Source organism: Rhizobium sp. ZPR4 (assembly GCF_040215725.1).
Lineage (GTDB): Bacteria > Pseudomonadota > Alphaproteobacteria > Rhizobiales > Rhizobiaceae > Rhizobium > Rhizobium rhizogenes_D.
This window is the reverse complement of the sequence record NZ_CP157967.1, coordinates 2,426,943-2,482,025: the sequence shown is the minus strand read 5'-3', so window position 1 is coordinate 2,482,025 and position 55,083 is coordinate 2,426,943. Positions and strand designations below refer to the sequence as shown.

Below are 55,083 nucleotides of genomic sequence, written 5' to 3'. Positions count from 1 at the left end.
GGCGAGATTCGGATCGGTGCGCAGCATGGCATTCTTCGTCAGCCAGGGGGCGATTACGGCCGTACGTGTTCCGGAGAGGAGGGCGCTGTGCATCCAGCCAGTCACTCCGGTATCATCGCGGACCTGTCGCCAATGGCCGTATTCGTCGATGATTTCCAAGGGAAGACCCGGCTTCGTATAGATCCACTTCGTGGCATAGATCGTCGACGGCCCGACGCGCATGCGAGCCTTATGGGCTCGGAGCGAAACGTAGCGCGGGATCGGTAAGCCTGTCTCGCGCCCCTTGTTCCACGCAGTGGCCGCGGCCGCTACCGGCTTGACCGGCATCGCGCCTGCCAGGGCGGCGGAGCTCAGGAAGATAAGAGCAAAGCCCAGGCCGGCCAATATTTTTCGACGGTAAGTCAACGACTTCCTCCTGAGTTATCTCCCGGCCGAAGCACTGTAATGGTTCGATTCTTGCCAATTGGTTTAGAGAGCCGGACTTCGGTTTATGCCCCGACACAGCGTTCTTATGAGGAAATAAAGGAGGCGGGTGGTCGTATCCCTTTCTCTTTATTTAAGAATCAACATTCTCTAATATATAAAATAAAGTATAATTGCTGAATAAACAGGGTAAATATTCGTAGTTAATCAGGTTTTAACTCCTTTTCATCATTATCCCTGCCATGTCTTTTCAATTGGCAAGCATCTGCTGCGCCAAGGGCAAGAAATTTGGAGCCAAAGCCATGATGAAAACCCTGATAGGGGCACTTGCCACTTTGCTTGTCGGCACGTCGGCCTTTTCTGCTGATCTTTATACACCGGAACCGGTTCAGCCGGCGCCGGAAGTGACTGTCGCCCAATCCAGCGGTTGGTATCTGCGCGGCGATGTCGGCTATGCCTTCACGAACCTGCGCGGCGCCAACTACTTCCAGGGTTCCAATTCCAGCCTCGTCGATTTCAACAGCGCCAAGCTCGATGGCAATGTGACGCTTGGCGGCGGTGTCGGTTACCAGATCAACAATTATCTGCGCACGGACTTGACGCTCGACTATCTCTTCAAGTCAGACTTCAAGGGTTCCACGAAGGGCGATTGCGGTGCCTGCGGTCCGGGCTTTACGCCGACTGCGGCGACCTCGCGCGATCTCGCTTCCCTGACGGCCTATAGCCTGCTTGCCAACGCCTATGTCGATCTTGGCACCTACGGCATCTTCACCCCCTATGTCGGTGGCGGTCTCGGCGGCACCTATGTCAAATGGAGCAATCTGAAGAACACGTCCTGCTCTGATGCGAACCCGGACTCGTGCGACGGAACGGTCACTCATAATGGCCGCGGCAGCTGGCGCTTCACCTATGCGCTGATGGCCGGTACGTCCATCGACCTGAGCTGCAATCTCAAGGCTGACGTCGGCTATCGTTATCGCCACGTCCAGGGCGGCGACATGTTCGGCTACAATGAGAACGGTGGTCCAGGCTACGACAAGGGCCTGAACCTGCATGAAGCCCGCATCGGTGCCCGCTACACCTTTGGCGGCTGCCAGACCGCAAGCTATATGCCGCCGGCCGATATCCCGGTCCAGCAGCCTGTCTACAAGTAAGCAATATCCATTCCGGAGTATTAGAAAGCCGCCCGGTTTCTTCCGGGCGGCTTTTTCTTTTTCCCATCCCGTTAAGTAATTCTCCGCCACCTTAAAGCTTCGTTAACCATGAATTCCCTATGGTTAATGAAATGAAAATGGCGGCTTTCCGGCCTGGGACTCTCTTTTGAGGGATATTGCAAGGAAGCGCAGGCCAGCCGGTTCGACGCGCGGGCGTCAGCCCGAGGATGGAAGGCGAGGGGTAATGATCCGTTTTGACGCTTTGGCGCTGGCCGCAGCGATGGCGAGCGCATCGGCGGGTATTGCCTTTGCGGCCGATGCGACACTGCCGGAAATCAAGATGCCGGAGGTCAGCGTCAAGGATGCCAAAGGATGGTATGTGCGCGGCGATGTCGGCTATGCGGTCAACGCCAGCCGTACGGATACGAGGTTTCGCGCCTATGATCCCGCCAGCAGCGATTACAGCTCGAACAGCTTTGATTCGACTCGCTTCGGCGGTGATTTTTCCGGCGGCCTCGGCGTCGGCTATCAATTCAACGATCTGTTTCGCGCCGACGTCACCGGCGATTTCTTTAGCGGCGATTTCAATGGCCGCATTTCGAGCGCTTCATCTTGTTCCGGTGGGGCCAGCGGCACGGGATGCTCAACGAAGGCACATTCTTCCTTCAGGGCCGGCAGCTTGATGGTCAACGGCTATGTCGATCTCGGAACGCTTGCGGGTTTCACGCCCTATGTCGGCGCCGGTCTTGGCGCCACGCGGGTTTCCTGGAGCAGCGTCAATGCCATTGGCTCCTGTCTCGACGGGGCATCGGGTTGCGGTGGCGCTGCGTCGGTCAGTGCTCGGTATCCTGGCGACAGCGACTGGCGCATGACTTATGCCTTGATGGCCGGTGTCGCCTATGAGGTTGCGCCGAATATCAAGGTCGATCTCGGCTATCGCTTCTCCCATATCGCCGGCGGCGACATGTTCGGCGATTCGTCGGCCAGCGCCGGCGGCACCACGGGCCGCGACGGCGCGTTGTCGCGTCACGAAATTCGTGTCGGCCTGCGGATCAGCACCTGGTAAGGCTTGACGCCTACGGCGTCGTCAGCACGTAGGCGATGCGCCGAAAGAAATCCAGGGTTCGGAAGATGTGGGCGGGTATGCGTCGCAGCGCAGACGACTTCGCAGCGCGGTAATCGCGGCGCCAGCCGATCATGGTTGTTCTCTGCAGCCGGCTGAAACCGGCAATATTCGTGCGCGTGCTGACAATGGATATTTGCATGTCCCAGCCGCGCTCTACGGCGACATCCCAAGGCAGCGACATGACCGCCAGCGATCGTACGATCTTTTCTGCGGTTTCACGCGTGACGAGATAGCAAGCCGTCGAGCCCTGCGGGCCGAACAGGCAGCGACCGACAATGTCACCCTTCGTACTGCGCGTCAGGGCGCGGAAGCCATTCCAGCGGTGATTGACGAGTTTGATCAGGCCGGCAGCGGGTGCGGCTTCCTTCGCCGCTATGGCGCGGGCGAGGAACTCGGTGTCCAGAGCAACATCGTCCTCGATGATGATGGCCATCTGGTCGCCGCTTGTCAGAAACCGCTGCAGCGCCAACAGGTGGCTGCGGTAGCAGCCATACTCACCGGGCAGAATGGTGCGGCCGTGCCGGCGCTGGAAGCGATCGTGATCCACGTCGATCCATTGATCGCGCGGAATGAGAGCGCCGTCGACGCCGTCGACGCGCTCGAATCGGAAGCCGAGCTCATCACTTTGCCGCTGAATTTCCGCGAGCCGTTCCACTGCGCGGTCGATATTGATGAGATAGACCTGCATGGTCTGTGCAGGTGTGAAAGAGGTTTCGGCTAGTGCAATTAAAGACATCGAGCACACTTATCATTTCCATCAGCGCAAATCAGCAGGCGCCGAGCCTTATATGTTTACGCATCGGCACAGAAACCAGCTTTTGTGAGGCTAATTTTGGCCTAGTTCCATTGCGCGTGCCTTGCATCCCATCAAAATTTCCGCACGAATTCGTGATGAAGGACCAGCCGCAATTTTTGCTATTGCGCTCTTCGGAGGCTTCCAATATATCCGGCGGCGGGACACCCTTCCCCAACGAAGGGCTTTCTATCTGAGAGGATAGCATCATGACTAAGCTCGCCAAGCCGGACATCCGTCCGAATAATACCCATTTCTCTTCTGGTCCATGCTCGAAGCGTCCCGGTTGGACGCTTAACGCTCTTTCCGACGCGGCTCTTGGCCGCTCGCACCGCGCGAAGGTCGGCAAGGCAAAGCTGAAGCAGGCCATCGATCTTACCCGCGAAATTCTGGAAGTGCCGGCGGATTACCGCATCGGCATCGTGCCGGCTTCCGACACTGGCGCCGTTGAAATGGCGCTTTGGTCGCTGCTCGGCGAACGTGGCGTTGACATGGTCGCCTGGGAAAGCTTCGGCGCCGGTTGGGTGACTGACGTCGTCAAGCAGCTGAAGCTCAAGGACGTCCGCAAGCTTGAAGCCGGCTACGGCGAGCTGCCGGATCTTTCCGCTGTGGATTTCGACCGCGACGTGGTTTTCACCTGGAACGGCACGACCTCGGGTGTCCGCGTTCCGAACGGCGATTTCATCCCGGCCGACCGCAAGGGCCTGACGATCTGTGACGCCACCTCGGCTGCATTTGCTCAGAACCTCGATTTTGCCAAGCTCGACGTCGTCACCTTCTCCTGGCAGAAGGTTCTGGGCGGCGAGGGCGCACATGGCGTCATCATCCTGTCGCCGCGCGCCGTCGAGCGTTTGACCACCTATCAGCCGGCCTGGCCGCTGCCGAAGATCTTCCGCATGACCAGCGGCGGCAAGCTCATCGAAGGCATCTTCACCGGCGAGACGATCAACACGCCTTCGATGCTCTGCGTCGAGGACTATATCGACGCCCTCCTCTGGGCGAAGGATCTCGGCGGCCTGAAGGCGCTGATCGGCCGGGCCGATGCCAACGCCAAGGTCATCCGCGACTTCGTTGCCGCAAACGACTGGATCGCCAATCTTGCCGTCAAGGCAGAGACGGAATCCAACACCTCCGTCTGCCTGAAGATCGTCGACAAGGATGTCGTCGCTCTCGATGCCGATGGCCAGGCGAATTTCGCCAAGGGTCTGGTCGCACTCCTCGAAAAGGAAGGCGTCGCTTACGATGTCGGCCATTATCGCGACGCACCCTCGGGCCTGCGCATCTGGGCAGGTGCGACGATCGAAGCTTCCGACATGCAGAGGCTGATGCCCTGGCTCGCCTGGGCGTTCGAAACGCAGAAGGCGACGCTCTCCCAGGCTGCTGCCTGAGGTTTGAAGCGTTCATGGCTCCGCCACGATAGGCGGAGCCCAGCATCCCGAAATTCTCGTTGTTTTCACGCAATTCCGACCGGAAGACCGTTTCGCATTTTCGTGGAATTGCTCGTCTTAACTGACCTTTTTCAGGAGGCCCACCATGGCACCTCGCGTTCTCGTATCCGACGAATTGTCGGAAACCGCCGTCCAGATCTTCCGCGATCGCGGCGTCGAAGTCGATTTCCAGCCGCAGCTCGGTAAGGACAAGGACAAGCTGTTCGAAATCATCGGCCGATATGATGGTCTTGCCATCCGTTCCGCCACCAAGGTGACGGAAAAGATCATCGAAGCGGCCAAGAACCTAAAGGTCGTGGGCCGCGCTGGCATCGGCGTCGACAATGTCGATATTCCGGCCGCCTCGCGCCGCGGTATCATTGTCATGAACACGCCGTTCGGCAATTCGATCACTACGGCCGAACACGCGATTGCGCTGATGTTTGCCGTAGCCCGCCAGCTTCCCGCCGCCGATAGCTCCACCCAGGCCGGCAAGTGGGAAAAGTCGAAGTTTATGGGTGTCGAAATCACCGGTAAGACGCTCGGCATCATCGGCGCCGGCAACATCGGCTCCATCGTGATCGCCCGCGCCCTCGGCCTGAAGATGCATGTGCTGGCCTACGACCCGTTCCTCTCGAAGGAGCGCGCGGAGGAAATGGGTGTCACCAAGGTCGAGCTCGATGAGCTCTTCGCCGGCGCCGACTTCATCACGCTGCACGTGCCGCTGACCGACAAGACCCGCAACATCATCGACGCCTCTGCGATCGCCAAGATGAAGCAGGGAGTGCGCATCATCAACTGCGCCCGCGGCGGACTGGTCGATGAGGCAGCCCTTGCTGCCGCCATCAAATCCGGTCATGTCGCTGGCGCCGCCTTCGACGTCTTCGAAGTCGAGCCCGCTAAGGAAAGCCCGCTCTTCGGCCTGCCGAACGTCGTCTGCACGCCGCATCTCGGCGCCTCCACGACCGAAGCGCAAGAGAACGTCGCTCTGCAGGTCGCCGAGCAGATGGCTGATTACCTCGTCAAGGGTGCCGTCTCGAACGCCATCAACATGCCCTCGATCACTGCTGAAGAAGCGCCGATCCTGAAGCCGTTCATCAAGCTTGCCGATGTTCTCGGTGCCTTCGTCGGCCAGGTGACGGAAGAGCCGATCAAGGAAATCGAGATCCTTTATGATGGCGTGACCGCTGGCATGAACACGAAGGCTCTGACGAGCGCGCTGCTCGCCGGCCTAATCCGCAATCAGGTTGCCGACGTCAACATGGTTTCGGCCCCGATCATGATCAAGGAAAAGGGCATCGTGCTTGCCGAAGTCAAGCGCGACAAGACCGGCGTCTATGACGGCTACATCAAGCTGACCGTCACCACCGACAGCATGACGCGCTCGGTCGCCGGCACCGTCTTCTCGGACGGCAAGCCGCGTTTCATCCAGATCAAGGGCATCAACCTCGATGCCGATGTCGGCAACCACATGGTCTATATCGCCAATACCGACGTTCCCGGCATGATCGGCTTCATCGGCACGACGCTCGGCTCCGCTGGCGTCAACATCGCGAACTTCCAGCTCGGCCGCGATAAGCAGGGCGGCGATGCCATCGCACTTCTCTATGTCGATGGCCCGATCAGCGATGACGTGCTTGCCAAGCTGACGGCGCATCAGGCGATCCGTCAGGCCAAGCCGCTGGTGTTCAACGTCGACTGAGCCTGCCCGCCCCTTGAAGGGTGGCAGTCACAGAGTTTGCTCCTCCCAAGAGCCAATCCGAAAGCCCGGCGCGACATGAGTTGCGTCGGGCTTTCTTCATGGTTGTGAGGGTTGTGGATAAGCTCGGTCCGCAGACTATCGGGGGCGACGAAACGCGCCTATCTCTTGTGATATGGAGGCTTTGCGGAAGAACATTCTCGGGGAAGGGATGGGTACGCCGATCGAATGGCTGGCAAAGCCGGTCTCGGTGGCGATCGTTCTTTTTGCACGGGCTATAACCGCAGTCAGGGCGATCTGGCCCGAAAGCGGCATGCGCACCCGCCGTTGCGTCTATTTCGCCAACCATTCCAGCCATGGCGACTTCATCCTGATCTGGACCGTCCTGCCGCCGCGTTTGCGCCGGCGTGTCCGGCCGGTGGCTGGCGCCGACTATTGGCTGAAATCGCCACTGAACAGCTTCATCGGCCGGGATGTTTTCAATGCCGTGCTGATCGAGCGGGATCGCGAGGCGCGCAAGGAGGATCCGGTCACGCAGATGGCGCAGGCGCTCGATGCAGGTTCTTCGTTGATCCTGTTCCCGGAAGGCACCCGCAATCTCACCGAACAGCCGCTGCAGCCTTTCAAGAGCGGGCTTTTTCACCTTGCCCAGGCGCGCCCGGATATCGACCTCGTTCCCGTCTGGATCGACAACCTCAACCGCGTCATGCCCAAGGGTGAATTCGTGCCCATTCCGCTGATCTGCACGGTCACCTTCGGCGAGGCACTGCATATCGGCGAGACCGAGGAGAAGGCGGCTTTCCTGGCGCGAGCCGAGGCGGCGCTGTTGGCCCTTGCGCCCAGGCGGGCAGGAGACTGAGCATGGGAGCAGCCAGCGCCGATCTGATCCACCTCGTCCTCGGCATTTTCGGCGTCCTGATCGTTGCCTCGATCATCGGCTACGTGCTGCAGCAGCGCCTGTCGCCTGATGGATCGAATGCCGCCATCGAAAACCTGAATGCGCGCATCAAGGCCTGGTGGGTGATGGTGGTGCTGATCGGCATCGCCTTCATTGCCGGGCGCGTCGGCGTCATCCTGCTCTTTGCCTTCTGCTCCTTTGCGGCGCTGCGGGAGTTCGTGACGCTGATCAATACGAAGCGGGCTGATCATTGGGCGGTCGCCGCGGCCTTCTTCGTCGCGCTGCCGGTGCAATATTACCTGCTCTGGGCCGAGCAATACGGTATCTATTCGATTTTCATTCCCGTTTACGCCTTCCTCTTCATGCCGATCATCGCGGTTCTGCGCGGCGATACCGAACGGTTTCTGGTGCGCATCGCCGAGGTGCAATGGGCTTTGATGATCTGCGTCTTCTGCGCGTCGCATGTGCCGGCGCTGCTCACCTTGCATATTCCCGGCTATGAAGGCCGCAACGTGCTGCTGATCGCCTTTCTGGTGATCGTCGTGCAGCTCAGCGACGTCCTGCAATATGTTTGGGGCAAGCTCTTCGGGAAAACGAAGATCGCGCCGCGCCTGTCTCCATCGAAGACGGTCGAAGGCTTCGTCGGTGGCGTCGTCAGCGCCTCTTTGATCGGAGCCGCCCTCTGGTGGGTGACGCCGTTCACGCCGCTGCAGGCCGGGCTTCTCGCCTTCGTCATCACGATCATGGGCTTCTTCGGCGGGCTCGTGATGTCGGCGATCAAGCGAGATCGCGGCGTCAAGGATTGGGGCCATCTGATCGAGGGTCATGGCGGGCTGATCGACCGGCTGGACTCGGTCGTTTTCTCCGCGCCGATCTTCTTCCATCTCGTGCGCTTCTGGTGGTCGCTGTCATGAGCGGAAAGCTGAAAGCGCTTGCCGGCAGCAGCATCGTGCATGTGCTTTTCGCCTTCCTTGCCATGGGCGGCTGGGCCGTCTTCGCCAATCGCTTGCACCCGATGCCGCGCCCCTTGATATCAGGCTTCGTGCAGGGCGTGCTTTCGGGCTGCCTGACGCTATTTCTGAAATCGGTGGTCGAGGCTCTGTCGCGACGGTTCAGCGGCCTTACCGGCCTATGGGCGCCGCCGCTGATCGCCTGCCTGGGCTCGGCAACCGTCCTGGTCGTCATCCATGCGCTGAGCGGCACGCCGGAGATTCTGAAGACGATTGCGCTGCCGCTGCTGGTCTCCTCCAGTTACGCGGCGATCTACAATTATTCGATATCGGGCGGAAGGCGGCGAAATGATGAGAGGTGAGCGAGCATGACCGGCAAGGAAACCGGCGATAGGCGACCGCTGGCGAGCCGCAACACGCGATGGGCGCAGACGCTGGCGCGGCGTATGACCGCGCTTTCGGTGACGCCGAACCAGATATCGCAGGCAAGCATGGCTATGGCGGCGCTGGCGGGAGCATCCTTCTGGCTTTCCGGTGTTGCTGGCGGTGTCGGCATACGGGTGGCCTTGCTGATCCTTGCGGCTTTGTTCTGCCAGCTCCGCCTGCTCTGCAACCTGCTTGATGGCATGGTGGCGGTGGAGGGCGGGAAGGGCGAGGCCGACGGGCCGTTCTGGAACGAATTCCCGGATCGCATTGCAGATATCCTCATTTTTGCCGGCGTCGGCTATGGCATCGCAATGCCCGGGCTTGGCTGGGCGGCCGCCGCCTTTGCCGTGCTGACCGCCTATGTCCGCGAACTCGGACGCGCCACCGGCAACCCGAGCGATTTCGGCGGCCCGATGGCCAAGCAGCATCGCATGGCGGTCGCCACGGCTGCCGCGCTCCTCTCCATTATCGAGGCTTTCTGGGGTGGCAGCAGCTGGGTTTTGACGATCGCGCTCTGGATCATCGCCATCGGGTCGGCGGTAACCGTTTTGCGGCGAAGCGGCAATCTCATTCGCCATTTGAAGGCCAAGGGGTGATTCGCGATTTCGCCCACCCCTTGCATGGGGTGGCAATCCTTTCTATATCCGTCGACAATTGAGGCTGACCGCAAAGAGCGGTGATGGCCCCGTATGATGAAAATTCGCCGTTTTTGCATGGCATCCGGCGGCGAGACGCATGATCCCGAAAAGTGTGCAGCGGTTTTTGGATCAGATCATGCGAAATCAAATAACGAGAGCGGACGACTTCTCGAAGAAAAGTCATCCCGTTCGGCAGCATCGAAGATCGTTCAAGACTGGCGGCAACGACCGTGAATACACTGGATTTTGACAAGAGGCCGGAAGATACCCGCGTCGTCGTCGCCATGTCGGGCGGTGTCGACAGCTCGGTCGTCGCCGGCATTTTGAAGCGGCAGGGCTATGATGTGCTCGGCATTACGCTGCAGCTCTATGACCATGGCGCGGCCGTGCATCGCGCCGGCTCGTGCTGCGCCGGCCAGGATATCGACGATGCGCGCCGCGTCTGCGAGACGCTCGGCATCCCGCATTATGTGCTTGATTACGAAAAGCGTTTCCGCGAAACGGTGATCAATCCCTTCGCCGAAAGCTATGTCGCCGGCGAAACGCCGATCCCCTGCGTTGCCTGCAACCAGACCGTCAAATTCGCCGACCTTCTGTTGACCGCCAAGGAACTCGGCGCGGATGCGCTGGCAACCGGCCACTATATCCGCTCTCGGCCGAACCCGACCGCAGACAATCCCGGCCGCCGCGCGCTCTATCGCCCGGCCGATGCCGATCGCGACCAGAGCTATTTCCTCTTTGCGACGACGCAGGAGCAGATCGACTATCTGCGCTTTCCGCTCGGCGGCATGCCGAAGGCCGAGACCCGCGCGCTTGCCGAAGAGATGGGGCTCGTCGTCGCCAAGAAGGCCGACAGCCAGGACATCTGTTTCGTGCCGCAAGGCAAATATTCCGACGTGATCGCCAAGCTGAAGCCGAACGCGGCGCTTGCCGGCGAGATCGTTCATCTCGACGGCCGCGTGCTCGGCCAACACGAAGGCATCCTGCATTATACGATCGGCCAGCGCCGCGGCATAGGTGTTGCGACCGGCGAGCCGCTCTACGTCGTCTATCTCGACGCCCGCTCGCGCCGCGTCATCGTCGGGCCGAAGGAGGCGCTGGAAACGCACCGCGTCTATCTGCGCGATGTGAACTGGCTCGGCGACGCGCCGCTCGCGCAGGCGGCTTGCGGCGAGGGCTTTGCCTGCTTCGCCAAGGTGCGCTCCACCCGCGCGCCGTCTCCGGCCGTGCTGCATGCCGACGCCAGCGGCATCTATGTCGATCTCACGGTCGGCGAGGCCGGCGTCGCGCCTGGCCAGGCCTGCGCGCTCTATTCGGCACCCGGCGACGACGCCCGCGTCTACGGCGGCGGCTTCATCGAGCGCTCGGAACGCGAGCCGATGGCGGAAGCCTCCCTAAAGGCGCTGCTGGCAAGCTCGGTCGCTGCTTGAGGGCAGACGGCATCGGCGCCAGGAGAAAGCACTGATTTTTCCAAATCATCCGCTTGACACCAAGCCGAACCGCACCTTATAAGCCGCTCAACCGACGGGCTAGCGCTTTCGAGCGACGGTTCGTTTGACCTTTGCATTTGATGTTCAACATCAAGTGTGGCATGGCGGAGTAGCTCAGTAGGTCAGAGCAGAGGAATCATAATCCTTGTGTCGGGGGTTCAAATCCCTCCTCCGCTACCATTTTCCAAATAAAATCAGATACTTATCCTATTTCCAGGATAGGTTTGAGAGTGTAGCCGGACGCGACTTTCCGGAATTTTGACACGGACTTCCGGAATTTTAGGAGTGGTCAGACCCGAATACTTTGGCGAGCTTGTTTGTTGCATCGTCCACCTTGTCGAACAGCTTCATGAGCCGTTCTGTGGCATCTTCGTCTCCCATGAAGCCACAAATACCAAGCGCGATATAAAGCAACGGAGGCTCCGCCGTGACGTCTGGATCGATCGCTTTGTAGCTCTTCACCAACGCATCGTAGCAAGCCTTCACCTGCTTTTTGTCGTTGTGGGCTACCGCATTTCGCAGTTCGTTAAATGCGACGAGCACCCGTTCCAAAACGTCTCCGCCTTCTGGATCGCCTCTCCACGCCGCATTTATCACCGCCGCTTTCTGCGCAAAGTTGAGCGGACCTCTTCCCGTTAGAATTTTTTCCGGCCTCGGAAGCTGGTCGACCAAAAGAACATCTAGCTCAACCTCCAAAGCAGCGTGGTATGTCAGGACCGCCACCGCGAAGGCACTGGGCTCTTTACCAACGGACGCAACACGTAAAGCACCCGCCAAGGTATCGTAATTTACTCGGGCCACCGAAATTTCTCCTTCGTCGGGGCTTAGTCTTTCCAAGGGGGCCTTTTCGCCCACTGCTCTCCACGTAGCAATGCCTCAGCGGCAGGCTTCAGCCAAGCGGCGTCTGACGCTGCAACAAACGCCGCACTATTGTGTATAATTACCAAGGCAATTGCGCCCGCGAAGACAGTACCAACCATTACCGCAGCTTTATTCTTAGCCGTGCTCGCCGCTGTCGATACGAAATCAAATGCCGAGCGAAAGGCAGCCACTGTCGCATTCTCGATCGTACGAAGAATGAATAGTCCCGCGCGCTTTAACTGCTTGCGCGGGTGGTGGTGCAATTCGGAAACGAACCTCAATGATCGGGGGACCGCCTCGTCTACCAGCTCTTCCTTTTCCAGCGCATCAGCGAGTTCTTGCGCGGCATTTACAAGACGATCGACATCGTCGTTTGTCAGCTCCACTGCAGCGGCCGTATCGCTAAAATCTAGCCACTCAGGGAACTGGGCGAGATAATGTCGAACACCTACGGCATGCGCCTGTAAGACGTTCGCCAGGACAGGATTGAGTTCATCAGTAGCTCCAGAAATCGCCGCCTCGAGGGAGATATTCAGAAGGCCAAGTTGCACGATGTCGTTTTCTTTAGTGAGCTTTGTTTGTACTGCCTCAAGTGTCGCTCTCAGATATGGTTGGCTATTGGAACCCCGCAGGTCAGCAATGAGCCGTTCGCCCTGCTCCAACAGGGCAGCTCGGGCATTCGCGATAGATCCCTCAATCGCCGCGCCTGCGGGGCGACTAGCAACGGTGAGGCGCCCTTCCTCAACCGCGTAGTAGAACGGCCCATTTTTTTCCGCAGGTAAGGTTCTGACAGAACCATCACCTTGATGTATCGTGTATTTCTCAAGAACGCGTTTCCGTATGATGCGCAGCAGATCTCCAGCCGTATAGTGCCCAGGTGCCGTAAGGCCGGGCGGCATGGAATTCTTTCCCTCGTCCGACACAAAGTGCTCCACCCAGACCAAGACTCTTCTTGCAGCTGCAAATGACTCGTCGTCCGTGAGTTCATGTATCGTGTTGCTCAGGCTGGCCATAGATAGCAAGTCATTGGCGCTTGCTGCATGATGACTTGTCTCTGCTAGCCGTTGTAGAAATCGCCTTTTTAGGCCCGGGTCCGTCTCGGGATCTTTTTGTATGGCAGTGCTGACGATTCCCACCATGCTAGAAATCAAGAGACGATCCTCGGGATTGAGCACCAACATTTCCTTCCTTGGCGTGTTAGAATGCTAGCTGGCTATGTCACACATTGGGCCGCGTTATGATTAGCTCTCGCGCAGTTGTACTCGAACCTCTCGACACGGAATAGGCTAATTCCACCGCCTCGATTTGGCATCCACTAAACAGTTCCCGGACGAAAGAAACATCGTTGATTGACATAACGAAACGACCTTTTACCCGTTCGTGTAAGTGCGGCGTGGAAAAGGACATCTCGAAATCCTGTGCTTCTCGGCAAGCGGCAATCAGTCGCCGGGCAAACCGTACATTTCAAATTTGTTTGCTGAAAAGCCTATTTCCTGGGCCAGTTGCGAGGTTTACCCAAGGTCTTCCCCGTTGGGCAAACCTCAAATTGGCTCTTTTGGCGCTGCCGAGCATAATTGCAGGCCTTGTTCGCGCATCCCGCGCGAAGGCGAGCGTAAGGATTTTCAATTACTTGAAGATCTAAAAGGCCGTCTCAAAGCCAATTTGAGGGCAAGTTTCAAATTTGCCCTGATCCGCGCTCTGGAGCTGCAGTCGTCGCGCCTTCGCCGCCGCGCGCTGTCAAATCTTACTTCCCTCCATTTTCAGTCACATACGGCGAAAGCCCTTGTTTTTCTAGGCTTTGTCACTCAATCCCGCGTATTCCCGGTTAATCCCGGATATTCCGGTTACTGGTGGCGGACAACAGAGAGTATTTTCCGTTGTGCCTTGTTGCGCACGATTTCCGTTGATTTTCACGCCTTTCGTCTTCATCTCCCGAAAGACGCTGCACATCAGAAGCTCTTAGCGATCTGCATGGCGCATTGGTCCGCGGGGAGCGCGGAAGGTCGGCCGTTTCAGACAATTGAGAAGGCTGAATTCAGGAACCCGCCGCGCCAATCCCCTTGGGGCCGTCGAGACGGGCTACGTCGTCATCCAGGGTCCGTACTGCCGCTGCCAAGGTTGCCAGTGCCGACATCATGAGGGCATGGTCTTGGCCTTCCTGGGATTGCGACTGGGATAGAGCAAGAGCTCGATCACGAAGCTGTTGGCTGATTGTATCAAGCCGATCGATAGTGTCTTGGTTCATAGCCGTCTCCTTCACAGACCAATTCGGCAGCGCCGTATGGTTGGGAATGCACGGTGCGGCTTATTTGTTCCGGGTGAAGCTGATCGACAGGGCGGTGACTACGATCCGGGATATCACCGACAATTCCATATCGAGCAGGCCCATATCGAGCAGGTTTGACTGGTCGCTCTTCCGGTATCCATGTTTTGCAAGGCGACCACGGGCGTTGGTCGGCAAAGGATGGCCCTCACACAAACTCGACACCCATGCTGTTGATCTTGCGCCAACGCACGGCGCAGGCCAGTAGCCTGTCGTCAGAAAGTTGCAGATTGAAGGCGTTCGGCGCCGCGAGCGGGTTTTCGAGCTGGATCATGGCGCCGGTATCGGACAGGTTTCGGACGATGCAATCGAAGACCGAATGGCCGCCGTTAAATATGATTTTCGCGCCGAGAAGCGTTCGCTTTCGAGTGGCCACTCGGCCTTCGGGTGAGAATGCCGTCATTGCGTTGGCTCCCTGATCTGTATTTTTACTAATATGCCATGTTCTAATATCGAAGACGTTAATGGGAAGCTGCGAATTGAGCGCTTTTCGCTTAATGGGACGATGAAGAGAACGATAGGCATCGGCGTAATGCCAGCCCGGTGGCGTCGGCCTGCTCCAGGTCACCGGCGAACAAGTTGCCGTCAATTGCGTTGTATTTTCAAACAGCCAATGGAAATCCATGCAACATGTCTTGCAAGACGAAACACGCTCTGGCACCGTATCGCCATAGGGGATCGGGATTTTCAATGAGACTGTTTTTGGCGGCGGCCACCATGCTGGTGATCGCCAATTCCGCAATGGCTGCAGACGATGCCGTGAGCAATGCGTTCCGGGTCTGCAAGATGATTGACAATACCGGCTTGTTTACCGCGCCGTGTCAGGTTTCCAGCCGGAGATACGCCGTCATGGCGACAATAGATCTGCCGAGCGCGGATGCCAGAAAGGCCTGCGCGCAGATCACCGGTGTGGTTTCGTCAAAGGGGCTTCATTTCCCCGGCGGAGAATGGACCGTGCAGATCAAGTCACCGACCAGCGGCGACAAGTCCATCGCATTTTGCAGATTGCCGAAATAGGGCAAATCCAGGAAAACTGCGTAGCGGTTTTCTGTCGGGAACTTATGGAAAACAAAAGGATAGAGCGTTTCGCGATTCGAAGAAAAGCGGAAATGCTCTAACACCATCAAGCCGAGGCGTTCAGTTCCTCTTCGGCATAGGCAAGCTGCAATTCCATCTGGACCGCATGCATGAAGAGGCCGGCTTGCCGCGAGATTTCGTCGTCTTCCATTCCCTGTTCGCGCAAGGCGTTGGCAAAGATTGCCATTTCCGAACGCCAGAAGCGATTTGCCGCCTCGCCATGTAGCTGCTGAAGGGCTGTGGCACACCGCCTGACATCACTGGTACGCCTGTCGGCCGGGAATGGTAAAAGCGACATATTCTCTCCGTCGTCGGCAGGGCGAATCGCCTACCTCTGTTGGCAAGATCGCCGGCACTCGTTCATAAAAAGTGAATAATGTCAGAGAGATCCCGCCTGTGGCGGGAAGGGAGGGGAATTTCACTGCATTACGGAGATGCCTGCTTCCTTTGCGGCCTTGATCAAGGCTTCTCTCACGGCCTCCGGCGGGACGGCGCCAAGCATCGCTTCGAGGCAAATCCGCACTGCCGCGACATAATCTTCACCATTTTCCACCGGCCAATGTTCGAGCAGCAGCTCTGCAACCTGGTGCACCGAATTGACGCGACGGGTTCCGCCGTTCTCTCCCATGACAAGCGTGACAGCTGGAAATGGTCGTAAAGTGTTTCGTTTCAAAACGCATTACCTCCGAAACGTTCATGCTTCGGTAACACTGCAAGAAGCGTTCCGGATCGAACGCTATCCGACCGATGTCATTGAAGCTTGTTTCGCTTCCTTCCGCTTGATGAGCAAATTCGGGCCGTAAATTCCCGCAATAGTTGCTTTAAGGCGAACTATTACACATTTCCCGCAAAACTGGATGCGTCTTGGGAGAGCTGCGGACGCGCAAGTGCGATGGCTTCGACGGCCCTATGCCGACCGAGTTTCATGACAATGACGTCGCTCCCAGCTCTCCTGAATGGACGCCCGCAATGAAGGCGCGTGCGAGCACGGAAGTTTGGCGTACTTCAACAGGAGTCGACAGCAGGTTCAGTATCGCAAGGGCGATCTAGTCGAGTACACTGGCCTCGATACACGCCTCGATGAACACCTTCCTGGCGTATTCGCAAAGGAAGGGATCAGTCTCGGCTTCGAGGCAGAGGCTTCGGGCCGAATCGTATTTTTCGCCTCTGACGGCCGGCCAGCGGAAAACGAGGTGATTGTGGGCTTCTTTCGGGCTTCGGATTGCTTCGGGGATGCCATATCCGATACGCAGAAATACGGGCTCAGGCCAACGACTTGCGCCGGCACTAAAGGTCATGTTCATTTTTGATGATGCTCCGACATTGCGGCTGAAACTCCTGCCAAGGCAAAAAGTTTCGCAATTTCCGGAAAATCGGTCCTCACCACTCTGCGGGAGCGGCGCTGCGCCAAACAGCGCGGGCAGCCTGTGAGGCTATATGGCAATCAACAGGAGAAAGACTGCAATGAGTGCCAAGCCTGCGAAAACGGTGCGCAGCCCGTCTCGGAACAGGACAGCATATCCTACTGGACCACCGGCATCTCGAGGGGGACGCCAGCCTCCGACGCCGCGGCGACGAAGCTGTTACGGGCCTCGAGCGGTTGTCCCTGACCTCTTTCGACGTCGGCGCAAACCTGCAGAGCCATCATGAAAGCCTTGCCCTCCGCGACAGGCCATGCGTTCAGCAGCATGTCCAGCGCTTCTTTCGTGTTCGCGACCGTATAGACTTTTCCGGTGCGCTTGCAGATGACCATGATGGGATAATTCCAGTCTTTATTATTCATGGCAGAAGGCTCCGATCCGACGCCGCCGAAATTAACGCTACGGTGTGCGGAATCTCAAGTTAATTTCAAGACGATATCTGGAGCAGTTCGGAACTGTTTCAATTGTCGGGAAAACAATTCGAGCGCCGGCGTAATCAATTTTCGAGTCAAAACTTTCGATGGCATGTTTTTCACAGAAAATCATTGCGCGGAGATTACTTGCATGGAGCAATGAGATCATAAAAGACTTGTCGCACAGCGTGGCCGACGGGAGAGGCTGATGGGAAGTTTTGCCGAAATCAAGGAGCGGGCCGAGAAGCGTAAGGGAGGCGCCGACGGGCTTAGGGCGCTGATGCCCAAGGCACCGAACCATGAGACCCTGCGTGCTCTGTCCGATGATCGAATCTTGTCGGAGATGACGCGCTACATCTTCTACGCGGGCTTCGTGCGTAATGTGATCGATTCGAAATGGGCTGGTTTCGAAGCGGCATTCTCTGGTTTCGATCCCGCCTTTCTCAATCTGGCGTCAGATGATTACTGGCATGATCTGACCTCGGACCCACGGGTCATCCGCAATGGTGCCAAGATCATGTCGGTACGGGCCAACGCGCAGTTCATCCGCGCGATTGCTGACGAGCATGGTAGCGCCGGCCGTTTCTTTGCCGATTGGCCGCTTGTGGATCAGATCGGCTTGCTTGCCGTTCTGGACAAGCGGGCGAACCGGCTAGGCGGCATGACCGGGCAATATCTCCTGCGGGCGATCGGCCGCGATAGCTTCGTCATGAGCCATGACGTTCTCGTCTGTCTACGGCTTGCCGGCCTCCCTATCTCGGAAAATAAGCCCACCAAGAAAGATCTCCGGTTGATACAGGATCAGTTCAATGCCTGGCATGCAGAGACGGGTCTGCCGCTCACCTATCTCTCGCGCATCTGCGCCTTCTCCGTCGGAATGCCGGGGGAAGAGGATGAGGCCTGATTGATCTCATCCATCGGATGATATTGGATCGCGTCCCGATAGAGGGAGAAACAGAAATGACGACCGACAACAGACCCTTGGCGATCAGCGCACCGGAGCCGCGCTCGCTCGAGCTTATCTTTGCCGAGGACGCACTGTCGCTGCTTCATTCGAAATACCGCATCGTCGAGGCGGACCCGGAGAATATTGCCGGACTGGGCGACGAGGTGCTCGGGGAGGCGCGCTACATCATCGGCCAGCCGCCCCTGTCGAAGGAGACACTCGACCGTATGCCGCAGCTGCGCTGCATCCTGAATGTCGAGAGCAATCTCATCAACAACATGCCCTATGAGGTTCTTTTCGAGCGCGGCATCCACGTCGTCACTACGGGCCTCGTCTTTGCCGAGCCGGTCGCCGAGATCGGTCTTGGATTTGCCCTGAGCCTGGCGCGTGGGATCGCCGATGCCGATTTGGACTTTCGCGAGGGCAGGGAGCTTTGGGGCGGTGACGGCAATGCCAGCGCGCGGCTGATTTCAGGTAGCGATATCGGCATTGTCGGCTTCGGTGATCTCGGCAAGGCGTTGAACCGTGTGCTTTCCGGCTTCCGCTCCAACATCAAGGTGTTCGATCCCTGGATGCCGCCATCGATCCTCAGGGAGCATGGCGTGCAGCCCACTGGGCTGGACGAAGTCTTGTCCGGCAGTGATTTCGTGTTCGTGGTCGCGTCGGTCACCAGCGAGAACAAGGGCTTTCTCGGCGCTGAGGCCTTTGCAAAGATGCGCAAGGGTGCGGCTTTCATTCTGCTCAGTCGCGCCGATGTCGTCGATTTCGATGCGCTGATGGCGGCGGTCGCCTCCGGCCATATCGTGGCGGCGAGCGATGTCTATCCCGAGGAGCCGCTCGGCAGGGATCATCCGGTACGCAAGCTCAAGGGTTTCTTGCGTTCGGCGCATCGCGCCGGCGCACTCGACAGCGCCTTCAAGAAGATGGGTGAAATGGTGCTGGAGGATATGGATCTGATGGATCGCGGCCTGCCGCCAATGCGCTGCAAGCGTGCCGAGCGAGAAACGGTGTCGCGCATGCGCTCGAAGCCGGTTACGCGCAATTGATCATTGTTCTCCATGCCCGGCGCCATGTCTCCCCGGCGCCGGGAATGAGTTTGTTTTGGTGGAACTAGCGGCGATCAAGCCGGGTGGCCAGGCGATCGCCCAGCCACTGCATACCCCAGACCAGAATGATCAGGATGATGACGACGGCGATCATGATGCTCGTCTCGTAGCGTTGGTAGCCATAGCGGATGGCAAGGTCGCCAAGGCCGCCGCCGCCGATCGTGCCGGCCATGGCGGAAGCGCCGATCAGCGTCACCATGGTTACGGTGAAGCCGGCGACGATGCCGGGCATGGCTTCGGGTATCAGTACCTCACGGATGATGGTCCAGCGATTGCCGCCCATGGCGCGCACCGCATCGATCAGGCCGCGATCGACGTCGCGCAGCGAGACTTCCGCGACACGCGCGTAATAGGGAATGGCGGCGATGGTCAGCGGCACGATTGCGGCCGTCGTGCCGAGCGCCGTGCCGACGATCAGGCGCGTCAGCGGAATCAAGGCGATCAGCAGGATGATGAAAGGCACGGCGCGGAAGCCATCGACCAATATGCCGAGAACGCGGTTGATCGCACCCTGTTCGGCAATGCCGCCGCGGCCGGTGACGACGAGCGCGAGGCCAAGCGGCAGGCCGACGATGAGGGAAAGAAGGCCGGATGCACCCGTCATCCAGATCGTTTGCCAGAAGGAGCGCCAAAGCAGGCCGAGGATTACGTCAGTTGTCATAGCCTAGAACCTCCACCCGGGCGGAACGGGCTTTCAAAAAGTCACTGACCTGCGTCGGCAAGGTCGCATTGTGCGTCGGCACCGCCACGAAGAAACGGGCGACGGGCTGGTTCTGGATATGGTCGATGCCACCGTGAACCAGCCGGAAGGAGCGGGGAAGGGCGGCCGAAAGCTCGGCAAAAAGCGCGCCTTGCGCGGCAGGGCCGGCTAGATCGACACTGAGGATGGCTTCAGTTCCTGATGTTGGTGAAAGGCGGGCGGCGATATGCTCGGGAAGCTGCGGGCGGGCGCCGCTGAGCAGGCTTGCTGCGATCTCCGTTTGCGGATTGGCGAACACCGTCCATACCGAACCTTCTTCGACGATCCGGCCGGCGTCGATGACCGCGACACGATCGGCGATCGAGCGGATCACTTCCATCTCATGGGTGATGAGCAGGATCGTCAGGCCGAGCTTGCGGTTGATGTCCTTCAACAGTGCCAGGATGGATCGGGTGGTTTCCGGGTCGAGCGCCGATGTCGCTTCGTCCGAAAGGAGAATGGCAGGCCGGGCGGCGAGGGCGCGGGCAATGCCGACGCGCTGCTTCTGACCGCCTGAAAGCGCCGATGGATAGGCTTTTGCCTTGTCGGCGAGGCCGACAAGTTCGAGCAGTTCGCGAGCGCGCTGCAATCGTTCCTGCTTGGAGACGCCTTCTATCTTCAGTGGAAGCGCTATGTTTTCCTCGACGGTCCTCGAGGACAGCAGATTGAAATGCTGAAAGACCATGCCGATGCGGCGGCGCAGCGGCTGCAGCTCCTTTTCCGAAAGGCGGGCGATATCGCGGCCCTCGATGTGGATCTCGCCGCTATCGGCACGTTCCAGCCCGTTCAGGCAGCGGATCAGCGTCGATTTGCCGGCGCCGCTGCGGCCGATGATGCCAACGATCTCGCCGCGTCGTGCAGTCAGCGATATGCCGTCCAGGGCCGGCGTCGCGCCAAACCTGCGGCGGACATTGATCAGGCGGACGATCTCGTCGCCCGTCGATCGCTCAGGAGGCGCCTGTCCGTCGATTGATGTGGCAGGGGTGAAAGAATTCATTCTCTGTCTCTTTTTGTAAAAGCGGCCTTTGAGTTTGCTGAGGCCATTATACCCCCCTCTATCCCTTTCGGGACATCTCCCCCACAGGGGGAGATTGGTAATGTTTGGCAAGCCATCACCAGGAGGCACAGATTGCATACGCGGATGCTTCGCTGATTTGTTTTGCGGCGCGGGCGGCATACTCCCCACGATCTCCCCCTTGGCGGAGATGTCGCGAAAGCGACAGAGAGGGGTGCGCACTCTCCACGAACTTCTCAGCCAACGTGGTCGCATCCTTCATGGAAAAACGCCGAAGGCGGCCCGGGCAAGATGCCCCGACCGCCCGCCGTTCAGCGCTGTCCCCCGCGCCGTCCTGATATCAATAGGCGCTCTGGCCAGTCCCCTTGTAGACTTTGTCGAATTCCGCCTTGACGGTATCGTTCTGGTAGGAGGCAACCAGCGTCTTGACCCAGGCTTCGTTCTCGCTGCCCTGCTTGACGGCGATGAAGTTGCGGTACGGGTTGCCTTCGGTCTGTTCCTGCGCGATGCGGTCTTGCACCGAGAGCCCCGCTTTCAGCGCCCAGTCGGTGTTGACGACGGCTGCATCGAGATCGTCGATCGAGCGGCCGACGATGCCGGCATCCAGTTCCTTGATGTCGACGTTCTTCGGGTTTTCCGCGATATCGGCGACCGTGGCGAGGATGCCGGTGCCATCCTTGAGCTTGATGATGCCTTCATGCTGCAGAACGAGAAGCGCGCGGCCCTCGTTGGAAGGGTCGTTCGGCACGCCGATGGCAGCGCCCTTGGGAAGCTCGGCCACGGTCTTGTATTTCTTCGTGTAGAGGCCGATCGGCCAGATACCCGTATAGCCGGCAACGACGATGTGGTAGCCGTGCTGCTTGATCTGGTTGTCGAGGTAGGGCTTGTGCTGGAAGGCATTGGCGTCGATTTCGCCGCGCTCCAGAGCTTCGTTCGGCTGGGTATAGTCGTTGAAGACGACCGGCTCGACCGTCAGGCCCTTCTTGGCGGCTTCAGCAACTACGACGCGCCAGACATCCTCGTCCTCGCCGCTCATGATGCCGACCTTGATCGTCTTGTCTGCGGCGAAAGATGGCGTGGCGGTTGCCGTCAAGCCGAATACGGCGACAGCGGAGGCAAGGATGGCGGCAAGGCCGGCGCGGCGGGAAAGGCGCAGCGCGTCGAAACCTTTAGAAAGCTTTTCAGTCATGGGAAATCCTGTTCCAGATGGTCGAGATCGTTCTCTCGTTGACCGTGGGATCATCTCAGACGTGCGCTCTATCCGCGAAGCAGGATCATGCGTTGTGCACTGCGGTTCTGAAAAACTCTTTTCAGTGCAGCGCAAAAGAGCAAACTAATTTTCTATAAATACAGTAGATTATTTATGTGGCAAAATAGGCATCTGCATAAAAAATAGACAGATTAGCGGTGAATCGGATCTTTCCAGAGAACCTCTTCCGGCTTTTCAACCGGTTCGATGTCGAGATTGACGACAACCGGCTCCTGGCCGGAGCGGACAAGCACGCATTCCAGCGTCTCGTCGCGGCTGGCATTGATCTCCTGATGCGGCACATAGGGTGGTACGAAGATGAAGTCGCCGGGGCCGGCTTCGGCGACGAATTCCAGGTTGTCGCCCCAGCGCATCCGCGCCTTGCCTTTGACGACATAGATGATGCTTTCGAGATCGCCGTGGTGGTGAGCGCCGGTCTTGGCATTGGCGTGGATGGTCACGGTTCCCGCCCAGATCTTTTCAGCGCCGGCGCGGGCATGGTTGATCGCGGTTGCGCGGTTCATGCCGGGGGTCTGAGCCGTATTCGGGTCGAGGGCATTGCCCGGGATGATCTTGATGCCATGCTCGCGCCAATCGACGTGTTGGTGGCCGGGATCGTGGCCGTCCTGATGCTCGTGTTCATGGTCGCCGCACATGGTCGTCCTTTCGGAGCTGGAGGGAGATTCGCATGTCTTCCACAGATGCGCTGTCATTTCACTCTACGCGAAGTCATTCAAAAATAAAGAGAATTACAGAAAATTTGCAAAGAGGCTTTTCAAGTCGAGATTAATCTATAGACTTGATCAAGTTACATGACCGGTGGGAACATTTCGTGTGCGTCCCGCGTTGCGCCGGTCACAAGATGGTTTGCCGCGCCATACCCCCCGTTTTCGGGCGCGCCAAACTGAAGAAGCAGCGCTTGGGTCTCGGAGGAGAGACCATCGACTTTCATATATGCGCCGGACTTCCAATTGAAAGGAGACAGACATGTCGAATGCCTTGCCGCCCCTTCATGAGGGTCATGCCCCCATCACCCTGCAGCAGCTCTTCCGCGAGGCGCTCTACGCCTTCGAGGAATGGGACAGCGAAGTAACCGAACCGATCGTGACGTTCGAGGGACGTATTCACCCCATCAGCGTCGTGTTCGAAACCATGCGCGAATGCACTGATATCGTGCCCAATAACATCGTTTCGGCCGTGACCGAGCGGCTGACCAAGCCATGGGAGGGCGAGGGTCCGCTTGACACGATGACCTTTTCGACGGCCGCCCGCGTGATGGGCGTTCTGGTCCGCAAAAGGCTCCTGGCCGTGAACAATGGCGTCAACGTCGCTGCCATTGCGGCAGATACCCAGGCGGCGGAAACGTCGGATCGCTAATAGCGAAGATTGTTTATGGAAGGCCCGCTGGCACGCACCAGCGGGCCTTTTGGCATTTTATCGATTGCCTACGTCGAATTCGGGATCGACGGGAATCTGCATCGCCGTCACGAGGTGATTGGTCTGTCCGGCCAGTCCGATAACCGCCAGCAGCTCCCCATGCTGGGCGTCAGTCATGCCCTTCGCCCTGGCGGCCGCCGTGTGCGAATGGACGCAATAGGTGCAGCCATTGGCCGAGGAGACGGCTATGTAGATCATTTCGCGTACGAGCGGATCAAGTGCGCCTTCTCTCACCATGACCGCTTTCAGGCCTTCCCAGGTGCGTTTGAGCAATGCGGGATCGTTGGCGAGGCCGCGCCAGAAATTGTTGACGAAATCGGATTTTCTCACCGCGCGAATGTCGTCGAACACCGCCTTGACCGCCGGGATCGCCTCCGCTTCTGCATCATCGAGCAATTTGACCGTCGCCATTTCCTCTCTCCTTCCTTTCAGCAATTCTCATTGTGTGGAACCATAATGCATTGCCTGCTGAGATGGGCGGGCGGAGCTTCCATTATCCTCCCTCTTTTCGTTTGCAAAAATCATCCATATGTGAAAATACTATTTACATAAGAAGAGTGAGGCTGGTGCGGAAACCGATGACGAGGATGATCCTCGAGGCGGAGAGGTGCTTTTGGCCGGGGTGAAGGCAGGGAGTGGGAGTATCGATGGCGCTGAAGAAGGACTTGCCGCTGGCCGGGCTTGTCGTCGTCGACATGAGCCAGTTCCTGTCCGGTCCTTATTGCACGCTGCGGCTGATGGATCTCGGCGCCAGGGTCATCAAGATCGAACGGCCGGGCGGCGGCGATCTCTCGCGCGGGCTCTATCTCAGCGATGACGAGAGTGGCGATTCCACCATCTTCCATGCGATCAACCGCTCCAAGGAGAGCCTGGCGATCGATCTGAAGAACGAACGCGATATGAGCGCGCTGCGCAAGCTCATCTCAAGGGCCGATGTCCTGGTACAAAACTTTCGACCCGGCGTGATCGAGCGGCTGGGCCTGGATTATGAAGCCGCGCGCAAGCTCAATCCGCGCCTCGTCTACTGCTCGATCAGCGGCTACGGCGGGGAGGGGCCGTGGGTTTCGCGGCCGGGTCAGGACCTTCTGGCGCAGTCGCGCTCCGGCGTCATGTGGCTGAACGGCGACGAGGGGCAGGGACCTGTGCCCTTCGGTCTTGCCATCGGCGATATGCTGGCGGGTGCTGCGGCGGCGCAGGGAATTCTTGCAGCGTTGGTGCGGCGCGGCGTGACCGGCGAGGGCGGTTTGGTGGAAACCAGTCTGCTCGAGGCGCTGGTCGATCTGCAGGTCGAAGTGTTGAGCGTGCACATGAACAGCGGCAACAGGCTGCCCGAGCGCTCCCATGTCCGCAGCGCCCACGCCTATCTTTCCGCGCCCTATGGCGTCTATCCCGCCGCCGACGGCTATCTCGCCATCGCCATGACGCCGATTTCGAAGTTGGCCGATCTGCTTGGCATGGAGGAGCTGGCGCCTTATCGCGACGATCCGAAGAGCTGGTTTACCGCGCGCGACGAGATCAAGGCGCTGATCGCCGCTCGCATTTCCACCCGCAATGTCGACGACTGGCTCGCGATCCTCGAGCCAGCCGACATCTGGTGCGCTAAGGTGCTGAACTGGCCGGAGCTTCTGGGCAGCGAAGGCTTCCGCGTTCTCGACATGCTGCAGACGGTCGGGCGCGATGATGGCATCAGCCTGCAGACCACCCGTTCGCCCATCCGCATCGATGGACAGCGGCCGAAATTCGAGCGTGCGGCCCCGCACGTTGGCGAGCATAATGCGGCGCTCTGGGAGGAGTTCGACCTTGGCTGAAGAGGTCGCGAGGTCGCCGATGGATCTAGAAGGAGTTTTCCAATGACGCGCATCACCAATCTTCGCGTTTTCGATTTGCGCTTCCCCACATCGCAGAGCCTCGACGGTTCGGATGCGATGAATCCCGATCCGGATTATTCGGCGGCCTACGTCATTCTCGATACCGACAAGCCCGGCCTTGCCGGCCATGGCCTGACCTTCACCATCGGCCGCGGCAACGACATCTGCTGCATGGCGATCGAAGCGATGCGGCATCTGGTGGTCGGCACGGAACTCGCGACCGTTCTGGAAAATCCCGGCAAATACTGGCGGCATCTGACCAGCGACAGCCAACTGCGCTGGATCGGTCCGGAAAAGGGCGCGATGCATCTGGCGACGGGCGCCGTCGTCAATGCCGTCTGGGATCTGCTGGCCAAGGAAGCCGGCAAGCCGGTCTGGCGGCTGGTTGCGGAGATGGATGCGGAGCAGATCGCCGATATCGTCGACTATCGCTACCTGACTGACGTTCTCACCCGCGAAGAGGCGGTTGCCATCCTCAAGAAGGCGGAGACCGGCAAGGCTGATCGTATCGCCACGCTCGAGCGCGAGGGCTATGCCTGCTACACGACCTCGGCCGGCTGGCTCGGCTATGATGACGCCAAGCTGCGCCGCCTGTGCCAGGAGGCGATCGACGCCGGCTTCAACCATGTGAAGATGAAGGTCGGCCGCGATCTCGAAGACGATATCCGTCGCCTGACGATTGCCCGCGAGGTCATCGGCCCCGACCGCTACCTGATGATCGATGCCAACCAGGTCTGGGAAGTCAATCAGGCGATCGACTGGGTGAAGAAGCTCGCCTTCGCCAAACCCTTCTTCATCGAAGAGCCAACCAGCCCGGATGATGTCGCCGGACATCGCAAGATCCGTCAGGCCATCGGCCCGGTGAAGGTTGCGACCGGCGAGATGTGCCAGAACCGCATCATGTTCAAGCAGTTCATCGCCGAGGGCGCGATCGACATCGTGCAGATCGATTCCTGCCGCATGGGTGGCCTCAACGAAGTGCTGGCGGTGCTGCTGATCGCCGCCAAGTATGGGTTGCCGGTCTGGCCGCATGCCGGCGGTGTCGGTCTTTGCGAATATGTGCAGCACCTGTCGATGATCGACTATATCGCCGTATCCGGCACCAAGGATGGCCGCGTCATCGAATATGTCGATCACCTGCACGAGCATTTCATCGACCCCTGCATCATCCGCGACGCAGCCTACATGCCGCCGGGCCTGCCGGGCTTCTCGATCGAGATGAAGCCGGAATCGATCGCGGAATATACGTTCAAGGGTTGATCTGAAACCCGGATCGGCCGCTTTATTCCTTGGCAGAAGCTGTGCAATATCTGCGCAATTCTGCCAGGGAATCGATCGATGCGAGTGACTTTTACTGTCGTCCTGATGCTTCTGTCATTCCTTGACTATGGAAACGCCCGGGCCGGCGGGAGGGAGCAATTCACCGTTGCGGCAGCTGGCGTCAATGTTCTGATCGAAGGTTTTGCCAGTACGTCAGATAGGTCACGTCCGGCCGTCATCATTCTGAGCGGCAGCAAAGGTTTTGCATCGCCCGCCTATGATGACCTTGGGCGCAGCTTCAATGCAGCTGGTATCGACGCTTATCTTGTTCACCTGCTTTCACCCGTCGATGAGCAGGCTATTGTCCGTGCGGGCAGCGCCAGCGCCCGTATCGCCTATTATGCGACGCGTCGACCAGACTGGATCGCGACGGTTCACAAGGTGATTTCCCATCTCAATAGCCAACCGTACCATGCCCGTCGGGTCGGCGTGCTCGGCATATCGCTTGGAGCGCAAACCGCTGCTGCCGCTTCGGCTGATACCACCGACATCAGCGCGCTCGTGCTTGTCGATGGTGCATTCCCGGAGGGCTATTCGAAGCAAGTAAGCTCCTTGCCGCCACTGTTCATCGTTTGGGGCGATGCCGACCGCACTTTTCCCGTCTCGACCGCACAAAAGTTGCGCCAGATGGCCCAAGATTTGGGTGGGTCTGTCAGCCTTGATCTCCACAAAGGCGGTGCGCACGATTTCTTTCTGAAGCCGGGTGCGCAAGCGACGGCGGCTCAACGGGGTGTTCTCGATTTCTTTGTATCGCAGCTGTCGAAGTAACCTTAGCGGATGTTGCAAGGCGCCCGTCCGTGAAAGGTTGCGACGAATTGGCGGCGTACAGTGGATGCGCTTTGGTTATGCAAGCCGATACAGTTGAAGCGCTCAACTCGAGCGCTTCAACCATGCCTGAATGACCGGTGCATCGGCATCGTCAAACTCGTGACCGCCGGGAACGGTTGCAAGTTTGACCTTTGCGCCGCCACCACGCAGGCGTTCGGCGAGAGGTTGAGCGTATGGCCCGTACAAATCCTTTTCGCCCGCGACCACCAGCACCTCGGCATTGGACATATCAGCCACCGGCGGATTTTCGAGCACGGCCATCGAGCGCAGCAGCACCGCGCGGCGGATGAGGTGCGGGTGGAGCGACAGCATGGCGTTCAGCAGGTTGGCGCCGTTCGAATAGCCGATATAAACGATGCGGTCCGGGTCGAGCCCGTAGGCATGGATCGCGCCATCGATGAAAGCGGCAAAGGCTTCCGCCTCGCTGGCGATGTCGGCCTGATCGAACGTCATCGGCCCATTGCGACGGAACCAGCGTGGCGCACCTTCCTCGAGCGCGCGGCCGCGTACCGAAAGCAGCGTTGCGTCGGGGTCGATCGCGTGGCCAAGCGGCAGCATCGTCGTTTCGTTGGCGCCTGAGCCGTGCAGCAGAATGAAGACATTGCCGTTCGGCTGCTCAGGCGTGAAGAAGCGATGGATGAAGGGCAGATCGCGATAGATGACGCGCGGCTCGCCGGGCATGGAGAACTGCGGCAGGATCACGTTCAGCTCAGCCAAGAGCTTCGGACTGTCGCCGGGTGCAAAGAGGCGCGTGCCAAGCGTTGCCTCGTCCTCGTCGATCAGCATGCCCGGTGCGTCCGTCGCAAGTTCGAACAGGATGCGGCCGGGCTCGCGGACGTAGAGCGAGCGGAAATACTTGCGGTCATGCATCGCCGTCGGCCCGGAATTGATCGCCTGCAGTGCTGTGCGGACCGATTGTAATTCGCCGTCGTCCGTGGCGCGAAAGGCAACGTGGTCGACCGTGCCCGTGCCCGGGGCGCTTGCCCAGAAGCCGCGAGCATCGCGGATATCGAGGATATCGCCCGGCTCCGAGACGAGACGGCTGATCGCGCCGCTGGTGGCAAGCCGCCGGTAGTCGAAATGATCGACCAGCATGGCCTGCGTCTCCTCGGGCGTTTCGCTGAACAGCGTTGCGCCGCGGATACGCCGGATCGCGTGTTCCTGCGAAATGGTATCGCTCGTCCACGGAGCTGTCGCCTGCAGGGCATTCGCGCCCACGAGCTTGACGATGACGCCGTCGGGGTCCTTCAGCCGCAGGACAGGTTCACCGAATTCTTCGGAGGGACCTTCCGGCTTGAGGCCGGCGCTCAGGGCGCGTGTCAGCCAGAAGCCGATGCTTGCGGGATCGATGGCAAGCGAGATTTCGCCGATCTGGCCGACGCCGGCGCGGCCGGGCGAACCGTCCTCCCACACGAGAAAGGTAACCAGCGAGCCGGGCGAGCCTGTGGCGTCGCCATAGATCAGATGAAGCTGTGTGGCGTCCTCGAAGCCGCCGGTGCGCTTGACGAGGCGCAGGCCGAGAAAGCCGACGTAGAAATCGACATTCGCCTGGACCTTGCGGGTGATCAGCGTGATGTGATGGATGCCAGCGACCATGGGATGCTCCAGACTGTCATTTCGTTCTGGTCGCTATTTAGGTCATGGGCATTGTTCAATGCAATGCGCCGTCCGTGGAGGCACTGTTCACAAAAGCTGCTATTGCCTGGATCGGCGAGCGGCGAGCAATCAATGCTCGCCGAGGCTGTCTTCCGGCGATTTGCGGCGGTGGCCGCTGATTTCCGAGCCGGCGGTGCGCGAGAAGCTGGCGTTCCAGATCACTGCGAGCAGCGCGATGGCTGTCACGACGATGAAGGCAACGGAGAAATCGACCATTTCGGCCTTGCTCTCTCCGCGGAGTTGCATCGAGCCATGCAGGGCAAGCGCCGCGACGCAGATGCCGAGGGACAGCATCAGCTGCTGGAAGGTCGAGTAGAAGCTCGTCGCAATGCTCATGCGGTCGCGCTCGATCTCGTCATAGGCGATCGTGTTGTAGGCCGTGAACTGGAACGACATGAAGAAGCCGCAGAAGAACAGGATCACGAAGATGACGGGCAGCGGCCAATCCGGCTTGAAAAGGGCGCACATGCCGTAGCCGAGCGTGCCGATCAGGCCGAAGACGATCAACGCCGTGCGGAAACCGAGCGTCCGAAGGATGCGGACCTGCAGCGGCTTCATGACCATGGAGCCGAGCGCGGTCGCAATGGCGATCTGGCCGGCGGCGGCAGCCGAGAGGCCGAAACCGAGCTGCAGCATCAGCGGGATCAGGAAGGGGTGGGCACCCTGGCTGATGCGCGTCAGCGAGCCGGCGATGACCGAGGTGCGGAAGGTCGGCACCTTCATCAAAGAGAAATCCATGATCGGCGAGGGATGCTTGCGGGCATGGCGCAGATACGCGATGCCGAAGAGCAGGCCGATGGAGATCAGGAAGACGGCGAGATAACCTTCGCCCTCGCGGCTCGACATTTCAAAGCCGAAGAGCAGCGATCCCAGCGAAATGCCCGAGAGGATGAAGCCCGAGAGGTCGAAGCGGCCGGTGCGCGGGCCTTTTACCTCTTCGATGAACATGCTTACGAGGATGAAGCCGACAATGCCGATCGGCACGTTGATGTAGAAGATCCAGCGCCAATCGAGATAGGTGACGAACATGCCGCCGACCGGAGGGCCGAGGATAGGCCCGACGAGTGCGGGGATCAGCAGCCAGGACATGGCGTTGACCATGTCTTTGCGGGCGACGCTGCGCATCAGCACAAGACGACCGATCGGCAACATCATGGCGCCGCCAAGACCTTGTAAAAGCCGTGCTAGGACGAGGAAGAACAGGTTCGGCGCCTGCGCGCAGAGAAGCGAGCCGACAACGAAAACCGCAATCGCGGAGCGGAAGACGGTGCGCGACCCGAAACGATCGGCAATGGCGCCGCTGGCGGGAATGAAGATTGCGAGGCTGAGGAGGTAGGATGTCAGCGAGATACTCATGGCCGGCGCGCTGACGCCGAAGTCTCTTGCCATGGTCGGAAGGGCTGTTGCGAGCACGGTCGCGTCGAGCTGTTCCATGAACATCGCACTTGCTACGATAAGTGCTACTACACGAAAATTCGGTGCGGCCCGCCGGGTGGGGGCGGCCTGGAATATCTGATCCGACATTGTCGGGAATCGCTCTCGATGGTGCGGAGGGGTCCTAAGACAGAACCGCAAGTCTGGTCATGGCGCGAAGGCCTATTTGAACGGCGGTTTGTATACTCCTGCTTGCGCGCGATTGCTATATCAGAAATCGCAAATCCTATTGATGGGATGAAAAAAATGACGCACATGCAGGGGCAAACGGCATCAAATGAACGTGAGGTGAATGAAGAGGCGCGATATCGCGCCGAAATGCTCACGCTTGGTTTTTTCGCGTAAGATAATGTGCTCGTTTGGCTGGCTGCCATAGGCAAAAAGACCGGTGCCAATTGGTGGTAGCACCGGTCCGAGTCGTCGTTTTCAGCAGGTGTCGAAGGATCAGTAGCCTTCGGCAAGCCCCGAGCCGGCGCGGCTGTCTATGGCGCCGTTGTAGCGGGCACCACCGCCCTTGGCGATGTCGCCGAGACTCTTGCCACCGACGAGGATGCCGGCTGCCTGACCCCAGATCGGCCAGCTATTGTCGACCTGAACCGTGTAGCCCATGCCGGTCAAAAGCTTGATCGTATCGGGCGAGAGCGCACGCGGCTCCATATAGACCTTGTCCGGCAGCCATTGATGATGGATGCGCGGGGCGTCGATCGCTTCCTGAATGTTCATGCCGAAATCAATGACGTTGATGATCGCCTCGAGCGTGATGGTGATGATGCGCGAGCCGCCGGGGCTGCCGATCACCATGAAGGGCTTGCCATCCTTGGCGATGATCGTCGGGCTCATGGATGACAGCGGTGTCTTCTTCGGCTGGATGGCATTGGCTTCACCCTGCACCAGGCCGTAAAGATTGGGCACGCCGGGCTTGGAGGTGAAGTCGTCCATCTCGTTGTTCAGGAGTATGCCGGTGCCCGGCGCGACGACGCCGGCGCCGAAGGAGCCGTTCAGCGTATAGGTGACGGCGACGGCATTGCCGTCATTGTCGATGATCGAATAATGAGTCGTCTCATGGCTTTCGCCGAGACCCTTCGGCATCAGATCCTTGGAAACGCCAGCCTTGTAGGGCGAGATGCTGTCGCGGATCTTCTGGGCATAGGCCTTGTCCAGCAGCTTGCTGACGGGATTGTCGACGAAATCGGGGTCGCCAAGCGCCGAGTTGCGGTCGACATAGGCGTAGCGCATGGCTTCGACCATATAGTGGACCGTGTCGGCAGAGGCGTAACCAGTATAGGAGAGCGGATAGCCTTCCAGCACGTTGAGGATTTCGCAGATGATGACGCCGCCGGAGGAGGGCGGTGGCGAGGAAATGATCTCATAGCCGCGATAGTTGCATTTCACGGGATCGAGTTCGCGAACCTTATACTGCTCGAAATCCTGGTTTGCGAGAATGCCGCCCTTGTCCTGGCTTGCCTTGACGATGGCGTTGGCGACCGGCCCCTTGTAGAAGCCGTCAGGCCCCTGATCGGAAATGCCCGATAGGGCGTTGGCGAGATCCGGCTGTATCAACTTGTCGCCCGTCGCGAAGGGTTTTCCGTCCGACTTGGTGAAGATCGCCGCGGTGGCCGGATCGCGCGACAGCCACGCCTTGCCCTCGTTCAGTTCGGCGGCATCGGCCTGGTTCAGCGTGAAGCCTTCCTTGGCGTAGCGAATGGCCGGTGCCATCAGATCCTGGCGGGATTTCGTGCCGTATTTCTCGCGGGCGGTCTCGAAACCCATGACAGAGCCAGGAACGCCGACGGCGAGATAGCCGTCCGTGCTCGCGCCTTTGACGATATTGCCCTTGTCGTCGAGATACATGCCCTTGGTGGCCGCCAGCGGGGCGCGCTCGCGGAAATCCAGGAAGTCCGTCTTGCCGTCGCGCATGCGGATGGTCATGAAGCCGCCGCCGCCGATATTGCCGGCGGTCGGATAGACCACAGCCAGTGCATAGCCGACCGCAACGGCGGCATCGACGGCATTGCCGCCATTCTTCAGCACTTCGACGCCGACATCGGTGGCGAGATGCTGAGCCGTGACCACCATGCCATGTTCCGCTTCGACCGGTGGCGGCGCGGCGGCTCTGGCCGTGACGGAAAAGAGAGCGAATGTGACAAGGGTTACCGACGAAATCGCCCGTTGGCGGAATTGGTGCATGATGAATATGCCTCCATTATTATCTTGGTGAAAAATCGCCCACGGATGACATGGTGTCACGCGCGAAAATGGCGATATCCGTTGTCACAATTTTTTTAATTGAGCGATGCCGGCATGGGTCGGAATCCGGCTCACTATGTCTTCCCTGCACTACTGCGGATAAATTCGGTCTTCCGACCCTGCGGAAGTATGCTTCGCACTTGCAATATTTCTTTTATTAGTTGAGCCTATTTTAGGTTGTTGCTTGTCGAGGCGAGTATTGCGTGGAGGGTAATCATGGCCGTGACGAAGCTCGAGCAATGGAAGAGCGAGCGCAGGAGTAAGACCAGGCCGTTCATCGTCGGCGAAAGGACGCATGTGGTCGAAATCGAATGCGACCATTGCAGCCGGCATTTCCTCCGGTGGGCGTCGACTGCAGCCGCCTATTGGCGCTGCGACGATTGCTCCGCCATCGTCTAGGCCACCGGTTCCGGTCGCTATGCGATCAAGATTGCGCGGAAGTCGTTGACGTTCGTTCCCGTCGGGCCAGGGACGAAGAGATCGCCGATCGCGTTGAAAACCGTCCAGGCATCATTGTTTGCGAGCATCTCGGCTGGCACCAAACCCGCCTCGCGTAGCCGCGCCACCGTGCCGGCATCGGCAAAGGCGCCGGCATTGTCCTCGCTGCCGTCGATGCCATCAGTGTCGGCTGCCATCGCGTGAATGCCGGCATGGCCGTCTATGTCGATCGCCAGCGACAGAAGGAATTCCGAGTTTCGGCCACCCTTGCCTTTGCCCTTCAGCGTCACCGTCGTTTCGCCACCGGAAAGCAGCACGATCGGCTTGGCGAAGGGGCGGTTGCGATGAAGCACTTCGCGGGCGATGGCGGCGTGCACATGGGCGGCCTCGCGGGCTTCTCCTTCGATAGCATCGGAGAGGATAGCCACTTCAATGCCGGCCGCTCGTGCAACCTCGGCCGCAGCTTCGAGAGAGACGCCGGCGGATGCGATGAGATGCACTTCATTGCCGGCAAAACGCGGATCGTCCGGGCGCGGGGCATCGGCTTCCGCTTTCTCGATATGGGCGAGAACGGTCGCAGGCAGTTCGATGCGGTAGAGGCGGATGAGATCAAGCGCTTCTGCGCGCGTGCCGACGCCGGGTACGGTCGGGCCGGACGCCACCAAGGCTGGATCGTCGCCGGGGATATCCGAAACGACGAGGGAAACGACCTTGGCGGGGTGGGCTGCTGCCGCGAGCCGGCCGCCCTTGATGGTCGACAGATGCTTGCGAATAACATTCATCGCCGAGATCGGTGCGCCGGAGGCGAGCAGCGCCTTGTTGACGGCGATCTCGTCGGCGAGGCTCAACACGCCGGCCGGCGAGGGCAGCAGAGCCGAGCCTCCGCCTGATATCAGGGCGATCACCAGATCATCTTCTGTCAGGCCCTCGACGAGTTTCAGCAATCGACGGGAGGCGATGAGGCCAGCTTCATCGGGCACCGGATGGGCGGCTTCGATGATCTCGATCTGGCGGCAGGGGGCGGAAAAGCCGTATCGCGTCACCACCAGGCCTTCCAGCGGACCATCCCAGCATTGTTCCAGCGCGGCCGCCATCTGAGCCGAACCCTTGCCGGCACCGATGACGATCGTCCGGCCCTTCGGCTTTTTCGGCAGATGCGCCCGGATGCCGGTCAGCGGATCGGCGGCGCGAACAGCGGCATCGAATAGCGAGGTCAGGAAGGCGCGGGGATCGGAAACGGTCATGTTGAGCTGCCTGTCTGCTAGAGCGTTTGTACGCAATTCCGGACGGAAAACCGCTGCGCACTTTTCCTGGAATTGCTCTAAGAGCCTGTAACCATTTGGTGGCTTAACTGGTTTGAAGACGCAAGGGGTGGGAACTGCAATTGTGTCCTGCGCGATGAATCCCTATGTAGAGGAAAAGGGTTTCCCGCTTTTATTTCAAGGATTTTCGATATGGCCGAACTGAAAGTGAAGACGAGGCAGACAGGCGCAACCGCTACGGTCGGCCGCACCGGCTTTCCGCATGTGACCTCAGTGACGGGTGGCGAGATCGATATCATCACCTCGCCGTCGCAGCCCGGTTTCAACCCGCTCGACCTGCTCTATTCCTCGCTCTCGGCTTGCCTGGTCTTAAGTGCCCGCATGGCGGCGAGCAGCCTTGGCGTGCTCGACAAGCTCACAGAAGTCACCGCCGTCGTGACGGGCGAAAAGGCCACCGAGGGCGTCTCCCGCGTCGAGAAATTCAACATTGCCTTCATCATCAAGGGCGATTTCGGCGATGAGGTGCGCAACGCCATCGCACACGCCGCCGAAGATGAAATCTGCACCGTGAGCAACACGATCCGCGGCAATCCGCGGTTTTCGACTGTCATTTCGGGGTAAATCGCAAAAGCCCCTCATCCGCCCTGTCGGGCACCTTCTCCCCGTCTTGACGGGGAGAAGGTGATGGCAGCACCGTCACTGTTTCCTTTCTCGCGCTGAGTTGGGCGAGGGTACGCGTTCATTCCTGGGTGTGGGGGCGAAGGGCTAGGTGAGATCGTTCCCTCTCCCTGTCATAACGGGGAGAGGGCTGGGGTGAGGGGCCTTTCACTATTTCGAAGGAAACTCAAATCCCTCAAGATAAGGCCCAAGCTCAGGGTCGATATCCACCTTCACGGCATTGTTGTAGATCGCCGTCGCGATCATGATCCCCGCGAAAGCCACGAGATTGGCAAGCGTCGGCTCGTCGTAGCGGGCTTTTAGCCGTGCCCAGACGTCTTCAGGAATCGCGTTGGAATCCCCGACGATCGCCTTGCCGAATTCGATCAGCAGGACTTCGTCCTCCGTCGGTATAATCGTTTCCGGCGTCAGGCCGGCATTGATCAGCGCCCGCCGAAAGAAACCGACGGGGATAATCGAGCGGCATTCGATCGCGATGGCATGGCAAAGCAGCCAGACGGCGCGATCGTCCAGAGCCGGGCGCAGCTCTTCGCGCAGGGGAAACCATTCGGCATAGATGCGATGCGCCACCGGCGAATGCAGCAGTGTCCGCTTCATGTTGGTCATACGGCCACGCAGCTGTATTTCGCGGTCATGTTCGGCGCGCACGGCGTCGGAAGCGGTTTCGTAATCGATCGGCGTGATGTGGCTCATGTCAGTCTCTTAATGCTGGGGGTCTTTCACTGCGCTGCCGCAGCCGTTGCCTTGAAGAAGCGGTTTTCCGGGCGCGGCAGGCCGAGGTGTTCGCGCAATGTCGTGCCTTCGTAGTCGCGGCGGAAGATGCCGCGACGCTGCAGCTCTGGAACGACGCGGGTGGTCACGTCAAGCAGGCCCTGCGGCAGGAAGGGGAAGACGACGTTGAAACCATCCGAACCTTCCTCGTGCAGCCATTGCTCCATCTCGTCAGCTATGCTCTGCGGCGAACCGACAAAGGCGAGGCCGGCATAGCCGCCAAGGCGCTGGGCAAGCTGGCGCACAGTGAGTTTTTCGGCTTCGGCAAGGGCGATGACTCGCTCGCGGCCGCTCTTGCTGGCGTTGGTCTCCGGCGTTTCCGGCAGCGGCCCGTCCGGATCGAATTTGGAGGCGTCGTGACCGAGCGCGATCGACAGGGATGCGATGGCGCTATCGTAATGAACGAGGCTATCGAGCTTTGCTCGTTTCGCCTTCGCTTCCTCGACCGTGTCGCCGACGACGATGAAGGCGGCGGGCAGGATCTTCAGGTGATCCGGGTCGCGGCCGATCGCCTTCATCCGTCCCTTGATATCGGCGAAGATCGACTTGCCGTCGGCGAGATTGCGGGGAGCTGCGAAGACCGCCTCCGCCGTTGCGGCGGCGAGCTGGCGACCGGCGTCGGATTGTCCGGCCTGCACGATGACGGGCCAGCCCTGTGGTGGGCGTGCGATGTTGAGCGGGCCGCGAACGCTCAGTTCCTCGCCCTTGTGCCCAAGTACATGCATCCGCTCCGGATCGAAGAAGATGCCGCTTTCGGCGTCGTGGAGAAAGGCATCGTCGGCGAAGCTGTCCCAGAGGCCGGTGACGACATCATAGAATTCGCGGGCGCGATGGTAGCGCTCGCCATGTTCCATATGCTCTTCAAGGCCGAAGTTCAGGGCGGCATCGGGATTGGAGGTGGTGACGATATTCCAGCCGGCGCGTCCGCCGCTGATGTGATCGAGTGAGGCGAAACGCCGGGCGATGTGATAGGGCAGGTCGAAAGTCGTGGAGGCGGTGGCGACGAGGCCGATCCTGTCGGTGACGGCGGCGAGTGCCGAAAGCAGGGTGAACGGTTCGAATGAGGTGACGGTGTGGCTGCGCTTCAGCGCCTCGATAGGCATGTTGAGAACCGCCAGGTGATCGGCCATGAAGAAGGCGTCGAATTTCGCCTTTTCCAGCTCCTGGGCGAAGCTCTTGATATGCTGGAAATTGAAGTTTGCGTCCGGATAGGCGCCGGGATAACGCCAGGCGCCGGTATGCAGGCTGACGGGACGCATGAAGGCCCCGAGCTTCAATTGCTTCTGTTCGGTCATCGGCTCTCTCTCGAAAATCGCTGGGCTGTCATGACATCGAAACGGCATCGCCCGTAAGCTAATGCACTACGACGTAGGCGTGCTCACCGCGCAATCAAAGAGCCGATTTCATTTATTTGATCGCTTTCGCGGAATATTCATCCGGTCTCGGTTTCGGCGCTGTCCCGTTCGGCGAAAACCTTGGCGAGCCAATCTATGAACACCCGAACCCGCGGCGAAAGCTGGCGGCTGCGCGGATAGAGCATGGAGACGGGCGTTCGCGTCGGCGGATAGCCCTGAAGGACATGCAGCAGCTCGCCCGATCGCAATGCTTCCTCGGCGTGATAGCGCGGGACCTGGATTAGCCCGAGGCCGAGCTTGGCGGCGGCGAAATAGCTCTCGGCCGCGTTGACGGAAATGGTCGCCGGCAGGGTGATTTCGCGCATAGCGCCGTCGATCTGGAATTCCAGCGGTAATAACCCACCCGTCGCCGACGAGCGGAAGCCGATCATGCGGTGGCCATCAAGTCTATCCGGATGGGCCGGCATCCCCAAACGCTCGACATAGGCCGGCGCCGCAAGCGTGACCTCTTCCAGCATCGCGACGCGGCGGCCGATCATGTCGCTATCCTGCAGCGTGCCGACGCGCAGCACGCAGTCGATCCCCTCGCGGATCAGATCGACGAACCGGTCGCCTTCGGTAATTTGCAGTTCGATATCGGGATAGGTTTCGAGGAAGGAGGGCAGGTTCGGCAGGACGAAGTGCCGGGCGAGCGTTCCATGCACATCGACACGCAGCACCCCCTTCGGCTTTGCGCCAGCAAAGGCGCCTTCGGCATCCTCGATATCGGAGAGGATGCGAAGGCAGCGCTGATAATAGGCTTCGCCATCGAGGGTCGGGCTGACATGCCGCGTCGTGCGCTGCAGCAGGCGCACGCCAAGCCGAGACTCAAGCTGCTTGATGGCATCCGTCACCGTCGAACGTGGCAAGCCGGTATCTTCGGCCGCCAGCGTGAAGCTGCGCCGCTCGACGACCCGGCAAAACACGCGCATGGCATCGAATCTGTCCATATTATTTGTTCGCAAGTTTCGGATAGTGATGCCGATTAATGGCTGATTATCCGCCACATGAAAAGGGGCATCTTCTCCTCATCGAAACGCGCTGCGGCGCAAAGTAATGAAGGATGAGGAAAATGAGCAGCAATTCCAATAAGGTAGCGATCGTCACCGGCGCATCCCGCGGCATCGGCGCCGCGATCGCCGAGCGTCTGGCCGAGGATAGCTTCACCGTCGTCATCAACTACTCCGGCAGCGAGGCCGCCGCCGAGGAACTGGCCCGGAAGATCGAGGAAAAGGGTGGCAAGGCGCTGACCGCGAAAGCCGATGTTTCCGATGTCGAAGCCGTGCGCCGCATGTTCGATGCGGCCGAGGCAGCCTTTGGCGGTGTCGATGTCCTCGTCAACAATGCCGGCATCATGCAGCTTGCCAAGATCGCCGATGCCGACGACGCGCATTTCGATCGCCATATCGCCATCAACCTCAAGGGCACCTTCAATACGCTGCGCGAAGCCGGCAAGCGGCTGCGCGATGGCGGCCGTATCGTCAACTTCTCGACCAGCATCGTTGGCCTCAAGCTGGAAACCTACGGCGTCTATGCCGCAACGAAGGCCGGTGTCGAGGCGTTGACCGGCATCATGGCGAAGGAACTGCGCGGCCGCTCGATCACGGTCAATGCGGTCGCTCCCGGCCCGACGGCCACGGATCTCTTCCTGAACGGCAAGAGCGATGAACTCATCGACCGCATGGCCAAGATGAACCCGCTGGAACGCCTGGGCACACCGCAGGATATCGCCGCTGCCGTCTCCTTCCTTGTCGGCCCCGATGGCGGCTGGATCAACGGTCAGACGCTGCGCGCCAATGGCGGCATGATCTGAGCCAACGAGGCGGCGGGATCACGCCTGCCGCCACCTTTCCATCCCTATCGATCGTCAACGACAGCCAACCCAATAAAGGAACAGGATCATGAGCAAGCAAGTCATCGTCATCACAGGCGCATCGAGCGGCTTCGGCGCTCTGACGGCACGCGCTCTCGCCAAGGCAGGCCATACGGTCTATGCGGGCATCCGCGAAACGCAAGGACGCAATGTCGCGCAGGTCGCGGCGGCAGCGGCATTCGCCAAGGACAATGGCGTCGATCTCAGAACCGTCGAGCTCGATGTCGCATCGGACGCTTCGGTGGAAGCCGGCATTGCTGCCGTCATCGCCGAGCAGGGCCATATTGACACCATCATTCACAATGCCGGCCATATGTCCTTCGGCCCGGCAGAAGCCTTTACGCCGGAGCAGTTCGCTGAACTCTACGACATCAACGTGCTCAGCACCCAGCGCGTCAATCGCGCCGTGCTGCCTTATATGCGCAAGGAAGGGAAGGGTCTGGTGGTGTGGGTCTCCTCGTCCAGCACGCGTGGCGGCACGCCGCCTTATCTCTCGCCTTACTTCGCAGCCAAGGCCGCCATGGACTCGCTTGCCGTCTCCTATGCGTCCGAACTGACACGCTGGGGCATCGAGACCGTGATCATCGTGCCCGGTGCCTTCACCAAGGGCACCAACCACTTTGCCCATTCCGGCTCGCCGGCCGACAAGGCTCGTGCCGCGGAATATGACAACGGTCCCTATGCCGGCGTTCCCGACCAGGCGCTGAAGGGGCTGGCCTCTCTGGAGCCGGCCGATGCCGATGCCGCTTCGGTCGCGACCGCAATCGTCGAGGTCGTCGACATGCCGTTTGGCACACGGCCCTTCCGTACCCATATAGATCCTTCAGAGGATGGTGCCGAGATCGTCAACGGTGTTGCCGACCGGGTTCGGGCAGAACTCTTCCGGCGTATCGGTCTGGAGGATCTGCTGAAGCCGCACGCAAAGGCCTGAGGCTCGCGATCATCCCTCGAACGTGTCAAATCGCCGCTTCTGTGCCACAGAAGCGGCGATCTGTTGCGTACATCAGGGCTATTTTGCGTTGTACAGCATTCCAAGCCTTAGATTTTCGTACTAAAGCGATTCCTTCAGAGGGTCGGGAGATATCCATGGACGCGAAGGACATTGGCGAAATTGCCAGCTGGCTCATGCAGGCTGGCCTCAAGGGTATGGCGGAGGCCGACATCCTGGCCGGTTTCTGCGAGCAGTGCCGTCTGCATGGCCTGAACCTCGATCGCGCCATGGCGCTGATGGATACGCTACACCCGGTCTATGAAGGCCGCGCCTTCCGTTGGGACGGCAATCAGGTGATCGAACGCGAGTTCGAATATGGTCCGTCGCATCAGGGGATCGCTTCCGAAAACTGGCAGCGTTCCGCTTTCTATCACATGTTGACGACGGGCGGGGACGAGGTGCGCCGGCGCATCGGCTTCGGTGAGCCAACGGATTTCTACGGGCTCGATACGCTGCTGGCCGATGGGCACACCGACTACATCGCCATGATCCACCGTTTCGAAGAGGGCGGCACGATCGGCGAGATGGATTGCTTCTATTCCAACTTCGCCACCGCACATGAGGTCGGCTTTCCGGAGGAAGATCTGCGCGTGCTGCGCAAGCTGACGCCGGCGCTGGCCTTGGCGATCAAATGCACCGGCATGAGCCGCATCGCCCGCACTATCGCCGAGGTCTATCTCGGTGAGGATGCTGCCCGGCATGTGCTCGAAGGCAAGATCACCCGAGGCAAGACGGAGCGGATTTCGGCCGCCCTCTGGTTTTCCGATCTCGCCAACTACACGCGCATCTCGGATACGGCGGAACCGGATGAAATCATCCCGATGCTGAACGCCTATGCCGATGCGGTCATCTCGTCGATCCACGAGGCGGGCGGCAACGTGCTGAAGCTTATCGGCGACGGGACGCTAGCGATCTTCAAGGCGAGAAATTCGGCCGATGCCTGTGCTGCCGCGCTGATGGCGGAATCGCTGCTGCGCCAGCGGCTGCGCGACCTCAATTCACAGCGGCAGATCGAGGGCCGGCCTGTTACCGACGTCTATCTCGGCCTGCATATCGGCGATGTCTTCTACGGGAATATCGGCAGCATGGACCGGCTGGACTTCACTGTCATCGGCCCGGCCGTCAACGAAGTCAGCCGCATCGCCTCGATGTGCCGGTCTGCTGACCGCAACATCCTGATGTCGTCGAATTTCATCGAGGCGCTATCGGGCCAGCAGAGCAACGACCTCGTTTCCGTCGGCCGTTACGCGCTTCGTGGCGTCAAGCGGCCGCAGGAACTGTTCACGCTGCTGTCTTCGGCGGCCTGACCGTCTGCGTGCCTTGTTTTCAGCGGCGACCGGCGGCAAACATCGGGCCGCCCCTGCTGGGGGGAAAGCCGTAGCCATTGATCATGACGAGGTCGATATCGCTCGCGCGGGCGGCGATGCCTTCTGAGAGCAATGCCTCGCCTTCGCTCGTCATGGCCTGCAGGAGGCGAGAGACGATATCATCTGCCGGAAAATGCTTCGGCGTGATGTTCTTTTCGGCGCGGGCGATTTCGATGATGTCAGTCACCACCGGATCGACGGTGCGCTTGCCATCGGGATAGGCATACCAGCCGAGGCCGGTCTTCTGGCCGAAGCGGCCGGCTTCGCAGAGCCGGTCGGCGATGACGACGTAGCGCTCCGCCGGATTACGGGTTGCGGCCTGCCGCTTGCGGCGCGCCCAGGCGATTTCCAGACCCGCCATGTCGAAGACGGCAAAAGGCCCCATCGGAAAGCCGTAGGCTTCCAGAGCGGCATCGATCTCCTGCGGCGAGGCGCCATCCTCGACCATGTATTCGGCTTCGCGGCGATAGGCGGAAAAGATGCGGTTACCGATGAAGCCTTCGGTAACACCCGAGACGACAGGCAGCTTGCCGAGCCGCTTTGCAAGGGCAAGGGCCGTCGCCAGCACGTCGGGCGCGGTCTCCTTGCAATTCACCACTTCCAGTAGCCGCATGATGTGGGCCGGCGAGAAGAAGTGCAGCCCGACGATGCGCCTTGGCAGCCTGGTGGCAGCGGCAATCGTATCGGGATCGAGATAGCTGGTATTGGTCGCAAGGATTGTCTGAGGGCGAACGATCGTATCGAGGCGCTGGAAAAGTTCGGTCTTGACGGTGAGATCGTCAAACACCGCTTCGATGACGATGTCGGCCTGTGCCAGCTGCTGCATGTCTGCTGTTACCGTCAACCGGCTGACGCGGTCCCCGCGGCCCGCCGCATCGAGGCGGCCGGATTGCACGGCCTTGTCGAGGAGGCCGATAATGCGTGCGCGTCCCTTTTCCGCGGCCTCGGCACTCTGCTCGACGCCGACGACGCGGTAGCCGCCATTGAGGGCCGAGACAGCGATGCCTGATCCCATCAGTCCGGTGCCGACGATGCCGACGGTTTCGATCTTGCGTGGGGCTGCGGCCTCTAGTCCCTCGACCTTGCCGGCGGCGCGTTCCGCGAAGAAGACGTGGCGCAATGCCGCGGCCTCTTCGCTGTCGCGAAGCGCGATGAAGGTGCGGCGTTCCTCGGCCAGTCCATCCGATAGAGGGGCGGTTGCCGCGAGTCGTACGAGGCGGACGGCCTCGGCCGGTGCGTGCTGGCCGCGTGCCTTGCGCAACGCGTCTGCCGCCGCCTTGTCGATGGCTTCGGCGGCTTCTGCGGGAGCTGCCAGCAATCCGGTGCGGCGCATGGGGGAAGCGATGGCGGTGCTGGCCTCTGTGACCAGCTCACTTTTGGCTATCTCGTCAACAATGCCGAGCTTGAGGGCTTCGGCAGCCGAAACGATGCGGCCATTGGCGATCATGTCGATGGCGGCGGCGACGCCTATGAGCCGCGGCAGGCGCTGCGTGCCGCCGGCGCCGGGCACGATGCCCAGTTTGACTTCCGGCAGGCCGAGCTTCGCGGCCGGTGCGGCGAGGCGGCGATGGCAGGCAAGCGCCACTTCCAGGCCGCCGCCGAGCGCGACACCATTGATCGTGGCGACAACCGGTTTGGCAAAGGCTTCGATGCGGGAGATAACATCAGGTAGATGCGGCTCGACCGGCGGCTTGCCGAATTCCTTGATGTCGGCACCACCGATGAAGCTGTTGCCCGCGCCGGTCAGTACTATGCCGACGACTGTGCCATCTTTCTCGGCATGATCGAACGCGGCCATCAGGCCGGCCCGGACATCGGCGGACAATGCGTTGACCGGCGCGTTGTCTATGGTGACGACGAGGACACCATCGGTCAGCACCGCCGAAATAGTGTCTGAAAAGCGCAATGCCGACATGATCTTGACCGCCTGTGCGATGTTATTCCGGGATGACGGCCGTCGCCTGGATCTCGATCTTCGCACGATCCTCGACGAGGGCGACGACCTGCACCGCGGCCATGGCCGGGAAGTGCCGGCCGATGATCTCGCGATAGGCCTGGCCGAGACCCTTCAGATTGCCGAGATATTCCTGCTTGTCGGTGAAATACCAGGTCATCGAGGTGATGTGCTTCGGCTCGGCGCCACCTTCGGCAAGGATGGCGACGACATTCTTCAGCGTCTGGCGCACCTGCTCGACGAAATCGTCGCTTTCGAACTCGCAGGCGGCATTCCAGCCGATCTGACCGCCAACGAACACCGTGCGGCCCGTCGCCGCTACGCCATTGGCATAGCCGATCGGCTTGGCCCAGCCTTCAGGTTGCAGGATGGTGTGCATCGGTCGTCTCCAGATGAGAGGTCAGCGCGGCGCGGAGATCATCCGGCCATTCAATGGATGTATGCGTATCGAGCGAGGTGGCGACGACACGGTGTTTGGCCGTCCACAGGACATGGCCGTTTGCCGAGACCTGATGCTGCAGATCGAGCGAGGACCGGCCGATGCCGTGGACTGAAAGCACGAACTCGAGGTCATCGCCCTGCAGGCCCGGCTTCACGAAGGTCAGGTCGAGCCGGACGGTGGGGACACCGATGCGGCTGTTATCAATGAGCCTTCGCCAGGAAAAGCCGATCGAGGCGAAATAGTCTTCCAGCACCCCGACGAGAATGTTCAGATACGACGGGAAATAAGCGATCCCAGAGGGATCGCAATCTCCGAAACGTAGAGGTCTGGTGGTTTTGAACGCCAAGGCGGGCCTCAGTTCGAAAAGGCGGCGATGCCGGTGATGGCGCGGCCGAGAATGAGGGCGTGGATGTCGTGCGTGCCCTCATAGGTGTTGACCACTTCGAGGTTGACGAGATGGCGCGCGATGCCGAACTCATCCGAGATGCCGTTGCCGCCAAGCATGTCGCGGGCAGCGCGGGCGATATCCAGCGCCTTGCCGCAGCTGTTGCGCTTGAGGATGGAGGTGAGTTCGACAGGCGGATGGCCCTCTTCCTTCATGCGTCCGAGACGCAGGCAACCCTGCAGGCCGAGCGTGATCTCCGTCACCATGTCGGCAAGCTTCTTCTGGATCAGCTGGTTGGCGGCGAGGGGACGGCCGAACTGCTTGCGGTCAAGCACATATTGACGTGCCTTGGCGTAGCAATCCTCGGCGGCGCCGAGCGCACCCCAGGCAATGCCGAAGCGTGCGGAGTTGAGGCAGGTGAAGGGACCCTTGAGGCCGGATACGTTCGGCATTAGGTTTTCTTCCGGCACGAAGACATTGTCCATCACGACTTCGCCCGTTATGGAGGCGCGCAGGCCCACCTTGCCGTGGATGGCAGGGGCCGAGAGGCCCTTCCAGCCCTTCTCGAGGATGAAGCCGCGAATGAGGCCGTCCTCGGTCTTGGCCCAGACGACGAAGACATCGGCGATCGGCGCATTCGAGATCCAGGTCTTGGCGCCGGTCAGGCTGTAGCCGCCATCGACCTTCTTCGCGCGGGTGACCATCGAGCCGGGATCGGAGCCGTGGTTCGGTTCGGTGAGGCCGAAGCAGCCGATCCATTCGCCGGTTGCGAGCTTCGGCAGATATTTCTGCTTCTGTGCTTCCGAGCCGAAGGTCTCGATCGGTACCATGACGAGCGAGGACTGCACGCTCATCATCGAGCGGTAGCCGCTATCGACGCGTTCGACTTCGCGGGCGATCAGGCCGTAGGCGACGTAGCTTAGGCCAGCGCCGCCATATTCCGGGGAGATCGTCGGGCCGAGTAGGCCGAGTTCACCCATTTCGCGGAAGATGGCCGGATCGGTCTTTTCGTGGCGGAAGGCTTCGAGGACGCGGGGCGCGAGCTTTTCCTGCGCGTAGGAATGCGCGGTATCAAGCACCATGCGTTCGTCGTCGCTCAGCTGCTCCGTCAGCCGGAACGGGTCGGCCCAGTCGAAAATCTCGCGGCTCATGTGCATATCTCCCATTAATTGGTCTTCAGAAGTTCGCGCGCGACGATGAGTTTTTGAACTTCGGTCGCACCTTCATAGATGCGAAGCGCGCGGATCTCCCGATAGAGTTTTTCCGTTATCTCGCCCGATTTCACGCCGCGCCCGCCAAAGAGCTGGACGGCGCGGTCGATGACGCTTTGCGCGGTTTCCGTCGCCGTCATCTTGGCCATGGCCGCCTCGCGTGTCGTCGGCAAGCGCTGCACGTCGCGACGCCAGGCCGCCCGATAGGTGAGCAATGCCGCCGCGTCGATGCCGGTCGCCATATCGCCGAGGGCGGCCTGCGTCAACTGAAGGTCGGCAAGGGCGGCGCCGAACATCGGGCGTGAGCGCGCATGGGCAAGCGATTCATCGAGCGCGCGGCGGGCGAAGCCGAGGCTGGCGGCGGCGACCGAGGCGCGGAAGATATCGAGCGTGCGCATGGCAATCTTGAAGCCTTCGCCCGGCGCGCCGAGGCGGCGCGAGGCCGGAATACGGCAATTGTCGAAACGGATCGTCGCCAGCGGATGCGGCGCGATGACCTCGATGCGCTCGGCAATCGAGAAGCCGGGATCGTCGGCAAAGACGACGAAGGCCGAGATGCCACGGGTTCCCGGCGCTTCACCGGTGCGCGCAAAGACGGTGTAGACATCGGCAATACCGCCATTGGAAATCCAGGTCTTTTCGCCGTCGAGAACATAGTGATCTCCATCGAGACGGGCGGCGCAGCTCATCGCGGCGACATCGGAGCCGGCATCTTTTTCCGACAGTGCGAAGGCGGCAAGCCAGTCACCCGAGCGCACCTTGGGTAGAACGGCCGAGCGCAATTCGGGCGAGCCGGACAAGCCGATGGCGCCGGTGCCGAGCCCCTGCATGGCAAAGGCGAAATCGGCAAGGCCGTCATGCCAGGCGAGCGTTTCACGGGCGAGGCACACCATGCGAGAATCGATCAGTGGTTCGCTATCTGACGAACCGGTTGCTGCGGTCAGAAGCCCGGCGTCGCCAAGCGCCTTGACCAGATTCCGACATGCGCCATCGACATCGGTGTGATCGATCGAAGCCATGACGCCGGACTTTGCGAAGGCATCGACCTCGGCGGCGAAACGGTGATGACGCTCCTCAAAGAAGGGCCAATCCAGATGATCGCGTGTCGGGCCGGGGAGGCTGCTTGCCGTGGACATCCCTCAGTCTCCCTGGAATTCCGGCCGGCGCTTGGCGGCGAAAGCTTCGAAGGCGCGGCGGAAATCCTGCGTCGCCATGCAGATCGCTTGCGCCTGCGCCTCGGATTCGATCATCTCCTCGATGCCCATCGCCCATTCCTGGTTCAGCATGGTCTTGGTCATGCCATGGGCGAACCATGGGCCGTCGGCCAGCGAGCGGGCGAGCTTGACTGCTTCCTGCTCCAGATCGGAACTCGCGTGCAGGCCGTTATAGAAGCCCCAAGCCTGTCCCTCCGCTGCCGTCATCGATCGGCCGGTGAAGAGGAGTTCGGCGGCGCGGCCCTGGCCGATGATGCGGGGCAGGATGCCGCAGGCGCCCATATCGGCGCCGGCGAGGCCAACGCGGGTGAAGAGGAAGGCCGTCTTGGCCTCGGGCGTCGCGAGCCTCAGATCGGAGGCCATAACGAGGATGGCGCCGGCGCCTGCGCAGATGCCGTCGACCGCCGTGATGATCGGCTGGGGGCACTTGCGCATCGCCTTGACGAGGTCGCCGGTCATGCGCGTGAAGGCCAGGAGCTCGGGCATCGCCATGCGGGTCAGCGGCTCGATGATCTCGAAGACGTCGCCGCCGGAGGAGAAATTGCCGCCGGCGCCCGTCAGCACGATGGCGCGGATATCCGACGCATAGGCGAGATCGCGGAGGAGATCGCGCAGCTCGGCATAGCTGTCAAAGGTCAGCGGGTTCTTACGCTCGGGGCGGTTCAGGCGGATAGTGGCGACGCGACCGTCTTCGCTGACATCCCAGAGGAAGTGCTCAGGCTTATAATCCTTAAAGGGCTTCAGGTGTCCCTTCATCGTCATATCCCGATCGCTCATTCCTCAAATCTCCCCACCGGCAACCGCGATTGCCTGTCCATTGATCGATGCTGCCGCCGGCGATGCCAGCCAGAGAACGGTATCGGCGACTTCTTCCGGCTTGATCAGTCGCCCCTGCGGATTGGACTTCGTGAATTCGCCAAGCGCTTGCTCCGCCGTGCGCCCGGTCTTGGCGACGATGGTCTCGATCGAGCGCTGGATGATTGGCGTATCGGTAAAGCCGGGGCAGACGGCATTGACCGTGATGCCGGTTTTCGCCAGCTCCAGCGCCAGCGAGCGGGTGAGGCCGACCACACCATGCTTGGCGGCGACGTAAGCCGAGACGTAGCCGTAACCCTTCAGGCCGGCAGTCGAGGCGATGTTGATGATGCGTGCGCCGGGACCGCGAGCCTTTAAGTCGGGAAGGGTTGCCTGCGTCACCACGAAAACACCCGTCAGGTCGACCGACAGGACATGGTTCCAGGCCTCGAGGCTCGTCTTCTCGAAAGGTGCGCTCGGCGCCTCGCCGGCATTGTTGACGAGGATATCGACCGGGCCGAACTTCTCACGCGACTTGGTAAGGCCTCGGGCAACAGCTTCGGGGCTGGTGACATCGAAGCCATCGACGACGAAAGCGTCGGCGCCGATTTCGGCGGCAACTGCTTCCAGCGGCTCCCTACGGCGACCGGAAAGGCTGACGCGTGCGCCATCGGCGGCAAGCGCCCTGGCGATCGCGGTGCCGATGCCGCTGCCGGCGCCGGTGACGAGGGCGTGACGGCCGGCGAGTTTGCCTGAAGTCGTCATCTTATCCTCATTTCGCCGTTGCTGCCGTGGCCGCGCGGGCGAGGTTGGTTTCATACTGAGTCTTGCCGGAAAGATATTGCTTCGGCCAGGGAATGGAAGTCAGGCCGATCTTGGCGGCTTCATGCAGCGACCAGGCCGGGTCCGCCAGATGCGGACGGGCGACGGCGCAGAGATCGGCTCGGCCGGCGGCGATGATCGAATTGGCATGGTCAGCTTCCGAGATTGCGCCGACGGCGATCGTCGGGATGCCGATTTCGTTGCGGATCTTGTCGGAGAAGGGCGTCTGGAACAGGCGGCCGTAGACCGGCTTTTCCTGTTTCGAAACCTGGCCCGAAGAGCAGTCGATCAGGTCAGCACCGGCTTCCTTGAACATGCGCGCGAAGATCGCCGCATCTTCCGGCGTGTTGCCGCCATCGGTCCAGTCATGGCAGGACAAGCGGATCGAGATCGGCTTGTCTGCCGGCCAGATGGCGCGGATCGCATGGAAGATTTCAAGGGGGTAGCGGGCGCGGTTTTCATGGCTGCCACCATACTCGTCGTCGCGCAGATTGGTCAGCGGCGACAGGAAGCTCGACAGCAGATAACCGTGGGCACAATGGAGTTCCAACCAGTCAGCGCCGGTCTCGACCGCCAGTTCCGTCGAACGGATGAAGTCGGCCTTGACGCGGTCCATATCGGCGCGATCCATGGCCTTCGGCACCTGGCTATTCCTGAGGTAGGGAACTGATGATGCCGAGATCAGCGGCCACTCGCCTTCGGCCAGCGGCTGGTCGATGCCTTCCCAGGCGAGCTTCGTCGCGCCCTTACGTCCGGCATGACCGAGCTGGATGCCGACCTTGGCGGCACTGCTCGTATGAACGAAGTCGACGAGCCGTTTCCACTGCGCAGCCTGTTCTTCATTCCAGAGGCCGAGGCAGCCGGGCGTGATGCGCGCATCCGGCGTGACGCAGGTCATCTCAGCGAAGATCAGGCCGGCGCCGCCGAGCGCGCGTGAGCCGAGATGGATGATGTGGAAGTCGTTCATCACGCCATCCGTGGCCGAATACATGGCCATGGGTGAGACCACGATGCGGTTGACGAGCTGGACGTCGCGGAGGTGATAGGGCGTGAACATCGGCGGCAGGCAGCGGTCGTTGCCGACGGCGAGGCCGGATTTCTCGGCGAACCAGCGCTCATAACCTTCGAGCCAGGTCTTGTCGCGCAGCCTCAGATTTTCGTGGCTGATGCGCTGCGAGCGGGTCAGCATCGAATACATGAATTGCGGCGGCTCGAGCGTATCGGCATAGCGGCGACCGACAACTTCGAACCATTCCATCGCATTGCGGGCGGCATTCTGGATGCGGGCGACGTCGACTCGGCGGATTTCCTCATAGGTTTCAAGGACGGCCGGTATCTTGTCCTTCTCGTGCCCGTGGGTCTGGAACTGGCGGGCCAACTCGATGGCGTCATCGATGGCAAGCTTGGTGCCGGAGCCGATGGCGAAATGCGCGGTATGGGCGGCGTCGCCCATCAGCACGACATGGGAATTGCCGTTGAAATGGCTCCACTTGCCGCAGATCAGGCGGTTGAAGTTCAGCCAGGCCGAACCACGGATATGGCGGGCATTGGTCATCAGCGAAGCGCCTTCCAGCACTTCGGAGAACAGGTTTTCACAGAAGGCGATGGAGCCGTCCTGGTCCATCTTGTCGAGTCCGTGGGCGAGATAGGCCTCTTCGGTCGTCTCGACGATAAAGGTCGAGGTCTTGTCGTCGAACTTGTAGATATGCGCCTGGAACCAGCCATGATCGGTGCGGCGGAAGTCGAAGGTGAAGGCGTCGAAAAGCTTGTTGGTGCCGAGCCAGATGTAGCGGTTCGGCCGGGTGATCATGTCCGGCTGAAAAACCTCCGGGTAATGATTGCGTATCCTTGAATTGAGACCGTCCGAGCCGATAACCAGATCCGCGTCCGGGTAGTCGAGATCGGAATTGACGTCTGTCTCGAAGATCAATTCCACGTCCAGCGCCTCACAGCGTTTCTGCAGGATGTTCAGAAGCTTTTTGCGGCCGATGCCGACGAAGCCGTGGCCCGAGGTGCGCTGACGGGTACCCTTGAATAAGACTTCGATATCGTCCCAATGGTTGAAGGCGTCCTCGATTTCGGCAGCACTTTCGGGGTCCCATTCGCGCATCGAAACCATGGTCGCATCGGAGAAGACCACGCCCCAGCCGAAGGTGTCATAGGGGCGGTTGCGCTCGACGACGCGGATGGAATGTTCCGGATGGAGCTTCTTCATCAGAAGCGCGAAGTAGAGCCCTGCGGGGCCGCCGCCGATACAGACGATGCGCATCGCTTTTCCCTCCTCGTTCGGCCAGAGCGGGCCTCAAAATCATTTAAGTTTAAAATATCTCGTCGCGGCCATACGTCAAGGCTTTTCATGTCCGGCGCAGTTACCCAATCAGAGCTAAAATAACCCGAGAATCGAAAATAGCTCTTTGGAATCAAATGGAAGTCAAAAATATTTTAGGCTTAAAATTTCTTGCTTGAACAATTCAATCTTCAGTGCGATCTTTTTTAGCACGCTACACAGGCTGCAGGGGAAAGCGGCGATCGTGGCGATTTGATCGAGAAGAATGCGGGAGCAAGGCAATGCTGGGACCGACCGGTCACACCGATACATTCACGCGAGACAATCTGCCGCCTTTCGACGAATGGCCTGAGCTGCGGATGGAGGGTTTCGACTATCCGGAATGGCTGAATGCGGGTTTCGAACTCAGCGACCGGATGGTGGAAAAGGGTTTTGGCGATAATGTAGCGCTGATCGGCAATGGCCGCCGCCGCACTTACAAGGAGCTGGCGGACTGGACCAATCGCATCGCGCATGCGCTTGTCGAGAATTTCGGCCTCAAGCCCGGCAACCGCGTTCTCATCCGCTCCGGCAACAACCCTGCCATGATCGCCTGCTGGCTGGCGGTGACGAAGGTCGGCGCCGTTGCCGTCAACACCATGCCCATGCTGCGGGCAGGCGAACTCTCCAAGGTTATAGACAAGGCGGAAATCTCGTTTGCGCTCTGCGATACAAGGCTGCTGGAGGAACTCGTTACCGCAGCCAAGGACAGCCGCTTCCTGAAGCAGGTCGTCGGCTTCGATGGCACCGCCAACCACGATGCCGAGCTCGACCGCATTGCGCTCAACAAGTCCGTTCGTTTTGAGGCGGTCAAAACCGGTCGTGACGACGTGGCGCTCCTCGGCTTCACATCGGGCTCGACGGGTGTGCCGAAGGCGACGATGCATTTCCATCGGGATATCCTGATTATCGCCGACGCCTATGCCAAGGAAGTGCTGCAGGTGACGCCGGATGATGTCTTCATCGGCTCGCCGCCGATTGCTTTCACCTTCGGGCTTGGCGGTCTGGTCATCTTCCCCTTGCGCTTCGGCGCATCGACGGCGCTGCTCGAAAACGCCTCGCCGAAGAACATGGTCGAGATCATCCAGGAATATGGTGCGACCATCAGCTTCACCGCGCCGACGGCCTATCGCGCCATGCTGGCGGCGATGGAGGAGGGGGCGGATCTTTCCTCGCTTCGCATCGCGGTTTCAGCTGGCGAGACGCTGCCCGGGCCGATCTTCGAAGAATGGACACGCAAGACCGGCAAGCCGATCCTCGACGGCATCGGCTCGACCGAGATGCTGCATATCTTCATCTCCAATCGTCTTTCTGATGCCAGGCCGAATTGCACCGGCAAGCCGCTCACGGGTTATGAGGCCCGCGTCGTCGATGACGAGATGAACGAGGTTCCCAGCGGGACGATCGGCAAGCTCGTGGTTCGCGGACCGATCGGCTGCCGCTATCTCGCCGATCACAGGCAGGCCGATTATGTCCGCGATGGCTGGAACCTGACGGGCGACAGTTTCATTCAGGACGAGGATGGCTATTTCCATTTCGCCGCCCGTTCCGACGACATCATCCTTTCGGCCGGCTACAATATTGCCGGGCCGGAAGTGGAAGCAGCCCTTCTCTCCCATGCCGACGTGCTGGAATGCGCCGTCATCGGCAAGCCGGACGAAGAGCGGGGCCATATCGTGCAGGCGCATGTGGTGCTGGCTGCTGGCGTCACCGGATCGGACCTGCTGGTCAAGGCGTTGCAGGACCACGTGAAGGCCGTGATTGCACCCTATAAATATCCGCGCTCCATCGTTTTCGTCGAAGCTCTGCCGAAGACGGAATCGGGCAAGATACAACGCTTCCGCCTCAAATAGCTGAAACGCCGGGTTAGGCGGCATCCTCTTGTCCCGTATCGCGCCCGAGCCAGTTCGGGTCGATCTCAGGCAGAGGAATGGCGTCCAGCAGCATGCGCGTATAGGCAGAGGCGGGTGCGGTGAAGACGCGCTCGCAATCGCCTTCCTCTTCGACGCGGCCGTGACGCAGGACGTAGACGCGGTCGCAGACGGCGCGGATGACCGAGAGATCGTGGCTGATGAAGGCCATGGAGAGGCCGAGATCGCGCGAAAGCTCTTTCAAGAGATTAAGCACCTGCGCCTGGGTCGACACGTCGAGGCCGGAAACGATCTCGTCGGCAAGCACGAAATCCGGCTTCAGCAGGGCAGCCCGGGCGATGCCGATACGCTGGCGCTGGCCGCCCGAGAGTTCATGTGGGTTGCGATCGAGGCAGGCCTGCGGCAGCGTCACCCGCTCGAGGATTTCTGCGACACGTTTCTCTGCGTCTTTCCGATCAGAAGCAAGTTTGTGGAGCAGCAACGGCTCGACGAGGATGCGGCGGATGGTATGGCGCGGATTGAGCGACGCCATCGGGTCCTGGAAGATCATCTGCATGCGGCGACGCAAGGGTCGCATGTTTGCATTCGGCAGGCTGGTGATGTCCCTGCCGTCGAAATGGATGGTGCCCGCATTTACGTCGATCAGCCGCAATAGGGCGCGGCCAAGCGTCGTCTTGCCCGAGCCGCTCTCACCGACGATGCCGATGGTTTCACCGCGGCGGATATCGATGTCGACGCCATGCAGGACTTTAATGCCTTGGCCTGGCGGTCCGAAAAGATGCGGCTTGGCGCCATAGGTGACTTCGATGCCTCTGGCCGAGAGGAGATTATCGGAAACGCTCATCGGCCGCCCTCCGAAATGCCGATTTCGCGGCGTAGTTGATCGAAGACTGCCTGCGGAACCGGCGTCAGGCCGGCATCCGGCCTGTCGTAACGCGGGCCGGCAGCAACAAGCGATTTCGTGTAGATATGCTGCGGGTGACCAAGCACCTCGCTCGTGCGCCCCTCTTCGATGACCTTGCCGGCGTAGAGCAGGGTCACGCTGTCGCAAATCTGGGCGACGACGCCGAGATCATGCGTGACGAAGATCACGGCGGTGCCGTGCGCTTCCTGCAGGCCGCGGATCAGCCTGAGGATCTGCTTTTGCACGGTGACGTCGAGTGCCGTGGTCGGCTCGTCGGCGACAACCATTTTCGGCTCGAGTGCGAAGGCGGCGGCAATCAGGATGCGCTGGCGCATGCCGCCGGACAGCTCATGCGGATAGGCGCGCAACACGCGCTCGGGATCGCGGATATGCACTTCTTCCAGCAGCTTCAGCGCCCGCCGCCGAGCATCGCTTGATGACATGCCCCGTTTCAGCCGCAGGCCGTCGGTCAGCTGCGCCTCGATGCGGCGTCCTGGATTGAGGGCGGTTTGCGGATCCTGCGGAATCAGCGAGATATCGCTGCCCATGATGCCGCGCAACTCCTTGGAGGAGAGGGTGAGGAGATCGCGGCTTTCGAACAGGATCGATCCGCTGGTAATACGGACGCTGCGCGGCAGTATGCCGAGCAGAGCCTTGGCAATGGTGGATTTTCCGGCACCACTTTCGCCGACAAGCCCCCGCACTTCGCCACGTTCAAGGGTGAGGGAAACGTCGCGCAGGATCGGTGCGCCGCCGTCGCGATCGGATATGGCGCTGAGGCCTGTTATGGAGAGAAGCGGAGATATCATCGGCGCATCACCGGATCGAGGGCGCGGCGCAGGCCGTCACCGAGTTGATTGAAGGCAAGCACCGTTGCGAAGAGCGCGATCAGCGGCACGACCAGCACCCACCAGCCTTGATAGATCATCTGTCGACCCTCTGCGATCATCCCGCCCCAGGTCGGCGTATCGGAGGCGACCGACAGGCCGACGAAGGACAGGATGGCTTCGACGATGACGGCGATGCCCATTTCGAGGCTGACGAGAGCTATGAGCACAGGCGTCACATTGGGCAAGATTTCGCTGAAGAGAATTCTGGCCCGCGAAAAGCCGATCGTGTGGGCGGCGGTCACGTAATCCATCCGCGCCTGCGCCTGCGTTTCCGAGCGCACGACGCGACAGAAGCGCGTCCAATCGATGATGACGATTGCGGCGATGACCGAGTGTACGCCGGAGCCGAAGACGGCGACCAGCAGGATCGACAGCAGCACGGGCGGGAAAGCCATCCAGATATCGACAAGGCGGGAGATCATCTTGTCGATCCATCCGCCATACCAGCCGGCGAGAAGACCGAGGAGCGTGCCGATAAACGCTGCAAGCCCGGCTGCGACGAAGGCGACCGTGAGGGCGATGCGCGTGCCG

55 protein-coding genes and 1 tRNA gene (2 of these 56 running past the window's edge) are annotated in these 55,083 nt (G+C 60.3%); 23 read left to right on the top strand and 33 right to left on the bottom strand.

What is annotated here, in order from left to right; genetic code table 11:
* A protein-coding gene (locus tag ABOK31_RS12190; protein WP_174171975.1) for an SH3 domain-containing protein crosses the window boundary here: on the bottom strand, nt 1-405 show its 5' portion. Its footprint begins 156 nt before the window's first position; 405 of the gene's 561 nt are visible here — the first part of the coding sequence; the start codon lies at nt 403-405; its stop codon lies beyond the left edge, outside the window.
* A gap of 320 nt (nt 406-725) precedes the next feature.
* Here ABOK31_RS12190 and ABOK31_RS12185 point away from each other — a divergent pair, with 320 nt between their 5' ends.
* Nucleotides 726-1,577: an outer membrane protein gene (locus ABOK31_RS12185; protein ID WP_174171977.1), complete on the top strand. Its 852-nt coding sequence runs from the start codon at nt 726-728 to the stop codon at nt 1,575-1,577.
* 244 nt (nt 1,578-1,821) lie between these two features.
* Nucleotides 1,822-2,643, top strand: coding sequence for an outer membrane protein (locus ABOK31_RS12180; protein WP_349956215.1), 822 nt, complete (start codon nt 1,822-1,824; stop codon nt 2,641-2,643).
* Nucleotides 2,644-2,653: 10 nt separating this feature from the next.
* Here the strand turns inward: ABOK31_RS12180 and ABOK31_RS12175 are convergent, their stop codons facing one another.
* Complete coding sequence (locus tag ABOK31_RS12175) at nt 2,654-3,439, bottom strand: glycosyltransferase family 25 protein (RefSeq protein WP_349956214.1); 786 nt, start codon at nt 3,437-3,439, stop codon at nt 2,654-2,656.
* Nucleotides 3,440-3,705: 266 nt separating this feature from the next.
* Between ABOK31_RS12175 and ABOK31_RS12170 the strand changes: the two genes are divergently transcribed.
* From ABOK31_RS12170 to ABOK31_RS12135, 8 genes are all read left to right on the top strand, one after another.
* Nucleotides 3,706-4,884: a phosphoserine transaminase gene (locus tag ABOK31_RS12170; protein WP_349956213.1), complete on the top strand. Its 1,179-nt coding sequence runs from the start codon at nt 3,706-3,708 to the stop codon at nt 4,882-4,884.
* A 145-nt stretch (nt 4,885-5,029) separates the two neighbouring features.
* Complete coding sequence (gene serA / locus ABOK31_RS12165; RefSeq protein WP_174171983.1) at nt 5,030-6,625, top strand: phosphoglycerate dehydrogenase; 1,596 nt, start codon at nt 5,030-5,032, stop codon at nt 6,623-6,625.
* Nucleotides 6,626-6,833: 208 nt separating this feature from the next.
* Nucleotides 6,834-7,481 carry a lysophospholipid acyltransferase family protein gene (locus tag ABOK31_RS12160; RefSeq protein ID WP_349956212.1) on the top strand — a complete coding sequence of 216 codons (648 nt, stop codon included), beginning with the start codon at nt 6,834-6,836 and terminating at the stop codon, nt 7,479-7,481.
* Nucleotides 7,482-7,483: 2 nt separating this feature from the next.
* A complete protein-coding gene (locus ABOK31_RS12155) occupies nt 7,484-8,434 on the top strand; it encodes a phosphatidate cytidylyltransferase (RefSeq protein ID WP_349956211.1) in 951 nt (316 codons plus the stop codon).
* Nucleotides 8,431-8,832, top strand: coding sequence for a hypothetical protein (locus ABOK31_RS12150; RefSeq protein WP_349956210.1), 402 nt, complete (start codon nt 8,431-8,433; stop codon nt 8,830-8,832). The genes ABOK31_RS12155 and ABOK31_RS12150 overlap by 4 nt, the downstream gene beginning before the upstream one ends.
* A 6-nt stretch (nt 8,833-8,838) precedes the next feature.
* Nucleotides 8,839-9,492, top strand: coding sequence for a CDP-alcohol phosphatidyltransferase family protein (locus ABOK31_RS12145; RefSeq protein WP_349956209.1), 654 nt, complete (start codon nt 8,839-8,841; stop codon nt 9,490-9,492).
* Between the two features lie 272 nt (nt 9,493-9,764).
* Nucleotides 9,765-10,964: a tRNA 2-thiouridine(34) synthase MnmA gene (gene mnmA, locus ABOK31_RS12140; protein WP_349956208.1), complete on the top strand. Its 1,200-nt coding sequence runs from the start codon at nt 9,765-9,767 to the stop codon at nt 10,962-10,964.
* Nucleotides 10,965-11,127: 163 nt separating this feature from the next.
* Nucleotides 11,128-11,204: transfer RNA gene (locus ABOK31_RS12135), tRNA-Met, on the top strand.
* A gap of 99 nt (nt 11,205-11,303) precedes the next feature.
* Here ABOK31_RS12135 and ABOK31_RS12130 read toward each other — a convergent pair.
* The 4 genes from ABOK31_RS12130 to ABOK31_RS12115 all read right to left on the bottom strand — a co-directional run bounded on the left by ABOK31_RS12130 (nt 11,304) and on the right by ABOK31_RS12115 (nt 14,833).
* A complete protein-coding gene (locus ABOK31_RS12130) occupies nt 11,304-11,861 on the bottom strand; it encodes a hypothetical protein (RefSeq protein ID WP_349956207.1) in 558 nt (185 codons plus the stop codon).
* On the bottom strand, nt 11,849-13,060 hold the full coding sequence (locus tag ABOK31_RS12125; RefSeq protein ID WP_349956206.1) for a hypothetical protein: 1,212 nt from the start codon (nt 13,058-13,060) through the stop codon (nt 11,849-11,851). Before ABOK31_RS12125 ends, ABOK31_RS12130 begins: the two co-directional genes overlap by 13 nt.
* 860 nt (nt 13,061-13,920) lie before the next feature.
* Nucleotides 13,921-14,130 carry a hypothetical protein gene (locus tag ABOK31_RS12120; RefSeq protein ID WP_349956205.1) on the bottom strand — a complete coding sequence of 70 codons (210 nt, stop codon included), beginning with the start codon at nt 14,128-14,130 and terminating at the stop codon, nt 13,921-13,923.
* Between the two features lie 226 nt (nt 14,131-14,356).
* Nucleotides 14,357-14,833 carry a PilZ domain-containing protein gene (locus ABOK31_RS12115; protein WP_349956204.1) on the bottom strand — a complete coding sequence of 159 codons (477 nt, stop codon included), beginning with the start codon at nt 14,831-14,833 and terminating at the stop codon, nt 14,357-14,359.
* 65 nt (nt 14,834-14,898) lie between these two features.
* Here ABOK31_RS12115 and ABOK31_RS12110 point away from each other — a divergent pair, with 65 nt between their 5' ends.
* Nucleotides 14,899-15,225, top strand: a complete 327-nt coding sequence (locus tag ABOK31_RS12110) for a hypothetical protein (RefSeq protein ID WP_092712233.1) — start codon at nt 14,899-14,901, stop codon at nt 15,223-15,225.
* Between the two features lie 106 nt (nt 15,226-15,331).
* On the opposite strand, the gene ABOK31_RS12105 is transcribed toward ABOK31_RS12110, so the two are convergent.
* The 4 genes from ABOK31_RS12105 to ABOK31_RS12090 all read right to left on the bottom strand — a co-directional run bounded on the left by ABOK31_RS12105 (nt 15,332) and on the right by ABOK31_RS12090 (nt 17,068).
* The gene (locus tag ABOK31_RS12105) at nt 15,332-15,583 is read right to left on the bottom strand and encodes a DUF6074 family protein (RefSeq protein ID WP_174171993.1); all 252 of its coding nucleotides are present in this window, start codon (nt 15,581-15,583) and stop codon (nt 15,332-15,334) included.
* Nucleotides 15,584-15,703: 120 nt separating this feature from the next.
* Nucleotides 15,704-15,958: a DUF982 domain-containing protein gene (locus tag ABOK31_RS12100; RefSeq protein WP_349956203.1), complete on the bottom strand. Its 255-nt coding sequence runs from the start codon at nt 15,956-15,958 to the stop codon at nt 15,704-15,706.
* A 373-nt stretch (nt 15,959-16,331) separates the two neighbouring features.
* On the bottom strand, nt 16,332-16,583 hold the full coding sequence (locus ABOK31_RS12095) for a DUF982 domain-containing protein (RefSeq protein WP_349958938.1): 252 nt from the start codon (nt 16,581-16,583) through the stop codon (nt 16,332-16,334).
* 224 nt (nt 16,584-16,807) lie between these two features.
* Nucleotides 16,808-17,068 (bottom strand): DUF982 domain-containing protein, encoded by a 261-nt coding sequence (locus ABOK31_RS12090; RefSeq protein WP_075851525.1) that lies wholly within the window; start codon nt 17,066-17,068, stop codon nt 16,808-16,810.
* Between the two features lie 259 nt (nt 17,069-17,327).
* Between ABOK31_RS12090 and ABOK31_RS12085 the strand changes: the two genes are divergently transcribed.
* Nucleotides 17,328-18,023 carry a DNA-3-methyladenine glycosylase I gene (locus tag ABOK31_RS12085; protein ID WP_349956202.1) on the top strand — a complete coding sequence of 232 codons (696 nt, stop codon included), beginning with the start codon at nt 17,328-17,330 and terminating at the stop codon, nt 18,021-18,023.
* 56 nt (nt 18,024-18,079) lie between these two features.
* Entirely contained in the window at nt 18,080-19,111 is a 1,032-nt protein-coding gene (locus tag ABOK31_RS12080) for a hydroxyacid dehydrogenase (protein ID WP_349956201.1), read from the top strand.
* A 64-nt stretch (nt 19,112-19,175) separates the two neighbouring features.
* Here the strand turns inward: ABOK31_RS12080 and ABOK31_RS12075 are convergent, their stop codons facing one another.
* The 4 genes from ABOK31_RS12075 to ABOK31_RS12060 form a co-directional block, all read right to left on the bottom strand.
* On the bottom strand, nt 19,176-19,832 hold the full coding sequence (locus tag ABOK31_RS12075; protein ID WP_349956200.1) for a methionine ABC transporter permease: 657 nt from the start codon (nt 19,830-19,832) through the stop codon (nt 19,176-19,178).
* Nucleotides 19,822-20,907, bottom strand: a complete 1,086-nt coding sequence (locus ABOK31_RS12070) for a methionine ABC transporter ATP-binding protein (protein ID WP_174172003.1) — start codon at nt 20,905-20,907, stop codon at nt 19,822-19,824. The genes ABOK31_RS12075 and ABOK31_RS12070 overlap by 11 nt, the downstream gene beginning before the upstream one ends.
* Before the next feature lie 358 nt (nt 20,908-21,265).
* On the bottom strand, nt 21,266-22,114 hold the full coding sequence (locus ABOK31_RS12065) for a MetQ/NlpA family lipoprotein (protein ID WP_349956199.1): 849 nt from the start codon (nt 22,112-22,114) through the stop codon (nt 21,266-21,268).
* Nucleotides 22,115-22,326: 212 nt separating this feature from the next.
* Entirely contained in the window at nt 22,327-22,830 is a 504-nt protein-coding gene (locus ABOK31_RS12060; RefSeq protein WP_349956198.1) for a cupin domain-containing protein, read from the bottom strand.
* A gap of 331 nt (nt 22,831-23,161) precedes the next feature.
* Between ABOK31_RS12060 and ABOK31_RS12055 the strand changes: the two genes are divergently transcribed.
* Nucleotides 23,162-23,551, top strand: a complete 390-nt coding sequence (locus tag ABOK31_RS12055) for a hypothetical protein (protein ID WP_174172008.1) — start codon at nt 23,162-23,164, stop codon at nt 23,549-23,551.
* Nucleotides 23,552-23,608: 57 nt separating this feature from the next.
* Here ABOK31_RS12055 and ABOK31_RS12050 read toward each other — a convergent pair whose 3' ends face one another.
* Entirely contained in the window at nt 23,609-24,022 is a 414-nt protein-coding gene (locus ABOK31_RS12050) for a carboxymuconolactone decarboxylase family protein (RefSeq protein ID WP_349956197.1), read from the bottom strand.
* Nucleotides 24,023-24,258: 236 nt separating this feature from the next.
* Between ABOK31_RS12050 and ABOK31_RS12045 the strand changes: the two genes are divergently transcribed.
* The 3 genes from ABOK31_RS12045 to ABOK31_RS12035 all read left to right on the top strand — a co-directional run bounded on the left by ABOK31_RS12045 (nt 24,259) and on the right by ABOK31_RS12035 (nt 27,567).
* Nucleotides 24,259-25,419, top strand: coding sequence for a CaiB/BaiF CoA-transferase family protein (locus tag ABOK31_RS12045; RefSeq protein ID WP_349956196.1), 1,161 nt, complete (start codon nt 24,259-24,261; stop codon nt 25,417-25,419).
* 42 nt (nt 25,420-25,461) lie between these two features.
* On the top strand, nt 25,462-26,739 hold the full coding sequence (locus ABOK31_RS12040) for an L-fuconate dehydratase (protein WP_349956195.1): 1,278 nt from the start codon (nt 25,462-25,464) through the stop codon (nt 26,737-26,739).
* A 78-nt stretch (nt 26,740-26,817) separates the two neighbouring features.
* A complete protein-coding gene (locus tag ABOK31_RS12035) occupies nt 26,818-27,567 on the top strand; it encodes a dienelactone hydrolase family protein (protein WP_349956194.1) in 750 nt (249 codons plus the stop codon).
* Nucleotides 27,568-27,669: 102 nt separating this feature from the next.
* Here ABOK31_RS12035 and ABOK31_RS12030 read toward each other — a convergent pair whose 3' ends face one another.
* From ABOK31_RS12030 to ggt, 3 genes are all read right to left on the bottom strand, one after another.
* On the bottom strand, nt 27,670-29,223 hold the full coding sequence (locus tag ABOK31_RS12030; protein WP_349956193.1) for a VOC family protein: 1,554 nt from the start codon (nt 29,221-29,223) through the stop codon (nt 27,670-27,672).
* 129 nt (nt 29,224-29,352) lie between these two features.
* Nucleotides 29,353-30,807, bottom strand: a complete 1,455-nt coding sequence (locus ABOK31_RS12025; protein ID WP_174172015.1) for an MFS transporter — start codon at nt 30,805-30,807, stop codon at nt 29,353-29,355.
* Between the two features lie 354 nt (nt 30,808-31,161).
* On the bottom strand, nt 31,162-32,904 hold the full coding sequence (gene ggt, locus ABOK31_RS12020) for a gamma-glutamyltransferase (protein WP_349956192.1): 1,743 nt from the start codon (nt 32,902-32,904) through the stop codon (nt 31,162-31,164).
* A gap of 276 nt (nt 32,905-33,180) precedes the next feature.
* Between ggt and ABOK31_RS12015 the strand changes: the two genes are divergently transcribed.
* Nucleotides 33,181-33,363, top strand: coding sequence for a hypothetical protein (locus ABOK31_RS12015; protein WP_174172017.1), 183 nt, complete (start codon nt 33,181-33,183; stop codon nt 33,361-33,363).
* A 17-nt stretch (nt 33,364-33,380) separates the two neighbouring features.
* Here the strand turns inward: ABOK31_RS12015 and ABOK31_RS12010 are convergent, their stop codons facing one another.
* On the bottom strand, nt 33,381-34,646 hold the full coding sequence (locus ABOK31_RS12010; RefSeq protein WP_349956191.1) for a glycerate kinase: 1,266 nt from the start codon (nt 34,644-34,646) through the stop codon (nt 33,381-33,383).
* 210 nt (nt 34,647-34,856) lie between these two features.
* On the opposite strand from ABOK31_RS12010, the gene ABOK31_RS12005 reads away from it, so the two are divergent.
* Nucleotides 34,857-35,285 carry an OsmC family protein gene (locus ABOK31_RS12005; RefSeq protein WP_349956190.1) on the top strand — a complete coding sequence of 143 codons (429 nt, stop codon included), beginning with the start codon at nt 34,857-34,859 and terminating at the stop codon, nt 35,283-35,285.
* Between the two features lie 207 nt (nt 35,286-35,492).
* Here the strand turns inward: ABOK31_RS12005 and ABOK31_RS12000 are convergent, their stop codons facing one another.
* The 3 genes from ABOK31_RS12000 to ABOK31_RS11990 all read right to left on the bottom strand — a co-directional run bounded on the left by ABOK31_RS12000 (nt 35,493) and on the right by ABOK31_RS11990 (nt 38,457).
* On the bottom strand, nt 35,493-36,035 hold the full coding sequence (locus ABOK31_RS12000; RefSeq protein WP_349956189.1) for a hypothetical protein: 543 nt from the start codon (nt 36,033-36,035) through the stop codon (nt 35,493-35,495).
* A gap of 26 nt (nt 36,036-36,061) precedes the next feature.
* Nucleotides 36,062-37,408 carry an LLM class flavin-dependent oxidoreductase gene (locus ABOK31_RS11995; protein ID WP_349956188.1) on the bottom strand — a complete coding sequence of 449 codons (1,347 nt, stop codon included), beginning with the start codon at nt 37,406-37,408 and terminating at the stop codon, nt 36,062-36,064.
* Nucleotides 37,409-37,545: 137 nt separating this feature from the next.
* Entirely contained in the window at nt 37,546-38,457 is a 912-nt protein-coding gene (locus ABOK31_RS11990; protein ID WP_349956187.1) for a LysR family transcriptional regulator, read from the bottom strand.
* 122 nt (nt 38,458-38,579) lie between these two features.
* Between ABOK31_RS11990 and ABOK31_RS11985 the strand changes: the two genes are divergently transcribed.
* From ABOK31_RS11985 to ABOK31_RS11975, 3 genes are all read left to right on the top strand, one after another.
* The gene (locus ABOK31_RS11985) at nt 38,580-39,320 is read left to right on the top strand and encodes an SDR family oxidoreductase (RefSeq protein ID WP_349956186.1); all 741 of its coding nucleotides are present in this window, start codon (nt 38,580-38,582) and stop codon (nt 39,318-39,320) included.
* Nucleotides 39,321-39,408: 88 nt separating this feature from the next.
* Complete coding sequence (locus ABOK31_RS11980; protein ID WP_349956185.1) at nt 39,409-40,311, top strand: SDR family oxidoreductase; 903 nt, start codon at nt 39,409-39,411, stop codon at nt 40,309-40,311.
* A 155-nt stretch (nt 40,312-40,466) separates the two neighbouring features.
* Nucleotides 40,467-41,678: an adenylate/guanylate cyclase domain-containing protein gene (locus tag ABOK31_RS11975; protein WP_174172032.1), complete on the top strand. Its 1,212-nt coding sequence runs from the start codon at nt 40,467-40,469 to the stop codon at nt 41,676-41,678.
* Between the two features lie 19 nt (nt 41,679-41,697).
* Here ABOK31_RS11975 and ABOK31_RS11970 read toward each other — a convergent pair whose 3' ends face one another.
* From ABOK31_RS11970 to ABOK31_RS11935, 8 genes are read right to left on the bottom strand one after another with little or no spacing between them, the layout of a single operon-like run.
* On the bottom strand, nt 41,698-43,653 hold the full coding sequence (locus tag ABOK31_RS11970) for a 3-hydroxyacyl-CoA dehydrogenase NAD-binding domain-containing protein (RefSeq protein WP_349956184.1): 1,956 nt from the start codon (nt 43,651-43,653) through the stop codon (nt 41,698-41,700).
* 22 nt (nt 43,654-43,675) lie between these two features.
* On the bottom strand, nt 43,676-44,071 hold the full coding sequence (locus ABOK31_RS11965; RefSeq protein ID WP_075851502.1) for a RidA family protein: 396 nt from the start codon (nt 44,069-44,071) through the stop codon (nt 43,676-43,678).
* Nucleotides 44,049-44,480: a thioesterase family protein gene (locus ABOK31_RS11960; protein ID WP_174172036.1), complete on the bottom strand. Its 432-nt coding sequence runs from the start codon at nt 44,478-44,480 to the stop codon at nt 44,049-44,051. Before ABOK31_RS11960 ends, ABOK31_RS11965 begins: the two co-directional genes overlap by 23 nt.
* Before the next feature lie 8 nt (nt 44,481-44,488).
* A complete protein-coding gene (locus tag ABOK31_RS11955) occupies nt 44,489-45,676 on the bottom strand; it encodes an acyl-CoA dehydrogenase (protein WP_174172200.1) in 1,188 nt (395 codons plus the stop codon).
* Nucleotides 45,677-45,684: 8 nt separating this feature from the next.
* Nucleotides 45,685-46,866 (bottom strand): acyl-CoA dehydrogenase family protein, encoded by a 1,182-nt coding sequence (locus ABOK31_RS11950; RefSeq protein WP_349956183.1) that lies wholly within the window; start codon nt 46,864-46,866, stop codon nt 45,685-45,687.
* A 3-nt stretch (nt 46,867-46,869) separates the two neighbouring features.
* Nucleotides 46,870-47,721, bottom strand: a complete 852-nt coding sequence (locus tag ABOK31_RS11945) for an enoyl-CoA hydratase family protein (protein WP_349956182.1) — start codon at nt 47,719-47,721, stop codon at nt 46,870-46,872.
* A gap of 3 nt (nt 47,722-47,724) precedes the next feature.
* Entirely contained in the window at nt 47,725-48,504 is a 780-nt protein-coding gene (locus ABOK31_RS11940) for an SDR family NAD(P)-dependent oxidoreductase (protein WP_349956181.1), read from the bottom strand.
* Nucleotides 48,505-48,511: 7 nt separating this feature from the next.
* A complete protein-coding gene (locus tag ABOK31_RS11935; RefSeq protein ID WP_349956180.1) occupies nt 48,512-50,830 on the bottom strand; it encodes a bifunctional salicylyl-CoA 5-hydroxylase/oxidoreductase in 2,319 nt (772 codons plus the stop codon).
* 299 nt (nt 50,831-51,129) lie between these two features.
* Between ABOK31_RS11935 and ABOK31_RS11930 the strand changes: the two genes are divergently transcribed.
* Nucleotides 51,130-52,740 carry an AMP-binding protein gene (locus ABOK31_RS11930; protein WP_349956179.1) on the top strand — a complete coding sequence of 537 codons (1,611 nt, stop codon included), beginning with the start codon at nt 51,130-51,132 and terminating at the stop codon, nt 52,738-52,740.
* A gap of 13 nt (nt 52,741-52,753) precedes the next feature.
* Here ABOK31_RS11930 and ABOK31_RS11925 read toward each other — a convergent pair whose 3' ends face one another.
* The 3 genes in view from ABOK31_RS11925 to ABOK31_RS11915 are tightly spaced (each overlapping or abutting the next) and all read right to left on the bottom strand, a layout consistent with a single transcriptional unit that may run on beyond the window.
* The gene (locus ABOK31_RS11925) at nt 52,754-53,602 is read right to left on the bottom strand and encodes an ATP-binding cassette domain-containing protein (RefSeq protein ID WP_349956178.1); all 849 of its coding nucleotides are present in this window, start codon (nt 53,600-53,602) and stop codon (nt 52,754-52,756) included.
* Nucleotides 53,599-54,471 (bottom strand): ABC transporter ATP-binding protein, encoded by an 873-nt coding sequence (locus ABOK31_RS11920; RefSeq protein WP_349956177.1) that lies wholly within the window; start codon nt 54,469-54,471, stop codon nt 53,599-53,601. The genes ABOK31_RS11925 and ABOK31_RS11920 overlap by 4 nt, the downstream gene beginning before the upstream one ends.
* Nucleotides 54,468-55,083, bottom strand: the 3' portion of a protein-coding gene (locus tag ABOK31_RS11915) for an ABC transporter permease (protein WP_349956176.1). 278 nt of this gene lie beyond the right edge of the window; the window shows 616 of its 894 coding nt (coding positions 279-894); its start codon lies beyond the right edge, outside the window; the stop codon is at nt 54,468-54,470. The genes ABOK31_RS11920 and ABOK31_RS11915 overlap by 4 nt, the downstream gene beginning before the upstream one ends.

What these genes read in the sequence shown, in the direction of transcription:
- ABOK31_RS11970 (WP_349956184.1), bottom strand. Translation starts at nt 43,653, where the DNA reads ATGTCGGCATTGCGCTTTTCAGACACTATTTCGGCGGTGCTGACCGAT.
- ABOK31_RS12030 (WP_349956193.1), bottom strand. Translation starts at nt 29,223, where the DNA reads ATGGTCGCTGGCATCCATCACATCACGCTGATCACCCGCAAGGTCCAG.
- ABOK31_RS11955 (WP_174172200.1), bottom strand. Translation starts at nt 45,676, where the DNA reads ATGCACATGAGCCGCGAGATTTTCGACTGGGCCGACCCGTTCCGGCTG.
- ABOK31_RS12045 (WP_349956196.1), top strand. Translation starts at nt 24,259, where the DNA reads ATGGCGCTGAAGAAGGACTTGCCGCTGGCCGGGCTTGTCGTCGTCGAC.
- ABOK31_RS12060 (WP_349956198.1), bottom strand. Translation starts at nt 22,830, where the DNA reads ATGTGCGGCGACCATGAACACGAGCATCAGGACGGCCACGATCCCGGC.
- ABOK31_RS12160 (WP_349956212.1), top strand. Translation starts at nt 6,834, where the DNA reads ATGGGTACGCCGATCGAATGGCTGGCAAAGCCGGTCTCGGTGGCGATC.
- ABOK31_RS12145 (WP_349956209.1), top strand. Translation starts at nt 8,839, where the DNA reads ATGACCGGCAAGGAAACCGGCGATAGGCGACCGCTGGCGAGCCGCAAC.
- ABOK31_RS11995 (WP_349956188.1), bottom strand. Translation starts at nt 37,408, where the DNA reads ATGACCGAACAGAAGCAATTGAAGCTCGGGGCCTTCATGCGTCCCGTC.
- ABOK31_RS12065 (WP_349956199.1), bottom strand. Translation starts at nt 22,114, where the DNA reads ATGACTGAAAAGCTTTCTAAAGGTTTCGACGCGCTGCGCCTTTCCCGC.
- ABOK31_RS12120 (WP_349956205.1), bottom strand. Translation starts at nt 14,130, where the DNA reads ATGAACCAAGACACTATCGATCGGCTTGATACAATCAGCCAACAGCTT.
- ABOK31_RS12000 (WP_349956189.1), bottom strand. Translation starts at nt 36,035, where the DNA reads ATGAGCCACATCACGCCGATCGATTACGAAACCGCTTCCGACGCCGTG.
- ABOK31_RS11950 (WP_349956183.1), bottom strand. Translation starts at nt 46,866, where the DNA reads ATGTCCACGGCAAGCAGCCTCCCCGGCCCGACACGCGATCATCTGGAT.
- ABOK31_RS12070 (WP_174172003.1), bottom strand. Translation starts at nt 20,907, where the DNA reads ATGAATTCTTTCACCCCTGCCACATCAATCGACGGACAGGCGCCTCCT.
- ABOK31_RS11980 (WP_349956185.1), top strand. Translation starts at nt 39,409, where the DNA reads ATGAGCAAGCAAGTCATCGTCATCACAGGCGCATCGAGCGGCTTCGGC.
- ABOK31_RS12180 (WP_349956215.1), top strand. Translation starts at nt 1,822, where the DNA reads ATGATCCGTTTTGACGCTTTGGCGCTGGCCGCAGCGATGGCGAGCGCA.
- serA (WP_174171983.1), top strand. Translation starts at nt 5,030, where the DNA reads ATGGCACCTCGCGTTCTCGTATCCGACGAATTGTCGGAAACCGCCGTC.
- ABOK31_RS11940 (WP_349956181.1), bottom strand. Translation starts at nt 48,504, where the DNA reads ATGACGACTTCAGGCAAACTCGCCGGCCGTCACGCCCTCGTCACCGGC.
- ABOK31_RS12095 (WP_349958938.1), bottom strand. Translation starts at nt 16,583, where the DNA reads ATGACCTTTAGTGCCGGCGCAAGTCGTTGGCCTGAGCCCGTATTTCTG.
- ABOK31_RS12110 (WP_092712233.1), top strand. Translation starts at nt 14,899, where the DNA reads ATGAGACTGTTTTTGGCGGCGGCCACCATGCTGGTGATCGCCAATTCC.
- ABOK31_RS12025 (WP_174172015.1), bottom strand. Translation starts at nt 30,807, where the DNA reads ATGTCGGATCAGATATTCCAGGCCGCCCCCACCCGGCGGGCCGCACCG.
- ABOK31_RS11930 (WP_349956179.1), top strand. Translation starts at nt 51,130, where the DNA reads ATGCTGGGACCGACCGGTCACACCGATACATTCACGCGAGACAATCTG.
- ABOK31_RS11985 (WP_349956186.1), top strand. Translation starts at nt 38,580, where the DNA reads ATGAGCAGCAATTCCAATAAGGTAGCGATCGTCACCGGCGCATCCCGC.
- ABOK31_RS11925 (WP_349956178.1), bottom strand. Translation starts at nt 53,602, where the DNA reads ATGAGCGTTTCCGATAATCTCCTCTCGGCCAGAGGCATCGAAGTCACC.
- ABOK31_RS12105 (WP_174171993.1), bottom strand. Translation starts at nt 15,583, where the DNA reads ATGTCGCTTTTACCATTCCCGGCCGACAGGCGTACCAGTGATGTCAGG.
- ABOK31_RS12090 (WP_075851525.1), bottom strand. Translation starts at nt 17,068, where the DNA reads ATGAATAATAAAGACTGGAATTATCCCATCATGGTCATCTGCAAGCGC.
- ABOK31_RS12005 (WP_349956190.1), top strand. Translation starts at nt 34,857, where the DNA reads ATGGCCGAACTGAAAGTGAAGACGAGGCAGACAGGCGCAACCGCTACG.
- ABOK31_RS12155 (WP_349956211.1), top strand. Translation starts at nt 7,484, where the DNA reads ATGGGAGCAGCCAGCGCCGATCTGATCCACCTCGTCCTCGGCATTTTC.
- ABOK31_RS12040 (WP_349956195.1), top strand. Translation starts at nt 25,462, where the DNA reads ATGACGCGCATCACCAATCTTCGCGTTTTCGATTTGCGCTTCCCCACA.
- ABOK31_RS11990 (WP_349956187.1), bottom strand. Translation starts at nt 38,457, where the DNA reads ATGGACAGATTCGATGCCATGCGCGTGTTTTGCCGGGTCGTCGAGCGG.
- ABOK31_RS12085 (WP_349956202.1), top strand. Translation starts at nt 17,328, where the DNA reads ATGGGAAGTTTTGCCGAAATCAAGGAGCGGGCCGAGAAGCGTAAGGGA.
- ggt (WP_349956192.1), bottom strand. Translation starts at nt 32,904, where the DNA reads ATGCACCAATTCCGCCAACGGGCGATTTCGTCGGTAACCCTTGTCACA.
- ABOK31_RS12050 (WP_349956197.1), bottom strand. Translation starts at nt 24,022, where the DNA reads ATGGCGACGGTCAAATTGCTCGATGATGCAGAAGCGGAGGCGATCCCG.
- ABOK31_RS11920 (WP_349956177.1), bottom strand. Translation starts at nt 54,471, where the DNA reads ATGATATCTCCGCTTCTCTCCATAACAGGCCTCAGCGCCATATCCGAT.
- ABOK31_RS11935 (WP_349956180.1), bottom strand. Translation starts at nt 50,830, where the DNA reads ATGCGCATCGTCTGTATCGGCGGCGGCCCCGCAGGGCTCTACTTCGCG.
- ABOK31_RS12035 (WP_349956194.1), top strand. Translation starts at nt 26,818, where the DNA reads ATGCGAGTGACTTTTACTGTCGTCCTGATGCTTCTGTCATTCCTTGAC.
- ABOK31_RS12185 (WP_174171977.1), top strand. Translation starts at nt 726, where the DNA reads ATGATGAAAACCCTGATAGGGGCACTTGCCACTTTGCTTGTCGGCACG.
- ABOK31_RS11975 (WP_174172032.1), top strand. Translation starts at nt 40,467, where the DNA reads ATGGACGCGAAGGACATTGGCGAAATTGCCAGCTGGCTCATGCAGGCT.
- ABOK31_RS11945 (WP_349956182.1), bottom strand. Translation starts at nt 47,721, where the DNA reads ATGAGCGATCGGGATATGACGATGAAGGGACACCTGAAGCCCTTTAAG.
- ABOK31_RS12075 (WP_349956200.1), bottom strand. Translation starts at nt 19,832, where the DNA reads ATGACAACTGACGTAATCCTCGGCCTGCTTTGGCGCTCCTTCTGGCAA.
- ABOK31_RS12010 (WP_349956191.1), bottom strand. Translation starts at nt 34,646, where the DNA reads ATGACCGTTTCCGATCCCCGCGCCTTCCTGACCTCGCTATTCGATGCC.
- ABOK31_RS12115 (WP_349956204.1), bottom strand. Translation starts at nt 14,833, where the DNA reads ATGGATTTCCATTGGCTGTTTGAAAATACAACGCAATTGACGGCAACT.
- ABOK31_RS12150 (WP_349956210.1), top strand. Translation starts at nt 8,431, where the DNA reads ATGAGCGGAAAGCTGAAAGCGCTTGCCGGCAGCAGCATCGTGCATGTG.
- ABOK31_RS11965 (WP_075851502.1), bottom strand. Translation starts at nt 44,071, where the DNA reads ATGCACACCATCCTGCAACCTGAAGGCTGGGCCAAGCCGATCGGCTAT.
- ABOK31_RS12055 (WP_174172008.1), top strand. Translation starts at nt 23,162, where the DNA reads ATGTCGAATGCCTTGCCGCCCCTTCATGAGGGTCATGCCCCCATCACC.
- ABOK31_RS12015 (WP_174172017.1), top strand. Translation starts at nt 33,181, where the DNA reads ATGGCCGTGACGAAGCTCGAGCAATGGAAGAGCGAGCGCAGGAGTAAG.
- ABOK31_RS12080 (WP_349956201.1), top strand. Translation starts at nt 18,080, where the DNA reads ATGACGACCGACAACAGACCCTTGGCGATCAGCGCACCGGAGCCGCGC.
- ABOK31_RS12175 (WP_349956214.1), bottom strand. Translation starts at nt 3,439, where the DNA reads ATGTCTTTAATTGCACTAGCCGAAACCTCTTTCACACCTGCACAGACC.
- ABOK31_RS12170 (WP_349956213.1), top strand. Translation starts at nt 3,706, where the DNA reads ATGACTAAGCTCGCCAAGCCGGACATCCGTCCGAATAATACCCATTTC.